This window comes from Streptomyces sp. NPDC048111, from assembly GCF_043202815.1.
Lineage (GTDB): Bacteria > Actinomycetota > Actinomycetes > Streptomycetales > Streptomycetaceae > Streptomyces.
Window position 1 is genome coordinate 56,617 of the sequence record NZ_JBIDBD010000024.1, and the last position, 40,833, is coordinate 97,449.

Below are 40,833 nucleotides of genomic sequence, written 5' to 3' on the forward strand. Positions count from 1 at the left end.
GGCGAGCACGCGGCCCGGGCCGGCGCCGGGCGCCTGGTCCTCACCCACATCCCGCCGTGGACGGACGCGCGGGTCAACCTGGCCGACGCCCGCTCGGCCTACCCGGGCCCGGTGGAACTGGCCGCGCCGGGCGCGGTGTACGAGTTCTGAGCCCGCCCCCGCCCCGGGCACGCGGAAGGCCCCCGGAACCTCACGGTTCCGGGGGCCTTCGGGCGAAGCGGGACGGCTACGCCTTCGTCAGGTCCTCGACCTCTTCCTCGGGCTCGCGGCCCGGGGTGGTGAGGTTGAACTTGGTGATGGCGAAGCGGAACAGGACGTAGTAGATCGCTCCGAAGACCAGTCCGATCGGGATGATCAGCCAGGGCTTGGTGGCGTGCGTCCAGTTCAGCAGGTAGTCGATCGCGCCTGCCGAGAAGTTGAATCCGGCGTGCACGCCCAGGGCCCACGTGACGGCCATCGAGACGGCGGTGAGCACCACGTGGATCACGTAGAGGATCGGCGCGATGAACATGAAGGAGAACTCGATCGGCTCGGTCACACCGGTGACGAACGAGGTCAGCGCCAGCGAGACCATCATGCCGAGGACGGCCTTGCGGCGCTCGGGACGGGCCGTGTGGGCGATCGCGATGGCGGCGGCCGGAAGGCCGAACATCATGATCGGGAAGAAGCCGGACTGGAACATGCCGGCGGTGTGGTCACCGGCGAGGAAGCGCGGGATGTCACCGTGGACGACCTGGCCGGCCGCGTCCGTGTAGTCACCGATCTGGAACCAGGCGACGGTGTTGACGAACTGGTGCATGCCGATCGGGATCAGCGCCCGGTTGACACCGCCGAAGAGGGCCGCACCGCCGGCGCCGAGGCCGGTCATCCACTCGCCGAAGTCGGCGATGCCGTTGCCGATGGGCTCCCAGACGAGACCGAAGAACACGCCGACGACCAGGCCCACGAAGGCCATGATGATCGGGACCAGGCGGCGGCCGTTGAAGAAGCCGAGCCAGTCGACGAGCTTGGTGCGGTGGAACTTCTGCCACAGCACGGCCGCGAGCAGGCCCATGATGATGCCGCCGAGGACACCCGGGTCGTTGTACTTCGCGTCGACGATCTTGCCGTCGGCTATGTGCTGCTGGACGATCGGGAAGGCCTGCAGCACCTTGCTGTAGACGAGGAAGCCGACCAGGGCGGCGAGGGCGGTGGAGCCGTCGGACTTCTTCGCGAAGCCGATCGCGACACCGATGCAGAAGAGCACCGGAAGGGCGCCGGTTATCGCGCCGCCCGCGTTGCCGAACACATCGGAGACCTTGTTCCAGCCGAGCCCGTCCTTGCCGAACACGTCGGGCTGGCCCAAGCGGACCATGATGCCCGCGGCCGGCAGCACGGCGATCGGCAGCTGCAAGCTGCGGCCGACCTTCTGCAGGCCCTGGAACAGGCCGGAGCCCCGCTTCTTCGCGGGCGCCGCCTTAGCGGTGGCCGTACTCATCAACATCCTCCAGTAAGGCAAGGCGCCGCCCGGGGACATGGGAAAATACGGGGGGACGGCGGCGTCTCGGGGGAACGCGGTCAAGCCCGCGTGGTCTACACCAATGAGTGGTGTAGACCAGTTGTAGCACGGTGAGGGTTAGATAAGGAACCTTCGTTTTTTGTGGGCTGAGCCATATCCGGCAATCGCCGCGGAAGCGACTCGGGGCCGTAATCATTTCGTTGTCCGTGAGAGGCCTCGGCCCATGCCGAAGGCCCCCGGACCGCAGGGTCCGAGGGCCTTGAAATCGGCGGCGGGAGCTACGCCTTGATGTTCTGCTCCTCCAGCTCGTCCGCGTCCGGTTCGCGCCCCGGCGTCGGCAGGTTGAATTTGGTGATCGCGAACCGGAAGAGCGCGTAGTAGACGACCGCGAAGCACAGCCCGATCGGAATGATCATCCAGGGTTTCGTCGCCAGGCTCCAGTTGATGACGTAGTCGATCAGCCCGGCCGAGAAGCTGAAGCCGTCCTTCACCCCGAGCCCCCAGCTGACCGCCATCGACACGCCCGTGAGCACCGCGTGGATCGCGTACAGCAGCGGCGCGATGAAGACGAAGGAGTACTCGATCGGCTCGGTGATGCCCGTGACGAGCGAGGTCAGGCCCACCGAGAGCATCATGCCGCCCACCTCCTTGCGGCGGTGCGGCTTGGCGCAGTGGGCGATCGCGAGCGCCGCCGCCGGCAGGGCGAACATCATGATCGGGAAGAAGCCCGTCTGGAACTGGCCGGCCGTCGGGTCGCCCGCGAGGAAGCGCGGGATGTCGCCGTGCACGACCGTGCCGTCGGGCTTGGTGAAGTCGCCGAACTGGAACCAGACGAACGTGTTCAGGAACTGGTGCAGACCGATCACGAGCAGCGCCCGGTTGGCCACACCGAAGATGCCCGAGCCCCACGAGCCCAGGTCCACCAGCCACTTGCTGAAGCTGGTCAGCGCGTCACCGACCGGCGGCCACACGAACAGGCACAGCACGGCGAAGACGATCGCGATCCCGGACATGATGATCGGCACGAGCCGGCGCCCGTTGAAGAAGCCCAGCCAGTCCACCAGCTTCGTCCGGTGGAAGCGCTGCCAGAAGTACGCGGTGAGCAGGCCCATCACGATGCCGCCGAAGACGCCCGGGTTCTGGTACGTGGCGAGCACCGCGGTGCCGTCCTTCGCCACGCAGGCGCCGGCCGTCAGTTTGGCCCCGGCGGCGCAGTCCTTCGGGAACTGCAGCAGCACGCTGTAGTAGACGAGGAAGCCGGCCACCGCCGCGAGCGCGGTCGAGCCGTCCGCCTTCTTCGCCATGCCGATCGAGACGCCCACGCAGAACAGCAGCGGAAGTCCGAGCGAGCCGTTGAGCAGCGCGCCGCCGGCGCCGGCGAACACCTTGGCCACGTCGTCCCAGCCGAGCCCGGTCTTGCCGAACATGTCGTCCTGGCCGAACCGGTTGAGGATGCCCGCCGCGGGGAGCACGGCGATGGGCAGCTGGAGGCTGCGGCCCATCTTCTGCATCCCCTGGAACAGCCCGTTCCACCACCGGGGCCGGGGCGGCGCGGCCGCACTGCTGGTGCTCATCGGCAACCTCCACGCTTGCTCCGGGCTTGTGGAACAAGCCGGCTCGGACGGTCGTTGCACACTGGTGTAGACCAGTTGCGGTATCGTCCGGAGCGAGCCCCTCGCGGGGCATGGCTCCGGTGATCGCCATCCTTGGCCAGGCGGAATGCGCCCGCGCGCATAGCTGGGCCAAACGTGGGTTAACGTGACAAAGCGGACCTACCGTGGGCCGACACAGCGTTCTTGAGAACCAGGAGAGACACATGGCCAGCAAGGCTGAGAAGATCGTCGCCGGCCTCGGCGGTATCGAGAACATCGAGGAAGTCGAAGGCTGCATCACGCGCCTGCGCACCGAGGTCGTCGACCCGAGCAAGGTCGACGAGGCCGCTCTCAAGGCCGCCGGCGCCCACGGCGTCGTCAAGATGGGCACCGCGATCCAGGTCGTCATCGGCACCGACGCGGACCCCATCGCCGCCGACATCGAAGACATGATGTGAGTCGCTGACGACCACACGGGTCAGCGACCCCGCACCACAGAGGCCGGCCCCACGGGGCCGGCCTCTCGCGTACGCCGACCCCCTGCGCCCACCCGGACGCGAGCCCCGAACCCCTCCCGGGAAGCGGAACCCGGGGCCACCCGGATCGCCTAGGCTCAGGGGCATGTCTCGTATCGACGGCCGCACCCCCGAACAGCTCCGCCCCGTCACCATCGAACGCGGATGGAGCAAGCACGCCGAGGGCTCCGTCCTCATCTCCTTCGGCGACACCAAGGTCTTCTGCACCGCCTCCGTCACCGAAGGCGTCCCGCGCTGGCGCAAGGGCAGCGGCGAAGGCTGGGTCACCGCCGAGTACTCGATGCTGCCCCGCTCCACCAACACCCGCGGCGACCGCGAATCCGTCCGCGGCAAGATCGGCGGGCGCACCCACGAGATCTCCCGCCTCATCGGCCGCTCCCTGCGCGCCGTCATCGACTACAAGGCCCTCGGCGAGAACACCATCGTCCTGGACTGCGACGTCCTCCAGGCCGACGGCGGCACCCGCACCGCCGCCATCACCGGTGCCTACGTCGCCCTCGCCGACGCCATCACCTGGGCCCAGGGCAAGAAGCTCGTCAAGCACGGCCGCAAGCCCCTCATCGGCACCGTCTCCGCCGTCTCCGTCGGCATCGTCGACGGCGCCCCCCTCCTCGACCTCTGCTACGAGGAGGACGTGCGCGCCGAAACCGACATGAACGTCGTCTGCACCGGCGACGGCCGCTTCGTCGAGGTCCAGGGCACCGCCGAGGCCGAGCCCTTCGACCGCAAGGAACTCAACGCCCTCCTCGACCTCGCCACCGGAGGCTGCGCCGACCTCGCCGCCCTCCAACTGCGCGCCCTGGCCGCGGTGTCCGGCGAACAGCCCGCACCGTAACGAGGCAACCGAGGGGAACCTCCCCGCGTCACCACGAGTACGGGCGCACGGGACTGCCGGGCGCCCGTCCGTACCTTCCGGAACCCCGACCGTTCCGGAACACCTGGGGGAGGACCCGACCGATGCGCCGAACCACGCTCGCCGTCTGTGTCGCCACCGCGGCCCTCGCCGTCGCCGCCGCCACGGGCTGCGGAGCCATCGACAAGGCGATCGACTGCGTCAACACCGCACAGGCCATCGGCACCAGCGTCGACAACCTCGGCCGCGCCGTCGGCAACGCCACCGACAACCCCGGCCAGGCCGACCAGGCGCTCAACGACATCGACAACGAACTGTCGTCCCTCAAGAACAAGACCGGCGACGCCGACCTCTCCCGCGCGGTGGACGACCTCGACAAGGCCGTGGACAACGTCCGTACGGCCATCAAGAACGGCGACGGCACCCCCGACATCAGCGGCGTCACCGCCGCGGCCAAGGAAATCGGCAAGGTCTGCACCCCCTGAGCCCGCCGGCCCGCCCCGCGCGCCGGCCTCCGCCCGCCCGCCCGCACCGCGCGCCCTGTCCGCCCGCGCCGCGTGCCCGGGCCTCGGCCCGTCCGCCCGCACCGCGTGGCCCCGGGCCCGGCCCGGGGCCGCCCGCCCGTCGGCGGCCCCGCGATACTGGGGTCCATGACCCGCCTGATCCTCGCCACCCGCAACGCCGGCAAAGTCACCGAACTCCACGCGATCCTCGCCGCGGCCGGACTGCCCCACGAACTCGTCGGCGCCGACGCCTACCCCGAGATCCCCGACGTCAGGGAAACCGGCGTCACCTTCGCCGAGAACGCCCTCCTCAAGGCCCACGCCCTCGCCCGGGCCACCGGCCTGCCCGCCGTGGCCGACGACTCGGGCCTCTGCGTCGACGTCCTCGGCGGCGCGCCCGGCATCTTCTCGGCCCGCTGGTCCGGCACCCACGGGGACGACCAGGCCAACCTGGACCTCCTGCTGGCCCAGCTCTCCGACATCGCCGACGAACACCGCGCCGCCCACTTCGCGTGCGCCGCGGCCCTCGCCCTGCCCGACGGCACCGAACGCGTGGTGGAGGGCCGCCTCCTGGGCACCCTGCGCCGCGCCCCCGCCGGAACGGGCGGCTTCGGCTACGACCCGATCCTCCAGCCGGAGGGCGAGACCCGTACGTGCGCGGAGCTGACGGCCCAGGAGAAGAACGCGATCAGCCATCGCGGGCAGGCGTTCCGGGCGCTGGTGCCGGTGGTGCGGGAGCTGGTGGGGTGAGGCGAAACGGTGTGGGCCGCCCCTGAAGACAGGAGCGGCCCACACCGTTTCGATCGAGTGCGCCCGGTCGGATTCGAACCGACAGACACGACCACCTAAAGATCGCCGCTCAGCCCTTGGCGTACGGGCGCGCACACGGCGCCCACTCTACTGGGCGCCGACCGTGGACGGCAGCCCACGGCCGGTGGACCCGGGGTCGTTCAGGGCGATCCGCGACGGCCGCCCCGGCACCAGGTGACGGTCACCGCATGGCAATTGGGGCACAGCAGGCGCAGGTTCTCACGCCGGTCGTCGCTGCGGTCCCCATTGATGTGGTCGACCTCCAGCGTCAAGGGGCGGCCCCTCCATTCCGGACCGGTACCGCACTCGTCGCACCGCTCGGGAACACCGACCTCGTGCAGGGCGCGGCGCAGGTGCACCGTCTTGGTGCGGTGCCCGTCGTCGCGTCGTCTCAGCACGTCCTCGGCGCGCTTTCTGCGGGCGGGATGCGTGCTGCCCCGCTGGTGCGCCTGCCCGAGCAGGTGGTCTGTGGGAACGGCGTCCTCGGCCATCCAACGGCGCAGGGCCGTCCGCGCACTCGTGCTGTCCGGTCGGCCGAGGCGCCGCAGCACGCCGGCGAGCGAGACGGACGCGGCCACGGCACTGCGCAGTTCCGCCGGGTGGGGCCGGGAGATCGCCCCGGGGCGCCGCTCGCGGGTCGGGCGCGGGTTCGGGTTCATCGCCCGCCCGCGTTCCCGGCCTTGGCGCGTCCGCGGTAACTGTCCGTCGTGGCATGGCAGTTGGGGCAGAGCAGCCGCAGGTTGCCGATCTGGTTGTTCCGCCAGTCCCCGTCGATGTGATCGACCTCGAGCGGCAGCGGTCGCCCCCGCCACACGGGTTCCGTGCCACACATCGCGCACTGCTCGCCGACGCCTGTCGACGCCATCGCCCGCTTGAGCCGATCGCTCGGGATCCGCCGCGCCGTGCCCGGCTCCTGTACGACGAGCAGCGCATCCGGCTGCCGACGCCGGGTCTCGCCGGCCCGCGACGGGGGCCTGAAGTGCGAGGTGTCGATCCCGAACGCCTTGATGCGCCGGGATATGTGGGTGTGATGCCCACCGACCACGTCCAGGCCCAGGCGCCGCAGGACTTCGCACATGTTCGTCGAGGCAGCGACCGCCGGCTCCAGAACGTCCGGCGTCCAGCGTGCGCCCTCCCGTTCGAAGTGAGCCGTCGAAACGCCCAGCCTCCGCATCCGTTCCCGTATGTACCGCCGTGACCCGCCCTTGGGGTCCAGCCCCAGCTTCGTCAGTGCTTCCGACAAGGTGCTGGAGGAGCCGGCCGCCTCGGCCAGTCTCTCCCTGGTGTACGGGCTCGTGCCCACGATCTTCTCCGTCCCGGCCACGCGTTCGCAGCCCCGTACGGAGTAACGAACCGCATATCGGACGGTCACACCCGACATACGGAACGGCTCGCACCGCTTGCCGGGTGGAGGCCGTTCGGGAGGTGGGCGGGGCCGGGAGGCGGGCGGGGCCGGGAGGCGGGCCGGGGCCGGGGTCAGATCGAGAGGTCCTTGATGATCTTGGCCACGTGGCCCGTCGCCTTGACGTTGTACAGGGCCCGCTCCACCTTGCCGTCCTCGTCCACGACCACCGTCGAGCGGATGACCCCGGTCACCGTCTTGCCGTACAGCTTCTTCTCGCCGTACGCCCCGTACGCCTCCAGGACCTCCTTCGACGGGTCGCCGACCAGCGTGACCTTCAGGGACTCCTTCTCGCGGAACTTCGCCAGCTTCTCCGGCTTGTCGGGCGAGACGCCGATGACGTCGTACCCGGCGCCCGCGAGCAGCTCCAGGTTGTCCGTGAAGTCGCAGGCCTGCTTGGTGCAGCCGGGGGTGAGGGCCGCCGGGTAGAAGTACACGATGACCTTGCGGCCCTGGTGAGCGGCGAGCGAGACCTCGTTGCCGTCCGCGTCGGGCAGGGTGAAGGCGGGCGCGGTGTCGCCGGGCTTGAGTCGCTCGCTCATGGGGTTTCCTCCGGAGGGAAGGCCGAGGGTGGACGTACACCGACAGAGCCTAATGGGGGCCTGTGACAGTGCATCGGCGCCGGAGCTGACAGACTGTGGATCGACGGATGACCCCACACGACCACCGGAGGCGGCGCAGTGTCGGATGCCAGGACCCCTGCGCAGATCGAGGCGGACATCAGGAGCCGGCGTAATCAGCTCGCGGTGACCCTCGACGAGATCGGGGTGCGGCTGCACCCGTCCACGATCGTCGGCGACGCGAAGGCCAGGGTCGCCTCGGCCGTGGACCAGACCGCGGGACGCGCCTACGTCGCGGTGAACCGCACGGTCGGCGACGTGAAGGCGCGCTTCGTGTCGGAGGACGGCGCGCCCCGCGTGGAGCGCATCGTGCCGGTCGCGCTGGTCGCGGTCGGTCTGGTCGGGCTGCTCGCCCTGTCGGCGCGCAAGCGGCGGGCCTGACCCTTCGGCGTACGCCCGCCGCCGGTGCGGGTAGGTTCGACTCCGTGAGCGAGAACACCCACGACAAGCTGCCCATCCGGATGCTGCACGACCGCGTGCTGGTCCGGTCAGACACGCCCGAGGGCGAGCGGCGTTCGGGCGGTGGCATCCTCATTCCGGCCACCGCCGCCGTCGGCAAGCGCCTCGCCTGGGCGGAGGTGGTCGCGGTGGGCCAGAACGTGCGCACCGTGGAGCCGGGCGACCGGGTCCTGTACGACCCCGAGGACCGTGCCGAGGTGGAGGTGCGGGGCGTGGCGTACGTCCTGATGCGCGAGCGCGACCTGCACGCCGTGGCCTCGGAACGGGTCTCCGTGGACGCGACCGGCCTGTACCTGTAGCGCCCGCGGCGGGGCCCCGCGCGTACCCGAAGGGCCGGTGACCGAGGTCACCGGCCCTTTCGCACGCCCTTTGCTACGGTGGTGGGACCCCGACGAGACGCGTCGTACCGGGTCAGGACAAGACGACGCACCTGTGAAGTTGTCTCGCGTCTCGGAGGTGCCGTCATGGCATGGGTCCTGTTGGTCGTCGCCGGTCTGCTCGAAGTGGGCTGGTCGATCGGGATGAAGTACACGGACGGGTTCACGCGTCCGGTGCCCAGTGTGCTGACCGGTCTCGGGATCGTCGCCTCCATGCTGCTGCTCTCGCAGGCCGCCAAGACGCTGCCCATCGGCACCGCGTACGGCGTGTGGGTGGGCATCGGTGCCGCGGGCGCCGCGGTGCTCGGCATGGTGGTGCTGGGTGAACCGGCCACCGCCGCCCGGATCTTCTTCGTCTGTCTGCTGCTCGTCGCCGTGGTCGGTCTGAAGGCGACGAGCGGGCACTAGCGGTTCGGGTGCCTACGGGCTGCGGGAGCCGCGCGGCCGTTCGGCGAGGCCCGTGGCGCCGCCGAGCCCGTCCGTTCCGCCGCCCTCCGTGCCGCCGTTGTCGGCGCCGCCCTGGGTCTGGCCGCCCTGGGTCTGTCCCTGGTCCTGGCCCGCGGTCTGGCCCTGGGTCGGCCCCTGGTTCTGGCCGCCGTTGACGGGCCCTCCGTTGTCCGCGCCGCCCTGGGTCTGCCCCTGCGTCTGTCCCTGGTCCTGCCCCTGTGTCCGGCCCTGGTTCTGGCCCTGGGTCTGTCCCTGGCTGCGACCGCCGGTCTGCCCCTGGTTCTGGCCCTGGGTCTGCCCCTGGTCGCGGCCGCCGGTCCGGCCCTGCGACTGGCCCTGGGTCTGTCCCTGGTCCTGGCCCTGCGTCTGGCCCTGGTCGCGGCCCGGGGTCGGGGACTGGAACGGGTTGGGGGTGGGCGGTTCGACCGGCGCGGTCGCGCCCTCCTGGAGCTCCAGGTCGAAGTCCTTGGCCTCGCTGCCCCGCAGGGCGCCCTTGGTGTACTGGGCCCAGATCTGCGCGGGCGGCCCGCCGCCGTTCATGCGGGGCAGCCCGAGCGCCCCGTACAGCGGCTGCTGCACCGCCGTGTCGGGGTCGGCGCCCATCACCGCGACGACGGTGGCCAGGTCCGGGGTGTAGCCCGCGAACCAGGCCGCCTTGTCCTGTTCGGCGGTGCCGGTCTTGCCGGCGGAGGGGCGTCCGGAGGCCTGCGCGGCGGTGCCGGTGCCGCCGTCGACGACGCTCTGGAGCATCGACGTCGTGGTGTCGGCGGCCTCGCGGGGGACGGCCTGTTCGGCGTCCTCGGAGGGCAGGTCGGTCTTCTCGCCGTCCTTGATGACCGACTCGACCATCGTGTACGTGCCGTGGCGCCCGTGCCCGGCCAGCGTGGCGTACGCCTGTGTCATGTCGAGCACGCTGGCGGTCGCGGTGCCGAGCGCGGTGGAGGGGCCGTTGGGCATGTCCGGGGTGTCGGCGGGCAGCCCGAGGTCGATGGCCGTCTGCTTCACCTTGGCGGGGCCGACGTCGACGGCCATCTGTGCGTACACCGCGTTGACGGACTTGTCGGTGGCGGTGCGCACGGTGATCTGCCCGTAGGAGATGTCGTCCTCGTTGGCGGGACCGTAGGGCGCGCCCTTCCAGCCCTGTACGGGGCGCTTGTTGGTGCCGTCGTAGACGGTGTTGGGGGTGATGGGGCGGCCGTCCTGGGTGGTGGAGCCGTTGGCCACGGCCGAGGTGAAGACGAACGGCTTGAAGGTGGAGCCCACTTGGAAGTCGCGCCGGGTGGCGTTGTTGACGTACTGCCTGGTGTAGTCGACGCCGCCGTACATCGCGAGGACCTTGCCGGTGGCCGGGTCGATGGAGGCGCCGCCCACGCGCACGTTGCGGTCGGCCTTGCGGACGCTGCTCAGCTTGGAGTTGACCCTGTCGTCGACGGCTTTGACGAACGCGTCCTGCTTGTCCCGCTGGATCGTGGTGGTGATGCGGTAGCCGCCGGTGGCCAGGGTGTTGTCGTCGATGATCTTGTTGCTGGTGAGGTAGTCCTTGACGGCCTCGACGAGGTAACCGCGCTGACCGGCCAGCCCGGCGCGGGGCTTGGCCTTCCCGGGGACGGGGAAGGTGGTGGCGGCCCGTTCGGAGGCGCCGAGCCACTTCTTCTTGACCATGCCGTCGAGCACGTAGTTCCAGCGGGCCAGCACCCGGGGCTTGTTCTGCGGGTGGGCGATCACGTCGTAGGCGCTGGGCGAGTTGAGCAGCGAGGCGAGGTAGGCGCCCTCGGCGGTGGTGAGCTTCTCGACGTCCTTGCCGTAGTACGCCTGGGACGCGGCCTGGATGCCGTAGGCGTTGCGCCCGAAGTAGCTGGTGTTCAGGTACCCGGCGAGGATGTCCTCCTTGGTCTCCTCGCGATTGAGCTTGATCGCGATGAAGAACTCCTTCACCTTGCGGGTGACGGTCTGTTCCTGGCCGAGGTAGTAGTTCTTGACGTACTGCTGGGTGATGGTGGAGCCGCCCTGGGTGCCCTTGCCGGTGAGGGTGTTCCAGGCCGCGCGGATCATCGCCTTGGGGTCGACGGCCCGCTCGGAGTAGAAGTCCCGGTCCTCGGCGGCCAGTACGGCGCGCTGGACGGTGAGCGGGATCTGCGCGAGCTGGACGTTCTCGCGGTTGATCTCGCCGTCCGAGGCGAGCTGGGTGCCGTCGGCGTAGAGGAACACGTTGGACTGGGCGGTGGCCCCGGCGTTGGCGGCGGGGATCGACACGAGCATGTAGCCGGCGATGAAGCCGCCGATGAGCAGCAGGGCGCAGAACAGGAAGAGGCCGAGGACCACGCGCCAGCGCGGGACGAAGCGGCGCCATCCGGTCCGCGGGGGCCGCCCCTTCTTCCCCCGGGCGGGCCCGCCGTCGGAACCCGCTGCCGCACCCCCTTCCACCCCGCCGTCGGAGCCCGCTGCCGCACCCCGTTCCGCCCCGGCGGTGGCACCCGCCTCCGTGGGCCCGGGCGGGGTGGGGCCGGAGGCGCTGAGGTCGCGGGGCGTCCACTTCCGCGGCCCCTCGGGTCCGGGCCGTGGTGGCTCCGGCTGCTCGTCGTCGCTCATGTCTCTCCGGCTCTCTCCGGCCTTGCGCCCCGGTCACGTACGGATACGGGTGCGGTACGGGGTGGTTACCTCTATGAATCAACCATTTCGGCCGATTCGTACCGCAGGGACATCTTGCCCGTCCCGCCGCGGAAATTGCGTCGCGAAGGGCCGAGGGGCTGGGCTAGGCTCTCGCGCTTTGGTGTCGATGGGCGGGTGAGGGGGCGTTCGTGCGGCTGTACGGAGTCGTGGCCGCGGGTGGGTTCCGGCGCTATACGACGTACCGGGTCGCCACCGCGGCCGGGGTGTTCACCAACACCGTCTTCGGCGTGATCGTGGCGTACACCTATATAGCCCTGTGGGACCAGCGCCCCAACCTCGGCGGCTACGACCAGTCCCAGGCGCTCACCTATGTGTGGATCAGCCAGGCCATGCTGATGACGGTCAACATGTTCGGCGGGGGCTTCGCGGACGAGCTCGTGGAACGCATCCGTACGGGTGACATCGCGATCGACCTCTACCGCCCGGCCGACCTCCAGCTGTGGTGGCTCTCGGCCGACCTCGGCCGGGCGCTCTTCCACTTCGTGGGGCGCGGGGCGGTGCCGCTCGCCTTCGGCGCCCTCGTCTTCGACCTCGCACTGCCGACCGACGTCCGGACGTGGCTGGCGTTCCTGTTCGCGGTCCTGCTGGGGGTGGTGGTGAGCTTCGCGCTGCGCTTCCTGGTCGCGCTCTCGGCGTTCTGGCTGCTCGACGGGGCCGGGGTGTCCTCGCTGGTGTCCATCGCGGGCCTGTTCTTCTCCGGGATGCTGCTGCCGCTCAACGCCTTCCCCGGGCTGCTCGGCGAGGTGGCCCGCGCCCTGCCCTGGTCCTCGCTGCTGCAGATCCCGGCGGACGTCCTGATGGGCCGCCACCGGGGCTGGGGCCTGCTCGGTGCCTACGGCTTCCAGCTCGGCTGGGCGGCGGCGCTGCTCGGGGCGGGCCGGCTCGTCCAGTCCGCCGCGGTGCGCAGGGTGGTGGTCCAGGGTGGCTGACCGGGTGACCGACCGGCGCCCGCCGCCGGGCGCGTGGAGCGCGTACCGCATGATCGCCGCGATGTGGATCCGCTCGGCCCTCGCCTACCGGGCTTCGTTCGTGATGATGCTGGCCGGGAACTTCCTGGTGACGGCCTTCGACTTCGTCGTGATCGCCCTGATGTTCTCGCAGGTGCGCTCGCTCGGCGGCTACTCCTTCGCCGAAGTGGCCTTCCTGTACGGGACGTCGACCACCTCGTTCGGCCTCGCCAACGCGCTGCTCGGCTCCATCGACAAGCTGGGCGCGCGGGTGCGCGACGGCACGCTGGACACCCTGCTCGTGCGCCCGGTGCCGGTGCTCGCCCAGGTCGCCGCCGACCGCTTCGGCCTCCAGCGCCTGGGCCGGCTCCTCCAGGGCGTCCTGGTCCTGACCGGCGCCCTGGTCACCCTCGACGTGCACTGGACCGTACTGAAGGTGCTCCTGGTGCCGCTGATGCTGCTGTGCGGCACCGCGATCTTCTGCGCGGTGTTCGTCGCGGGCGCCGCCTTCCAGTTCTGGGCGCAGGACGCGGCCGAAGTGCAGAGCGCCTTCACCTACGGCGGCCAGACGCTGCTCCAGTACCCGCCGACGGTGTTCGCCAAGGACATGGTGCGCGGGGTCACCTACGTCTTCCCGCTGGCCTTCGTGAACTGGCTGCCCGCGCTGTACGTCCTCGGCCGGCCCTACCCGCTGGCGCTGCCGCACTGGCTCGCCTTCGCGCCCCCGCCGGTGGCGGCGCTCTGTCTGGCGCTCGCGGCCCTGGCATGGCGCGCCGGCCTGCGCGGATACCGCAGCACCGGCAGCTGAGCCGCACCCGAACCCGCCCGAGAACCAGGGGAGTTGACCCGAGGATGGACCAGGACCTGATCGAACTCGACGACGTGCGCAAGGTCTTCGACGTGCGCCGCAAGACGGGCCGGTTCCGCCGTGAGCGGCGGCAGGTGAAGGCCGTGGACGGGATCAGCTTCCGGGTGCCGCGCGGCGAGATGGTCGGCTACATCGGCCCGAACGGCGCGGGCAAGTCCACCACCATCAAGATGCTGACCGGCATCCTCACCCCGAGCGGGGGCCGCCTGCGGGTGGCGGGCCTCGATCCGTCCCGCGAGCGGACGAGGATGGCGCAGCGCATCGGCGTCGTCTTCGGCCAGCGCACCACCCTGTGGTGGGACCTGCCGCTGTACGACTCCTACCGGCTGGCCCACCGCATGTACCGCATCCCGGACGCCCGCTTCCGCGAGAACCTGGACCGCTGCGTCGAACTCCTCGACCTGGCAAGCCTGTTGGACGTCCCCGTACGGCAGCTGTCCCTGGGGCAGCGGATGCGCGGTGACATCGCCGCGGCGCTGCTGCACGACCCGGACGTCCTCTACCTCGACGAGCCGACGATCGGCCTCGACGTGATCAGCAAGGCCAAGGTCCGGCAGTTCCTGCGCGACCTCAACGCGGAGCGCGCCACCACGATCCTGCTGACCACGCACGACCTGACCGACATCGAGCAGCTCTGCGAGCGGGTGATGGTGATCGACCACGGGCGTCTGATGTACGACGGCGCGCTCTCCGGGCTCCACGAGGCGGGCGAGAGCGAACGCACCCTGGTGGTCGACCTGGAGCGCGAACTCCCGCCGGTACGGGCCGAAGGCGCCCGGGTGGTGAAGGTGGAGGGGCCGCGCCAGTGGCTCGCCTTCCCTGCCTCCGCGTCGGCCGCGCCGCTGGTCGCGCACATCGCCGCGGCCTACCCGCTGGTGGACCTGTCGGTGCGGGAGCCGGACATCGAGGCGGTGATCGCCCGCATGCTCACGTCCAGAGGGGCACCGACAGCGGCGTCGAGGGGCACCGGCCCCGGGGCTGCCGAGGACCGGGACCTTCACTAGGCTCTGCCGTATGACGAGTGAACCAACGGGTGGGCTTCCCGAGATGCGGGCCTCGGACGCCGAGCGGGAGCGGGTCGCCGAGTCACTGAGGGACGCGCTGGCCGAGGGGCGTCTGGACATGGAGGAGTTCGAGCAGCGCCTCGAAGCTGCCTACACGGCGCGTACGCACGGGGAGTTGGAGCCGCTCGTCCGCGATCTGCCCGCCCCGGGCACGGCGGGCCCGGCCCCGGCGCCGCGCCACCCCGAGAACGAGGCCGAGGTGCACTGGCCCTCCCGGATCGGCCACCCGCCCACATCCAAGGGCGGTTTCGCCCTGTGGAGCGGCTTCTCGCGCAAGGGCGCCTGGACGGTGGCCCGGCGGTTCACGGCCTTCGCGATGTGGGGCGGCGGCAACATCGACCTGCGCGAGGCCCGCTTCGAGGACCGCGAGACGGTGCTGCGCCTGTTCACGATCATGGGCGGCATCGGCGTGACCGTACCGCCCGAACTGAACGTCCAGGTCAAGGGGTTCGGCATCATGGGCGGCGTCGACGGCAACAAGGCGAGCGGCGAGGGCACCCCGGGCTCCCCGCGTGTGACGGTCGTGGCGTTCGCCCTGATGGGCGGCATCGGCGTGGACCGCAAGCTGCGCAAGGCGCAGAAGGAACGGCTGCGGGCGGAGCGGCGCGGGGGCGGGGAGCTGAGGGATCGGGAGCGCAAGGAACTGCGGTGAGGCGGGGGTGAGTTGACGGTTTTTGCGCCTTGGCGCCCATGGGGGCGGGGGAGCTGGCGTAGCCGCCCCCGGGGCGGGGGAGCCGGGTGGGACGCCCAGGGTGCGGGAGACGGGCGGGACGCCCAGGGCGGGGGAGTCGGGCGAGCCGCCCAGGGCGTTGAAGTGGGTCAGCCGCCCAGGGCGTGGGAGACGGTGTAGATCAGCAGCCCGGCGAGAGCGCCGACCACCGTGCCGTTGATGCGGATGAACTGGAGGTCGCGCCCGATGTTCGCCTCGATCTTGCGCGAGGTGTCGTTCGCGTCCCACGACGCCACCGTGTCCGTGATGAGCGAGGTGATCTCCGTCCGGTACGTCGACACCACGTACGCCGCCGCGTCCTCCAGCCAGCCGTCCACCTTGGACTGGAGGCGGGCGTCGGTGGACAGGCGGGTGCCGAGCGAGAGCAGCGACGCCCGTGCGCGCAGGCGCAGTTCGCTGTGGTCGTCCTCCGCCGCTGCGATGATCATCGAGCGTACGGAGGACCAGGCGGAGGCGATGACGTCCTGCACCTCGGGGCGGCCCAGTATTTCCGACTTGAAGCGCTCCACCCGGGTGCGGGTCTCCGAATCCGCCTGGAGGTCGGCGGCGAAGTCGGCGAGGAAGCGGTCGAGCGCGCCGCGTGCCGGGTGGGCCGGCATGTCGCGCATCTCGGTCACGAAGCGCAGCAGCTCCTTGTAGACCCGCTCGCCCACTTTGCGGTCCACGAACCGGGGCGTCCAGCCGGGGGCGCCGCCCTGCACCGCGTCCATCACCGAATCCCCGTGCAGGACGAGCCAGTCGTGGGCGCGTACGCACACGAGGTCGACGGCCTTGCGGTGGCTGCCGTCGGCGACGATCCGCTCCAGCGCCTTGCCGACGCCGGGCGCTATCTCCGCCGCGTTCGCCCGGCGGGTGATGGCCTCGCCGACGACGGCCTGGACGTCGGAGTCGCGCAGCACGGTGAGCGCGCCGCGCAGCGCCGTGGCCAGCTCGGAGGTGACCCGGTCCGCGTGCTCGGGCTCGGCGAGCCAGGCGCCGAGGCGGCGGCCGATGCCGAGGGCCTGGAGGCGGGCGCGCACGACCTCGGCGGACAGGAAGTTCTCGCCGACGAAGGTGCCGAGCGAGGCGCCGAACTGGTCCTTCTTGTTCTGGATGATCGCGGTGTGCGGGATGGGCAGGCCGAGCGGGCGGCGGAAGAGGGCCGTCACCGCGAACCAGTCGGCGAGCGCGCCGACCATGCCCGCCTCGGCCGCCGCCGCGACGTAGCCCGCCCAGGCGCCGGCGCCCGAGCGGTCGGCCCAGGTGGCGAGGCCGAAGACGACCGCGACCAGGAGCAGCAATCCGGTGGCGGTGGCCTTCATGCGGCGCACGCCCCGGCGCTTCTCCTCGTCCGCCGCGGTGTAGGCGAAGGGGGAGGAGCGCGGCGCGGGGGTGCCCGGCTCGCGCGGGGCGGGGGCGCCTGGCTCGCGCGGCGCGGGGTGTCCCGCCGGTGTCCCCTCGGCCCCGGGGCCCGCTGTCGTACGGTCGATGCGCCGCTCCATGCGCGTACGTTCCCTTCGCTCCGCCTGTGCGCCCACGTGCCCGCGGGTACCCACGCCCCGATCATTCACGACGACGGACGCGTACGCGTACGACCTCTACAGGAAGTACTTCCGGGGCGCGCGTTCAGTTCCCGCACACGCGTCCCGTCACCCGTTCGCGTGGCCGGGCGGGCGGCGGCGGCCGTACATTCGGATCATGCCGATACGCGCCCGCGGCGGGCGCGGGGCCCGGTGCCCGGCGTTGCTCGCCGCGCTGATGCTCGTGGTGACGGCGGCCCTGTACGCGACGGGGGCGCCGGCCCGTGCGGACGGGGCCCGGGCCGGGGTGGCGGTGCGGGCCGGCGCGGGGTCGGGTGGCTGGACCGGTACGTGGTATTCCGCTCCGGTGGTTGGGTGGGGGCCGCAGGACGGCGCCGTGGGGGTCGGGAGCGCGGGGGCCGGATGGGCTGCGGGAGCCGTGCGGGGCGCGGGGACCCTGGGCGTCGCCGGCACCGCCCGCACCGTACGCAATGTCGTGCACACGACGCTGGGCGGGAGCAGGGCCCGGGTGACCGTCTCGAACCTGTTCGGGAACACCCCGCTCGACCTGCGCCACGCGACCCTCGCGACCGCGGCGGACCCGTCCGGGACGATGCGGACGCTGACCTTCCAGGGCCTGATGCGGCTCCAGGTCCCGGCAGGCCGGGAGGCGGTGAGCGACCCGCTGGCGTTCGCGGTGCCGGAGGCGGCGGACCTGTACGTGACGGTGTACGCGGCGGGCCCCGTCACCGTGCACCCCCAGGCACAGCAGACCTCGTACGTGACGGTCGGCGAGACGGACCGCGCCGCGGACCCCGGGGTGTTCCCGGGGACGACCGGGGCGTGGCAGTACGTGACGGCGGTGGATGTGGGCGGGGTGGCGGGTGGGCCGACTGTTGATGGCCCGGGTCCGGGGCCGGCGGCCGGCGCGGTGGTCGTGTTCGGCGACTCGATCACGGAGGGCGTCGGCTCGACACCGGACGCGAACCACCGCTGGACCGATGTCTTGGCGGACCGCCTCAGGGCAGCTGAGGGTGCGGGGGCGGCGCCGCGAGCGGGGGAGAGGCCGCCCCGAACGGGCGGGTCCACCCCGACCCGGGCCGGCGAGAGCGTCGTCCGCGCCACCGAGGGTGTTCCGGGCGAGGCCACGGAGCCGGGGCCTGGCGCGGGCGAGGCCATGGCGCTCGGGCCTGGGGCGGGCGCACTCCGCGCCACCGAGGGCACCTTCCGCACCGCCGAGACTGCTCCCCGCGCCGTCCTGAACGCCGGCATCGGCGGAAACGGCCTGCTCAGCAGCTTGACGGGCCCGAGCGGCCTGGACCGTTTCGAGCGGGACGCCCTGGAGCGGCCCGGGGTGCGGACGGTCATCGTGGAGCTGGGCATCAACGACCTGCTGAGCGGCGAGCAGCGGAACGCGGAGGCGCTGCTGTCCGGCATGCGGGAACTGGTACGCCGAGGCCATGCCCACGGCGTACGCGTCCTGGGGACGACGCTGACGCCGTGCGGAGGGTACGGGCCGTGCACGGCGCGGGTGCGGGAGGCGAGGGAGCGGGTGAACGCGGCGCTGCGCGGGGGCGGGATTTACGACGCCCTGGTGGACGCGGACCGCACGCTGCGCGCCCCGAACGCGCCGCAGGAGCTGCGTGCCGCGTACGACTCGGGGGATGGGCTGCATCCGGGGGATGCGGGGTATGGGGCGCTGGGGGCGGCACTGAACTTGGGAGCCCTGTAACCGTGCGGCCCGCGCGCCAGGGTTCGGCCGACCGACACCGAGAAGGCATCTCTTGCAGCAGGGCCGGGTGCGGCAACCGGAAGGCGCTGAGGGTGGGGGCCGAGCAGGGCGCCGCGGGAGAGGAGAGGCCACCGGAGAGGTCACCGAACCCCAAACCACCCCAAACCGCCCCCAAATGACCCCGAACCGAACCCGAACTCTCCCCTCCCGCCGGGTGCACGACCGCCGCGAGCGAACCACGCCATACGGCTCTGCCAGTCCCTGTCGTCCGTACGGCGAAGGCGGCCATGCACCCGACCACTGCGGGGAGTTGCCCAGAGGTACGGCCCGGCAAGGGGCCGCGTTCAAAGGCGCCCCAAACTTTCTGCGAGTGCTCCGCCTACTCGCCGGAACCCCGGGTGACGACCCAGGAGGCGAGGGCGACGGCCCCGGCGACGCCGAACACGGAGGGCCAGGCGCCGACCTTCTTGGCGAGCGGGTGCGAGCCGGCGAACGCGGCGACGTAGGCGGTGGTCAGACCGACGGCCGCCTTGGTCCCGGCCGCCTGCTGCCACTGCCGAGCCGCGAGCGCCCCGGCCCCCGCGAGCGCCACCCCACCAAGCGCCCGCTTCCTGCTCCACCGAGCCACCCCATACCCCCCGACAAGCCCACCGGCCGCGACAAGAGTTCCGGGCACCTTCGCCATGGTCTGCCTCCAAGAGTCCGATTTCCTCGAGGCTAACGCGGGGGCGGGGCGGGGTTTCGAGGGGGTCATGGGCCCTGAGTGCCCATCCTCACAGGGCATCGAGTTGGATGGCTCGCACGAAGACAGCCCAGGGGGAAGCTCCGAACGATATGCGCGGTCCATCGGGCCGTTTTGAGTCGCGTACCGCCGTCCGAGTAAGGACACGTGCGGTCTCCACACACTCCGTACCGCTACCACCGCTGTACGAGGATTTCACCCAGCGGATGTCGTAGTCATTCATCAAAGCTCCCTGCGGGCCCGATCGAGGAGCGCGGCTGACGTCTCGATGTCCAACGCCTGAGCGCTCAGATACTGGAACGCCAACCTATAGCGCTCCAACTCTTCAGGCTTCTCCATGAACAGGCCGCCACCGATGATGTCCACGTACACGACGTCGAGTTCGGGCGTGGGCCCGCCCAGGATCACGAAGCTACCAACCGCGGCGGCATGCGCGCCTTGCATGAACGGCAGTACCTGAACGGTCACTTGGGGCTGTCTGGACTGTGTGTGCAGGTGATCCAACTGCTCGCGCATGACGTCTCTTCCCCCGACCATGCGGCGGATGACCGCTTCATCGACCACGGCCCAGATGTGCGGAGCGTCTTCACGGATGAGGAGTTCTTGGCGCTTCATGCGGATGTCCACCATGTGCGCGATCTCCTGCTCGGTGCAGCGCATTTCCGAGGCGCGGTGGACGGCCTCGGCGTACGCACGTGTCTGAAGTAGCCCAGGAACGTACATACATGCGTAGTGATCTTCCCGTACTACCTCGTCTTCCAGGGTCAACATCAAGTTCATTGACTCCGGGACCGGGTCGGCAAGCGAGCGCCACCAGCCTTGGATCTTGGCGCCCTTCGCCAGTTCGACGAGGGCGGTTCGCTCCTCCTTCGAGGCGCCGTACTCGCGACAAAGGGCGTCCACCGCGGGCCATTTAACCGGGCCCTCCTTGGTTTCATAGCGACTCAGGGTGGCCTTGGAAACCCCGACGAGGGCACCAGCCTCCTCCAGCGTGAGCCCCTTGCGCTCGCGCAGTCGGCGTAGGTCGGCGCCAAGCTGGCGCCTGCGAGTGGTCGGTCCAACCGCCATGGTGACAGCCCTTCTTGTCGATCTACCTGAGCCTGCCTGGTCGACCGAGTACGAGACAAGGCGGCGCACGCCTAGGGCGCGCAGGGAGGAGCTACGCCTCCACATCTCCCTTGTGAGAGTTCCATATTGAGAGTTCCGCTGCCACCCTGGAGAGGTGTCGCGACATAGGGAACGATCCGTCCTGGGAGTGAGGCGTAGTTGTCATGAACGGATGTCGCTTCGGCATCGATCGCAAAGCGTGGGTTCTACCGTTCCTGGCCGAGGCTTGCGAACTCGCCGGCCTGAGACGTGTGGTGCGTCTACACCTGGCCATATGGGGGCTGTCGCATGTCGTCGAATCGGCGCAGCTTTGCGTCACTGAGTTGGCCGCCAACGTCATCACCCACGTCGGGCCCGGAACCCCGACGACGTTGACCGTATCCATGCACGGCAGTCGGCTACGCATCGAGGTCGCCGACCCTGACACCCGGGCATTGCCGACCCTGCTGTCGGCCAATGCACATGACGACTCGGGAAGGGGGATGGTGCTCGTCGAAGCGATTGCGGAGCGGTGGGGAGTGATCCTTCGAGAGGACACGAAGGTCACGTGGTGTGAACTGGCTACGGGGCTACGATCTGCGGACGATCACGTCAACGATCCCCAAGTAGTGCGTGCAGAGGCGTTGTTGACCACCTACTGGCTCGACGGGCAGATGCATCCGGCGCCTGAAAGGCGGATGATGACACCGCTCCTGGCCATGGAGGAGGTGACGGTTAACGTGATCGTCGACCTCCTCCGATGGCTGAGTGTGCACGGCCGCGATTGCGAGGCAGTCATCGACAAGGCTTGGGGGCACTTCGAGCAGGGGGCGAAATCACCTTAAGGCATGTGAATTTTGGGTTTACTCGTTTCAAATCCATCGCCATCGGGCCAGATTACCTGTGCAGCCACCTCTGCGGTGTGGCACAGCTTGAGGAGATCGGCGCGTGGCTTCGAGGGAAGGAGTAGCGCGATATCCGGCCTAGGCGTCAAGTGCCTGCGGTAGTCGAAGAGTTGACCTATCGCCATGCGAATTGCTTCGCGCGTCACGTTCGCTTTGGCTTCGATGAGCAGCTGGTTCGTGACATCGAAGAGGTCGGTGTAGAGCGCTTCCAGTTCACCTTCGGGCACAATCTTCTTCCGAGTGACGTCGTGGCCACGCGATTCCAAGTAGCGGCGGTAGGCTTTGACGAGCTTGGCCTCGCGACGCTCGGACTGCCTCGACTTACCGCTGGGGCTCACCGTCATGTGTTCAACATTATGCTTTTCGACGTCGACATCCACCACGGTTGTGAAAGCAGCGGGGCTAGGCGCGAGAGCGGTCTTTGGTTTCGGCGGCGCCTTGTCGACGGGACGCAGGCGAAACATGATGACGGTACGGATCACGCCGTCAGTGCCAGGCGCATCGGTAGTGTAGTGAGGTTCTTCTTCGTCGAGAACGAACTCGCCCAAGCGAGTTACTACGCCCTTGGCCGTGGACTTGAATAGCTGGAGCGAACGTTTCTGCTGCTGATGATCAAGGATGTCCGAGTTGCCGCCAGTCATCTCTTGGTCGCCGTAACGGCCTTCGCCGCAGTAGTGATAGCAGCCATCTTCGCCCCACCCGTCGTAGTAGCCATAGGCGCCGGCTCGTGCCGGGTTGGAAAAGAGGAAGAGGTACGGGGGTTCCTTCGGGCGACTGATTCCTTTCTGTCGATTCCCGCCGTGCTTGTCATGGATTTTTGTGCGTCTGACCTCTGCGCCTATAGCCGCTATGTCCACTATGTGTCTCCCCGTGGTTGTGATCGTCAAGATATGAACTGCCATAACGCAGCCATGGTTCCCAAGTCAACGCCCGAGATTGCAGCCCCCGTCAGCCGGTTGCGATCACCGAGTACGTCAACACGTCGACTGGAAGCTCATGGGCAAGCTGCCAGGTGATCGCCATGGGCTTGCTCCCCTGATGGTTGACGTAGTGGGCTGGCCCCAGCAACATCCACGGCTGAGCCCCTCCGATGTCGGTGCTTTTGTAGCGGCGGATGAAAAGGAGGACATGGCTGCCCTCCTTCAGATGGTTTTGGTAGCGCATGCCGGTACGTGACGACTCTGACGTCTGGTTTTGGGACTCCCAGTGGAAGAGCGTCTCGCTCAACGCGTAGTCGTGGTAGCGCGTTTGGGGCGAGAAGTCCTTCTCGTCCTTCTCGCGCGTGATGAGCAGTGCGTCCGTCCTTGTGGACTCGCACCACCTCACACCCTCGCGGAAGTGAGCTGGCATGAAGCCGCCGATTTCTGACTGGCCGAGGGCGGGCAGGATCTCTTCGCGCGTGTATGACGCGTGCACGGTGAGTGGGAGGTCGGCCTGATCGCCTTGAAGTGGCACCGGGACGTGTTCCGTGCGCGCCAAGTTATAAGCGAGGACTTGCCTCAGTTCCTCGCGGGCCGAGGGCTGTTCAGCAAGTGAGGCGAAGGCCTCGTCGTAGCTTGTGAAGTCGCCACCTAGGGGCCACAAAGAGAAGAAGAGCATGCGGGCGTACCCCTGCCCTTGCGTGCTGAGCTCCCTGTAAGCGGGTGGTCGGTCTGCCAGGAGACGAGAGTAGGCGGCCACCCGTAGGGGGTCGTCTACGTGGAGGAAAGACGGCACGCGCTTGAGGAGCGCCGTCTCCCCGTCGGTGCGAGGGGTGGTCAGGAATTGGGCGCGGCGCAGCAGGCCGGTCCAAGAGTTGCCGCCACGGTAGATTTCCTTGAGCTCACGGCCGCTCTCCTTCAGGTAAGCGCTCAGACGAGGTTCGCCGTATGCCGCAACTTCGCGCGCCAAGGTAGCGACGTTGACGCCCAGTTGCGCTTTGATGTTCTCGATGACGACCCGTTTTGCCTTGGGCTCCAGGATGATCTGGCAACCAGACGGGAGCTGCGGAAAGTCGTTCTCGATGTGATGCAGGAGTCGTCTCCGAGTCAGGTTTGTCAAGGCTCGAAACTGATTCTCGAAGCGGAACTCCTTGCGATGCTGCCCAATGAAGTCCAGAACTGTGAGCACGGCTTTGCCTTCGCTCCGACGCAGGCCTCGACCGAGTTGCTGAAGAAAGACTGTCGCGCTGGCAGTGGGGCGCAAGAGCAGAAGTGTGTCGACGTCAGGGATGTCCAAGCCCTCGTTGAAGAGGTCTACGGAGAAGATCACCTGGAGGGTGCCTGCCTTCAGGTCGACCAGCGCTCGCTTGCGCTCATCTGGCGCTGTCTCACCGGACAGGGCTACGGCGTTCAAGCCGGCCCGCTGGAAGTACTCGGCCATGTAGTGCGCGTGGGCGACCGAGACGCAAAAACCTAAGGCCCGCATGGTAGCGCAGTCGGTTACCTTGTCTTCGACCGCTTTCATCACTAGGCGGGCCCTGGCGTCATTTCCGGTGAGGATGTTGTTCAGGGCGGCCGTGTCGTAGGCACCGCGTTTCCAGGCCACAGCGGACAAATCAGTGTTGTCACTGATCCCGAAGTAGTGGAAAGGGCTGAGGAGATCGTTCTCTAGTGCCTCCCACAAGCGCAGCTCGGCCGCGATACGACCGTCGAAGAACTCGTCCTGAATGTTCTTGCCGTCCATGCGTTCCGGCGTCGCGGTCAAGCCCAGGAGTTCGGTGGGACGGAAATGGTCCAGGATCTTGCGGTACGTCGGAGAGGTGCCGTGATGGAACTCGTCAATGACGATGATGTCGAAGTGGTCCGGAGCGAGCCGATCTAGAGCACGCGCGTTGAGGGACTGCACACTCGCGAAGACATGGCTCCAACGCTCGGGGATCTCCCCGGTGAAGAGCAGCTCGCCGAAGTCGGCATCGACAAGAACGTCCTGGTACGTGCGCAACGACTGTTGCAGGATCTCCTTGCGGTGAGCGACGAAGAGGAGACGTGCATCGCGGCCTAGCTTCTGGCGCAGATGTTTGTAGTCCAGGGCGGCCATCACCGTCTTGCCGGTCCCCGTAGCCGCGACCAGGAGATTGTGATGCCGATCGCGGACGGTTCGCTCGACTTCAAGGCGTTCCAGCATGTCCCGTTGGTGTGGGTACGGCCGGACTTCCAGGCCCGACAGCTGGAGCGAGGGGCGCTCGGCACCGCTCGTTCGTCCTGATGCCCGGCTCAAAGCCTCGTCAAGTCGAGCGCCGTCCTGGACAGGGTCGTACAGCTCGAAGGTCGGGTCGTTCCAGTACGAGGTGAACGTGGCATCGAACTTGCGCAAGACATCGGGGGTGGCGACGGACGACAGGCGTACGTTCCATTCCAGTCCGTCCAGAAGAGCTGCCTTGGAAAGGTTCGAGCTACCGACGTAGGCAGTGTCGTACCCACTATTGCGTCGGAAGAGCCACGCCTTCGCATGGAGGCGGGTGGACCGAAGTTCGTAACTCACTCTCACCTCGGCGTTGAACTCCTTGACCAATCGGTCAAGGGCCCGCCGCTCCGTGGCGCCGATGTAGGTAGTGGTGATCACTCGAATCGGTACGCCACGGGCATGGGCTGCTTTAAGGGACTGCTCCAACACCCTCAAACCGTGCCACTTCACGAAAGCGCAGAGAAGGTCCACTCGATCGGCGGTGGCGAGCTCGGCTCGAAGTTCAAAGCCCAGATTAGGGTCGTCCGGCGCGTTGGTGATCAGCGCGGTATCGGAGAGAGGGGTGGCGGGTCGAAGCGTATAGACGCCGGGTGCCTCGGGCTCTGCAACGGCCAGCAACTGACGTGGCCCATCGGCCACGAGGTCTACCCACTCCCGCGCGCCGTCCAATGTGCTCATGGATTCAAGGATGTGGTTGGCGGCATGCACGCGCTCTGCCGCCGGCAGGCGATGGAGCACCTGCCGCACGGTGTCAGCGATGTGGCGAGCAAGTACGTGAGGTGCCGAGTCAGCGCCGACCTCGGCATCGATAGTCCGCCAGCCGCTTCCATCCAGTGCCTTGAGCTGCTCGGTGAGGCGCAGAGTGACGAGCTGTTCGTACAGGCCGGTGATGGGCTGCCCCGGATCGACGGTGTTAGTCACGCTGCGTCCCTCCCGTGAACTGTCACCCCAAGTGAAGCAGAGGCCACTGACAATCCACGTCACCCGAGAGGGTCAAGCCGCCCCATGGCAGTCCCCGTAATTGACCCCCGACCCGCACCAGCAGTCCGCCCCCCGCCCCGGGGGCCAGGAGACGGCTCGGCCTCGGGCGGCCAGGGTGGTGGTGTATTGGGGGAGGAGGTCCGCGTTGGCGGGGGAGGAGGACTCCGAGGCGGCGAAGGCCTCGTAGGAGGGGACCGTGGCCGTCACGATGCCCAGGTTCGGGGTGCCGGCCGCGGCCAGTTCGCGCAGGGAGGCCTCGATGTCCAGCAAGTGGGCGGTGTGCGTGGGGTATTCGGACTGGAGCTCCGGGTACGCCGTGAGGAGCTCGTCCAGTTCCGGCTCCGGCCAGTGCAGGACCGCCACCGGGAACGGGCGGGACAGGGCGACGCGGTAGTTGCCCAACTCCGCGCGCAGGCGCGCCAGTTCGGCCTGGAGCTCGGCCGGGTCCTCGGAGCCGAGGGACCACAGGCGCTTGGGGTCGTGGAGTTCGTCCAGGGAGATCGGCGCGGTGTGCAGCTCGTCGGCCAGGTCGTCCCAGGAGTCGTGCGGCAGCGCCAGCAGGCGGCGCACCCGGTGGCGGGTGGCGAGCAGGGACTGGGTGCTGTACGGGAGGGCCGCCCGGTCGATGGTCGCCTCGCCCACGCCCAGCAGGGTCAGCGCCGTGGTGAGGGAGGCGTGCGCCAGGTCCAGCTCGTCGTGGGACTCCAGCGTCTCCGCGACGACCCCCCACGCCGCCGGGTCCAGCGGGGCCGCCGACCGGATGCCCTCGATGATGGCGCGGGCCTCCGGCTCGTGGCCGTACTCCCACAGGTTCGCCGCCTTGAACGCCTTCACCAGATGGGGGCGGTCCAGTTTCGCGGACAGCAGGCGGTCGTAGAGCGTGGTGGCCCGGGGGCGGTCGCCGGAGAGCTCCAGATGGGCGGCGGCGCGAAGGAGCAGCGGCTCGTGGTCCTCCGGGTACTGGGCCGCTGTGCGCAGCAGACGCTCGGCTTCGGCGGTGTGATCGGCAGGCGTGTCGGGGCGCATGAGGGACACCGTACTGCTGTACGGGGGCCCGGCGGAGGGCGCTTTTGACGCTGGTGGGTCGCGTCCGTCACGTTGTGGGCCTGGTGAGTTGCGGTTCACACACCTACCCTGCGCCCGTGCGCACAGGGATGCCGGTGAGGGTGCAGGGCGGGCGCGCGCGGCGCGCGTGGGCGGCCCGGGGGCTGTGGGCCGGGGCCGAGCTCGCCGTGACGTGCGGGCTGCTCGTGCTGCTGCTCGTCGCGCACCAGTTGTGGTGGACCAACCGTGAGGCCCGCGCCGAGGCCGGGCGTACGGTCCATTCCCTGGAGGCGCAGTGGGGGAGCGCGGACAGGGAGGGCGCTGGGGGTGCGGGGGGCGCCGCCGGGGCCGGGCCCGAGGAGGACGTCGCCGTCGACGGGGATCCCGCGGGCGCCGGGCCCGCCGAGGCCGGCGGCGCGGCCACGCGGGGCTCCGCCCGGACGGGTGCGCCGCCCGCGGACCTCGCGTACGCCGTCATCCGGATACCGCGGATCGGGGTCACCGCGCCCATCGCGCAAGGGATCAGCAAGGCCGGGGTCCTCGACAAGGGGTACGTCGGGCACTACGCGGGGACCGCGCAGCCGGGGCAGACCGGCAACTTCGCGCTCGCCGGGCACCGCAACACCCATGGCGAGCCGTTCCGGTACATCAACCGGCTGCGGCCCGGCGACAGCGTCGTGGTCGAGACGCGCGACACCGTCTATACGTACGTGGTCGATTCCGTACTGCCGCAGACCTCGGCGCGGGACGGCGGGACCATAGCCTCCGTGCCCCGGAGCGGTGTCAAGCCCTCGTACGGGTACAGCGAGCCCGATCGGTTCATCACGCTCACCACCTGCACGCCGGAGTACACCTCCACCTACCGGCTCGTCGTGTGGGGGAAGTTGAGGGGGAGCCGCCCGCGTTAGCGTGACCGGATGCGTCGTCGTCGAATTCATCTGCTGTGGCTCGGGGTGCCCTATCTGCTGTACCTCGGAGCACTGCCCTTCGTGAACCGGGTGCGGCCCGTCGTGCTCGGGCTGCCCTTCCTCTTCTTCTGGCTGCTCCTCGCGACGCTGGTCACCCCCCTCGCCATCTGGCTCGCCTGGCGGGCCGACCGCCGGGACGCCCGTCGGGGCGCCCGCCCGGGAAGCGCCCGATGAGCGGGGCCGCGGTCGCCACGTCCGTCTTCGGGGTCTTCATGGTGGCCACCGTCGCGCTCGGGCTCTTCGCGGTACGCGGCCGGGGCGGCGGGGCCGGCGGGCTCGCCGAGTGGTCGGTCGGCGGGCGGAGCCTGGGCACCGTGTTCATCTGGGTGCTGATGGCGGGCGAGAGCTATACGAGTTTCAGCTATCTGGGCGCCGCGGGCTGGGGCTACAACTACGGCGCACCCGTGCTGTATGTGGTCGCCTACATGTCGTGCGGCTACGCCGTGGGCTATGTGGTCGGACCCATGTTGTGGGCGTACGCGAAGAGGCACGGACTGGTGGGGATCACCGACATGGTGGCCCACCGCTACGGGCGGCCGTGGGTGGGCGCGCTCGTGGCGCTGCTCGCCACCGTCTTCCTGCTGCCGTACATCCAGTTGCAGATCACCGGCATGGGTGTGGTCGTCTCGACCATCTCCTATGGCGCGATCTCGCTCAACTGGGCCTATTTCATTGCCTTCGCGGTCACCACGGGGTTCGTGGTGGTGAGCGGACTGCGCGGCAGCGCCTGGGTGTCCGTGCTCAAGGACGTACTCGTCATCGCCACCCTGGCGTTCCTAGCGATCTATGTGCCGCTGCACTACTTCGACGGGTACGGAGACTTCCTCGACCGGGTCGTACGCGAGAAGAGCGACTGGCTCACGTTGCCGGGCCACGGCGGAACCTTTGGACAGGCGTGGTTCGCCACCACCTCCGTGCTCAACTCCCTGACCGTCGTCATCTTCCCGACCACGGTGGCCGGTTACCTCGGCGCCCGCAGCGCGGACGCCCTGCGGCGCAACGCCATGCTGCTGCCCGCCTACAACGTGCTGCTCTTCGTGCCGATGCTCCTCGGCATGGCCGCGATCTTCGTGGTGCCGGGGCTCGCCGGGGCGGACTCCAATCTCGCCCTGTTCAAGCTGGTCGTCGACTCGCTGCCCCCGTGGAGCGTGGGGCTCATCGGAGTGGCCGCGGCCCTGTCCTCCATCGTGCCGATGGCGGTGTTCATGCTGGTCATCGGCACGATGTGGGGACGCAGCGTGCTCTCGCTCATGCCCCGGCTGCGGGAGCGCCAGAAGGCCGCGTCCCAGGTCGTGGTGGTCGTCGCGGGGGCGCTGGCCCTGCTCATGACGTACACCGTGCCCAACACGCTCGTACGCCTCTCGCTCATCTCGTACGAGGGGATGGCGCAGCTGCTGCCGATGCTGCTTCTGGGCCTCGTGTGGCGGAGGTTGACCCTGGCGGGCGGGCTCGCGGGGCTCGTGGTGGGGGTCGCGACGGTGTGCGGGTTCGTGTTCAGCGACCACGATCCGGTGTGGGGGGTCAACGCCGGGATCATCGCCCTCGGCGTCAACCTCCTTGTGGCGCTTGCCGTTTCCCTACTCGGTCCGCGGGGAGAGCCGGTCGCGGACGACGTGCTTGCCCGCGATCCCCTTCCTGAGGGCCCCGGCGAGGAGGAGCCGGCCGCGTCGTCCCCCGGCCGGTGAGCGCGCCGCCGGGCACTCCCGCGGTGGGGCGCCGGGGGAGCCCGGCACCGGTCGTCGAGGCGCCGGCTCCCACCCGGGGGAGGCCGTCCCTACGCGCGTGAGCGCAGCACCACCGTCAGGGCCGTGGCCACGACGGCCAGGGCGGCCGAGACGACGACCACGGCGTCCGGGCCCGCCGGGGCCACCGCGATGGTCAGGGCGACTCCGGCCGACGAACCGATGTAGCGGGCCGTGTTGTTGGCGCCCGAGCCCATCGCGGCCCGCTCGGCCGGCACCGACTCGACGGCGAGCCGGGGCAGCGCCGCGTTCAGGAGGCCGCTGCCGATGCCGGCGAGCAGGAGGCCCGGGACGAGGTGCGGGAGGGGGCCGGAGGCGAGGGCGCCCGGCATCGTGAGCACGCCGGCCGCGTGCAGGACGAAGCCGATGGCGAGCTGGTGGCGGGCCGCGACCCGGCCCGCCAGGCGCCGGGACTGGAGGGCCACCACGAACGCCGAGCCCGACCACAGCACGAACAGCCAGGACGCGTTCATCGGTGAGGTGCCGAGCGAGTGGCTGAGCAGCGCGGGCAGATAGCTGAAGAACCCGATCACCGACAGGCCGGTGAACAGGGCGCCGGCCGAGGAGGCGAGGAAGTCGGCGCGGCGGAAGAGCGCCAGGTCGATCATGGGCGCGGCGGCCCGGCGCTCCACGGCCACGAAGACGGCGGTCAGGAGGACGGCGGCGACGAGCAGGCCGAGCACGGCCGGGCGCAGCCAGCCGTCGCGGCCCAGCGTCAGGGCGCCGATCAGGGACGTGAACGCGAGGCTGAGCGTGAGCGCGGCCGGGGCGTCGGGCCGCCCGCCGCGCGGGGCCCGCGACTCGCTCAGCGCGCGCACCGCGCAGGCCGCGGTGATCAGTGCCGGCACGGCCAGGACCCCGTACACCAGGCGCCAGTCGAGGGTGGCGAGGGCGCCCGCGAGGAGCGGGCCCACGGCGATGCCCCCGCTGACGAACGCGCCCCACACCCCGGTCGCCCGGATGCGGGCGGCGCCCTCGGGGAAGGCGGCGACCAGCAGGCCGAGGCTGCTGGCGAGCACGGCGGCGGACGCCATGCCCTGGGCGACCCGGGCCAGGGTGAAGGTCAGTGTGGTGGGGGCCAGGGCGCCGAGCGCCATGGTGAGGCCGAGGGCGAGGGTGCCGGCCAGGAAGACCCGGCGGCGGCCGTGGTCGTCGGCGAGGCTGCCCGCGATCAGCAGCAGCGCGGCCAGCCCGAGCGGGGCGCCGTTGAGCAGCCAGGCCTGGGCGGAGAGCGCGGTGTGGAACGACGCGGTCATGCCGGGCAGGGTCAGCATCGGGGCGGTGTAGTTCATCAGCGCGACGGCGGTGGCGGCGCTGGTGACGGCGAGGGTGGCGCCGGGGTGCGGGGACGCGGCCGGGGGAGCGCCGTCGGCGGCGGGGCCGGTCGCGACGGCCCGGGTGTCGGGGTCGGTGCGCGGGGTGCTGGTGGTGCGGCGTGCTGCCTGCGTCATGGCTTCCCTTACGGAGGCATGGATCCGGGGTGCGGGTGCGGGGCGGAGTCCGGGGCGGGACGGAGTCTGGGCGGGACGGACGGTTCGGCGGGCTCCGGGTCGGTGGTGCGGGCCCGGCTCGTGGTGCGGGTGCGGTTCGGGTTGCCGTTCCGCGCCCCGACTCGGTTCAGTCAACGAACCTGCCTGGTCCCGACCCTAGCACCGAAGGTTCGTTCAGTGAACCCGGGCGGTAGGCTGGGGCGTATGGCTCTCGGCAAGGACTACGACTACGCGGCACAGGAGTGCTCCATCGCCCGCGCCCTGGAGATCGTGGGCGAGCGCTGGACGCTGCTCGTCGTGCGGGACGCGCTGTACGGGGTGCGCCGCTACAACGACTTCCTGGTGCACCTCAAGATCCCGAGGGCCGTCCTCGCCGCTCGCCTCCAGTCGCTCACCGAGACCGGAATCCTGGAGAAGCGCCGCTATCAGGAGTCGCCGCCGCGCGACGAGTACGTGCCGACGGACCTCGGGCGGGCGCTGTGGCCGGCGCTGCGGGCGCTCGGGCTCTGGGGCCGGGCCTTCAACCCGGACGCGCGGCCGATGCGGACCTTCCACCACGCGGAGTGCGGGACCGAGCTCGGGGCGTACGGCGAATGCCGGGTCTGCGGGCGGGTCGTCGACCCCGCGGACGTCGAGATGCGGCCGGGGCCCGGGCTCGGGCCCGCCGAGGATCCGGTGAGCCGCGCGCTGCGGGAGCCGAGGCGGTTGTTGCAGCCGCTCGAACTCAAGCAGCCCTGAGCGGGCGGGCCCGGGCTTCCGGTGTCCGTGGCTGACGCGTTCCCGGGGGCGTCGTGTATAACGGCTGGAGGGAACGCGCGGCCCATCCGGCGGCGCGTCCACCAGTGAACCAGCGCGGAACCAACGGGCACCGACGAGCGGAGGAGGGTGGCATGAGCGGCGTCATTACGCGGTGCGCACGCCTGGCCCGGCCGCTGTTCGGTCTCCTGCTCTTCCTGCTCGCCCAGGCCGTCCTCGTCGAGGGCGGCATGCTCTCGGCCGCCGTCGCGCTCGCCGCGACCGCCGCCGCCGGATCCGCGCTCGCCGTGTGCGCGGCGCTCGCCTCGCGTGCCGTGCCGCAGGTGGCACGCACCCGGGTGCGTACCGCGATCCGCGACCGGGAACGGCGTACCGCCTTCCTGCCGCAGCGCGACCCGGACGCCTCCGGGCGGCCCCGTCCCCGAGCGCCCGGGGTTCTCGTCCCGACGGCCGCATAGGGCGCCTTTCCGGCTCCGCCCGTCGCGGCCCGTCACGCCGACCCGTACCTCCCGCACGTCATCGACGTTCCGTACACCCCGCGCAGCGCGTCCGGCGCAGGCGTCCCGTACGGCCAGGTCGTGCGGTCCACGTGTCTTTCCTGACGAGATGCCCCGGAGGGCTTCGCCATGTTCACCTCCCTCTTCAGCGCGGTCGCCGACCTCGCCGAGCACCTGGCCGACCTGCTCGAACCGGTCTTCCACGGCGCCTCCACGGCTGCCGCGATCGTGCTGTTCACCGCGCTGGTACGGCTTGCGGTGCACCCCTTGTCGCGGCAGGCGGCGCGCGGCCAGAAGGCGCAGGCCAGGCTGCGGCCGCAACTTGCGGCACTGCGCGAGAAGCACGGCAAGGACAGCAAGGCGCTCCAGAAGGCGATCATGGAACTCCATGCCGCCGAGAAGGTGTCGCCGTTCTCCGGCTGCCTGCCGAGCCTGCTCCAGATGCCGGCGTTCTTCCTGCTCTACCACCTGTTCTCCAGCGCGCGGATCGGCGGCGAGGCGAACGGGCTGCTCGGCCACACCCTGTTCCAGGCGCCGCTCGGTGGACGCTGGACGGACGCGCTCGGACACGGCGGGGTGTTCGGGGCGCAGGGTCTGGTCTACCTCGCGCTGTTCGCGATCGTCGCCGCCGTGGCCACCTTCAACTACCGGCGCACGAAGCGGCAGATGGCGGCCAACCCGGTCGTCGTGCCGGGTGCGCAGGAGGACGCGCCGACGGCCGCGGCGATGGGGGCGATGAACAAGTTCATGCCGCTGCTGTCGTTCGCCACGCTGTTCACCGTCGCCGTGGTGCCGCTGGCCGCCGCGCTCTACGTCGTGACCAGCACCACCTGGACCGCCGTCGAGCGGGCCTTCCTCTACCGCGACATGGTGCCCGCGCCGGCCGCACTGGCCGCCGCCGCATAGCACCCCCGACCCCGGTTACGGTCCAGTTTGTGAACGGGGTCTTGCGGACTGGACCTCTTCCTTGGAGGATCGGACGATCCTCCGATGGCCGCTACCCATCGGCCGGGCCCGGCTCGACCAAGGGAGACTGACCATGAAGCTGCTGCGCGTAGGCCAGGCCGGCGAAGAGCGTCCGGCGCTGCTCGACGCCGACGGAACCCTGCGGGACCTGTCCGGCCTCGTGCCGGACATCGACGGCGCGCTCCTCGCCGACGAGTCCGCGCTCGACCGCATCCGGGCCGCGGCCGACGCCGGCACGCTGCCCGCGCTCGACGACACCGGGGTGCGCGTCGGGCCTCCGGTGGGGCGCATCGGCAAGGTCGTGTGCATCGGGCTGAACTACCACGACCACGCCGAGGAGACCGGGGCGGCGATACCGGCCGAGCCCGTCGTCTTCTTCAAGGCGGCGGACACGGTCGTCGGCCCCCACGACACGGTGCTCGTGCCGCGCCGCTCGGTGAAGACGGACTGGGAGGTCGAGCTCGCCATCGTCATCGGACGCACCGCGCGGTACGTCGCCGACGACGAGGACCCGCTGGCGTACGTCGCGGGGTACGCGGTGTCGCACGACGTGTCCGAGCGCGAGTTCCAGATCGAGCGCGGCGGCACGTGGGACAAGGGCAAGAACTGCGAGACGTTCAACCCGCTGGGGCCGTGGCTGGTCACCCGGGACGAGGTCCCGGACCCGCAGGCGCTCTCGCTGCGGCTCTGGGTGAACGGCGAGCTCAAGCAGGACGGGTCCACGGCGCAGCAGATCTTTTCCGTGGCGGAGGTCGTGCGGTACGTCAGCCAGTTCATGACGCTGTACCCGGGTGACGTCATCAACACGGGCACGCCCGCGGGGGTGGCCATGGGGCAGCCCGAGCCCAAGCCGTACCTGCGGTCGGGGGACGTGGTGGAGCTGGAGGTGTCGGGTCTCGGGCGGCAGCGGCAGGCGTTCAAGGACGCGTAGCGCCCCGGGGGGAGTGGAGGGGCCCCGCGCCCCCTGCCCTCCGCCCCTCGCCGTCCACCCCACCGCCCCCGTTCGGCCCGCCGGGGTCGCCCCTCCGCCGGACGGGGGCGCCCCCGTGCGTGTCTCAAGGGAATTGCCGTCATAACTTCGCATATTGCGCATATGCGAAACACGCCAGGAATGCGGAAAAGGGCGGCCACCGCCTCGGTCGTCGTGGTGGGGGCGGCCGTCGTCGTCGGGGCGCTCGCCTCGCTCGGCTTCGCCGATCCGTTGCCGGACGGGCTCGGCCCCTGCAAGGGGAGCGGCTGCCCGGTCGTCCCGTATCCCGACCCCAACAACGGGGCCCTCGCCGGGCGGGACAACAACATCAACGTCTTCGTCGGCGGGGACTTCCTCGTGCGCCAGGCCGCCGCCGAGGCGGAGGGCAAGGTCGTCGTCCTGGGGAACTTCGACCAGCACAAGGCCACCGGCGTCTCCCAGGTCTACAACGTCGGCGTCGCCGGCGTCGGCTCGCGCGTCCCGCCGGACAACGGCACCGACTTCCTCACCGCGGGCAAGGACGTCACCGTCGCCACCGGCCAGCGCCTGCTCGCCGAGGAGGGCGCGACCCACGGCGACGTGCGGTACGGCGGGGCCCTCAACGGCACCGTCCGGCCGCGCGCCGTGCACGATCCCGGCGCCGCCGCGCCGTACGCCCACCTCCGGCCGGACCTCGCCGCGGCCAGCCGCTGTTACGCCTATGTCGACGGCAAACCGCGGCCCGCGACCGGCACCGCGCGCAACAACGGCAGCGAGACCGTGTTCACCGGGGACGGCACGTCCGCCCTCCAGGTGTTCACCGTGGACTTCGACCTCGCCGGCCGCTCGGGCGGCGCCCAGGGCTTCCGGTTCGACCGGATCCCCGACGGGGCCACGGTCCTGGTCAACCTCATCGGCGACGCCCGCGAGATCAACACCTATATGGGCATGCTCCCGGCCGCCCTCCGCGACCGGCTGCTCTGGAACTTCCCCGACGCCGAGGCGGTCCAGCTGCGCGGCAGCGGCCAGTTCTCCGGCAGCGTCCTCGTCGGCAACACGGGAAGTACGACGACGATCACGCTGCCGGGCGTCAACGGGCGCCTGTTCACGGTCGGTTCGCTGGTCCACACCTCGGTCGTGGGTGGCGGCGGCGGGCAGGAGATCCACGCCTACCCGTTCAACGGGGACCTCCCGCGCTGCCGGGGCGAGGAGCCCACGCCCACCCCGGAACCGCCCACGCCGGACCCCACCCCCGAGCCGCCCACGCCCGACCCGACCCCGGAGCCGCCCACCCCGGACCCGACGCCCACTCCTGAGCCTCCGACCCCCGAGCCCCCGACCCCGTCGCCCACCGACTCCGAGGAGACCACCACCGGCGGCACCGACGGCGGCACCGACGGCGGGAACGACGGGGGCACCACCGGCGGTCACACCAGCGGCGGCGGTGTCTCCGGCGGGTACGGGGACGACGGCGGGGGCGGCGAACTGCCCGACACCGGCACGCCGTCCGACACGATGATCCTCATCGGCGGACTCGCGGTCACCCTCGTCACGGCCGGCGGCATCACCTTCGCCGTCACCCGCAAGCCGAAGGGGCTGTGACGAGAGATCTCTGACGCGACGTCAGGCGCCTTGCTGTGCAGGGTCGTTGACCATCCGGGTCAGCGCCTCGGCCACCAGGGCGTGGTCCTCCGCCTGCGGGAGGCCTGACACCGTCACCGTGCCCACGACCCCGACGCCCTCGACCGCCACCGGGTACGAACCCCCGTGCGCGGCATGGGAGTCGGGGTCGAGGCGCGAGGACTCCTCGAAGGTCGTCCCCTTCGCGCGGAAGCGGGCGCCGACGAGGAACGAGGGGGCCGCGTAGCGTTCGGCCACCCGCCGCTTGCGGTCGATCCACGCGTCGTTGTCGGCGCTCGATCCGAGCAGGGCGCACCGGAACACCTGACGGGTGCCATGGCGTACGTCGATGACGACCGGGGCTCCGCGCTCGACGGCGAGCCCGCGCAGCAGCGTGCCGAGCCGCCACGCGTCCTCGTACGTGAAGTGGCGCAGCACCAGGCGCTGTTGCTCCGCCTCAAGGGCCTTCACCGGGTCCTCGGCCGCGGAGCCCTCCGCCGCCTCCGGGCGGGCGGCGGTGTCCCGCGCCCTCACAGCGCCAGCTCCACCGTCACGCCCTCGCGGGCCGAGCGGCGGGCCGCCTCCAGGACGTCGAGGGCCGCCGCCGCCTCGTCCGCGGTGACCGGCGGTTCGCCGCCCTCGCGCAGCGCCTTCTCGATGGCCCTGTAGTACGCGGGGTAGTCGCCCGGGACCGTCTCCAGCGGGTTGCCGCCGCCGCTCAGCGGGGACTCGCCGCAGCCGACCCGGCCCCACAGCGACGGGGCCTCAAGGCCCCAGGGCTCGCCGGAGGTGGGCCGCCGGCCCTCGCGCAGGGCCGCCTCCTGCGGGTCGAGCCCGTACTTCACAAAGCCGGCCGCCGAGCCCAACACCCGGAAGCGGGGGCCGAGTTGGGCGGTGGTGGCGCTGACGTACAGGTGGGAGCGGACCCCGCTCGCGTGGGTGATGGCGATGAAGGTGTCGTCGTCGGCCTGGGCGCCGGGGCGGCGCACGTCGGCCTCGGCGTAGACGCGCAGCGCGGGCCCGAACAGGACCAGCGCCTGGTCCACCACATGGCTGCCCAGGTCGTACAGGAGCCCGCCGATCTCGGCCGGGTCGCCCGACTCGCGCCAGCCGCCCTTGGGCTGCGGGCGCCAGCGCTCGAAGCGCGACTCGAAGCGCTGGACCTCGCCGAGGCCGCCCTCCGCGAGCAGCCCCTTGAGGGTCAGGAAGTCGTTGTCCCAGCGCCGGTTCTGGAAGACCGAGAGCAGCAGACCGCGGTCCTGCGCGAGCCGGGCCAGGTCGCGGGCCTCGTCCGCGGTGCCGGCGAGCGGCTTGTCGACCACGACCGGCAGGCCGGCCTTGAGCGCGCCGGTCGCGACCGGGACGTGCGTCTTGTTGGGCGAGGCGATCACCACGAGGTCGAGCCCGGCGTCGTACAGCTCCTCGGGCGAGTCCGCGAAGCGCAGCTCCTCGCCGTGCTCGGCGCGGGCCTGCGCGCGGCGCTCGGGGTTCGAGGTGACGACCGTGTCGAGCACCAGGCCCTCCGTCGCGGCGATCAGCGGCGCGTGGAAGACGGAGCCCGCGAGGCCGTAGCCCACGAGTCCCACGCGGAGGCCGTCGGTCGAAGAAGCGTTCCTGGGATTCCTGGGAGCCATCATGGCTTCCACTTAAGCAACGCTGTTGCCAAAGTGCAAGCAAGAGGGACAATGGGTCGGTGAACAGGAGCAATACGGGTGTGAACCTGCCGACGCTGCGCCACCACAACGCCGCGCTCGTGCTGGATCTGCTGCGATCGGCGGGCGGGGAGGGCATCAGCAGACTGGAGCTCGCCGAGCGCACCGGGCTCACCCCCCAGGCGGTCAGCAAGATCACCGGGCGGCTGCGGGACGAGGGGACGGCCACCGAGGCGGGCCGCCGCGCCTCCACCGGCGGCAAGCCGCGCACGGTGCTCAAGCTGGTGCCCTCCGCCGGGCACGCCATCGGACTGCACCTGGACCGGGACGAGCTGACCGCGGTCCTCGTCGACCTGGCGGGCACCCTGGTGGGCGCGCGGACCGTGCCGCTGGATCTCGGTGCCAAACCGGCGGCCGTGGTGGAGGCCGCCGCCACCGAGGCTGAGGCGCTGACCGGCGGGCGCCGGGTGCTCGGGGTGGGCGTCGCGATGCCGGGCCCGCTGGACCACACGGCCGGGGTGCTGCACCGCGTCACCGGCTTCCCGCACTGGAACGGGTTCCCGCTGCGCGACGCCCTCGCCGAGCGGCTCGGGCGGACGGTGGTCCTGGACAAGGACACCAACGCCGCCGCCCTCGGCCTCGCCCTGCGCACCGGCGGGCCGGCGGGCTCGTTCGCGTATCTGCATCTGGGCAGCGGTCTGGGCGCGGGTCTCGTGCTCGGCGGAGCGCTGCACCGCGGGGCCCGTACGGGTGCGGGCGAGTTCGGTCACCAGACGATCCTGCTCGGCGGGCCCGCCTGCGGCTGCGGCGGGCGGGGCTGCATCGAGGCGCTGTGCCTGACCTCGGTCGCCCGGGGCGACATCGCGGCGGCGGCGCGTTTCCTCGGGGTCGGCGCGGCGAACCTGGTCGGACTGCTCGACATCGACGCGGTGCTGCTCGGCGGACGTACGGTCACCGCCGACCAGGACACCTTCGTACGGGGCGTGGCCGCGGTCGTCGAGGAGCGGGCCCGGCGCGGGGGCGCTCCGGCGGTGCCGGTGCGGGCGGCGGCGGGGGGCCCGCACGCGGTCGCCGAGGGCGCGGCGCAGCTCGTGCTCGTCCCGGTGTTCGGCCGGGCGGGGGTGGCGTATCCGTAGGGAGGGGGCGGGCCGGTGGTGGGCCGGGCTGCGGTGGCGTATCCGTGGGGAGGGGCCGGGCCGGTGGTGGGTTGCGCGGCGGGCCGGACGGACCGGCGCCAGGGATGGGTCGCCGGCGATGGGCCGGGCGGGCCGGGATTCGCGGAACGTCCATACGATGGGCCGACATTGGGTTGATATTGGGCTGATGGGGCGGTCTTGGCGGCCTGCGGCGGGCGGCCCGGACGTGGCGTGCCGGGGGCGCGGGTGGCGCCGTGGCAGGCTCGCGGACTCACGGCCGGGCCCGACCGGAAGGCGCCGACTCCGGACGGGCGGCGGCCCCGGACCCCGAACGCCGCGAGCAGCAAAGGTCTCCCATGCGACTGCGCCCCGCCCTGGTCGCCACCGCGGTGGCTACCGCACTCAGCGCCCCCTTCGCCGCGGTGGCCGCGGCCGACGACGGCAGGCTCCCACCGGGCCGGCACGACCTCGCGCCGCGCAAGCCGGTCGTCGCCGCCGCGCCGGTCGCCCCGCCGGCCCCGTCGAAGCTGCCGCTCTGCGCGGGAACCGGCAGCGCGTTCCCGCTCGACACGAGGATCCACGGCGGGCCCGCGGAGTACCGGGCGGGCGACGGGCCGCAGGACTGGTACCTCGACCTCACCAACACCTCGCACGAGACCTGCGAGGGCATCCACCCCGTCCTCGTCCTGGTGGACCGCGACCGCACCCTGAAGAACACCCGGCTCACGATGGACTTCGAAGACCCCGCCACCGGCCGCAGACACCCCGTCACCTTCGTGAGCACGGACGAGGACGAGCACATCGGCGTCTTCGACGACGGCTTCCCCGGCTTCGCCATCGGCCCCGGCAAGACCCTCACGGTGCCGGTGCGCCTCGGCTTCACCGCGGACGCGGTGCCCGATCTGATCACCGCGAACGCGGCGATCGTGCAGCGCCGGGGGAGCGACGGGCAGTGGGTGGGGGAGTCCGGGGACTACCGCTTCGAGATCGTGCCGGAGGACGACCTGCTGGGCCGCCTGGACTCGGAGCTCGCGGCGACGGGCCGCGCGGGCGCGCTCACGGGCCTCGCGCTGACGGCGGCGGTGCTGCTGCTGGGCGGCGCGGGGCTGGTGGTGATGGTGCGGGGCGCACGGGGGCGGCGCCGCTGAGCCGCGGTGTTGCCGGGCCGCGGCGCCGTCCAGCGGCGAGGGCGGGCGGGGTGCACGGGGGTGGGGCTGGGCCGCGGGGACGGGCGCCCCGGGCGTTCATCCGGCCGTGCGAGCATCGACCCCGTGGACACCCCGAACGACTCGCTGCCCGGCTACCCCGAGAACCAGGCACCCGGCGCCCCCGTCCGCTCCGGCATCCCCGAGCACGGGCGCATCCCCAAGTACTACGCCGTGAAGGCCCACATCGCCCTGCTGGTGGACGAGTTGAGCGAGGGGGACGCGCTGCCGGCCGAGCGCGATCTGGCGCTGCGGTTCGAGGTCGCGCGCGAGACGGTGCGCCAGGCGCTGCGCGAGCTGCTCCTCGAAGGGCGGCTGCGACGGCAGGGGCGGGGCACCGTGGTGGCGGGCGCGAAGCTGGCGCAGCCGCTGTCGCTGGCGAGCTACACCGAGGGGGTGCGCCGTCAGGGCCGTACGCCGGGCCGCCACCTGATCGCCCTCGAACGCTTCCCGTGCCCGCCCGCGCTCGCCGCCGAGACCGGGCTCGAACGGGGGGAGCCGGTGTGGCACATGGAGCGGGTGCTGCTCGCGGACGACGAGCGGGTGGGGTTGGAGAGCACGTACGCGCCGGTGGCCCGGATGCCGCGCCTGGACGAGGAGTTCACGCCGGACTCCTCGTTCTACGGCTACCTGCGTGACCGGCTCGGGGTGACGCTCGGGGAGGTGGACGAACGCATCGAGACGGTGCTGGCGACTCCGCGGGAGGCGCTGCTCATCGGTACGCCTCCTGCGCTGCCGATGCTGCTGATCCATCGGGTTTCGCGGGATGGGGTGGGGGTGCCGTTGGAGCGGGTGCGCACCCTCTACCGAGGGGACCGCTTCTCCTTCACCACCCACCTGAACCACTGACCCCGTCCCTTTGCGCAGTTCCTCGCGCCCCTGGGGTCTGGGGGCCCGGGGTTTGCGGGGTTCCCCGCGCCCCTTGACCCCCCGTCCGTCTGCGGGCCGTGCTCGCTCCTGGCGCAGTTCCCCGCGCCCCTGGCAGGGCCGGTGCTGGGCGGCACGTGCGTCCCGGCCTGCCTTGCGCAGTTCCCCGCGCCCCCTTAACCCCCGTCCGTCTGCGGGTCGTGGTCGCTTTTCGCGCAGTTCCCCGCGCCCCTTAGCGGGGTTGGTGCGGGCCAGCACTGGGCACCTCAGCCTGCCCGAGGGACCTTCATCCGCGGGCCGTGGTCGCTTCTCGCGCAGTTCCCCGCGCCCCTAACAGCACCGGTGCCGACCCGCGCAGGCCACCTCAGCCCGTCCGGCGTTTGAGGACGAGCGCCGTTCAGGCGCGATAGGGGGGTGCAGGGGGCGCAGCCCCCGCCGGGGTCCGAGGGGCGGAG

At 70.9% G+C, this 40,833-nt stretch carries 41 protein-coding genes, 1 tRNA gene and 1 riboswitch (1 of these 43 only partly in view); of the genes, 25 read left to right on the forward strand and 17 right to left on the reverse strand.

Annotated features, from left to right (window positions below):
• Positions 1-150 carry the end of an MBL fold metallo-hydrolase gene (locus tag ACGF3I_RS27905; RefSeq protein ID WP_393136651.1) on the forward strand. It extends 603 nt beyond the left edge of the window, so 150 of the gene's 753 nt are visible here — the last part of the coding sequence; the start codon falls outside the window, past its left edge; its stop codon occupies positions 148-150.
• A gap of 76 nt (positions 151-226) precedes the next feature.
• Here ACGF3I_RS27905 and ACGF3I_RS27910 read toward each other — a convergent pair whose 3' ends face one another.
• Together ACGF3I_RS27910 and ACGF3I_RS27915 are read right to left on the reverse strand one after the other, a co-directional pair.
• Positions 227-1,477: a PTS transporter subunit EIIC gene (locus tag ACGF3I_RS27910; protein WP_393136652.1), complete on the reverse strand. Its 1,251-nt coding sequence runs from the start codon at positions 1,475-1,477 to the stop codon at positions 227-229.
• Positions 1,478-1,776: 299 nt separating this feature from the next.
• A complete protein-coding gene (locus ACGF3I_RS27915; protein ID WP_393136654.1) occupies positions 1,777-3,072 on the reverse strand; it encodes a PTS transporter subunit EIIC in 1,296 nt (431 codons plus the stop codon).
• A 242-nt stretch (positions 3,073-3,314) separates the two neighbouring features.
• Between ACGF3I_RS27915 and ACGF3I_RS27920 the strand changes: the two genes are divergently transcribed.
• From ACGF3I_RS27920 to rdgB, 4 genes are all read left to right on the forward strand, one after another.
• Entirely contained in the window at positions 3,315-3,548 is a 234-nt protein-coding gene (locus tag ACGF3I_RS27920; RefSeq protein ID WP_018105617.1) for a glucose PTS transporter subunit EIIB, read from the forward strand.
• A gap of 163 nt (positions 3,549-3,711) precedes the next feature.
• Entirely contained in the window at positions 3,712-4,461 is a 750-nt protein-coding gene (gene rph / locus ACGF3I_RS27925) for a ribonuclease PH (RefSeq protein ID WP_393136658.1), read from the forward strand.
• Between the two features lie 122 nt (positions 4,462-4,583).
• Positions 4,584-4,964 (forward strand): hypothetical protein, encoded by a 381-nt coding sequence (locus ACGF3I_RS27930; RefSeq protein ID WP_393136660.1) that lies wholly within the window; start codon positions 4,584-4,586, stop codon positions 4,962-4,964.
• A gap of 165 nt (positions 4,965-5,129) precedes the next feature.
• Complete coding sequence (gene rdgB, locus ACGF3I_RS27935) at positions 5,130-5,732, forward strand: RdgB/HAM1 family non-canonical purine NTP pyrophosphatase (RefSeq protein WP_393136662.1); 603 nt, start codon at positions 5,130-5,132, stop codon at positions 5,730-5,732.
• Between the two features lie 58 nt (positions 5,733-5,790).
• Here the strand turns inward: rdgB and ACGF3I_RS27940 are convergent.
• The 4 genes from ACGF3I_RS27940 to bcp all read right to left on the reverse strand — a co-directional run bounded on the left by ACGF3I_RS27940 (position 5,791) and on the right by bcp (position 7,736).
• A tRNA-Leu gene (locus tag ACGF3I_RS27940) sits at positions 5,791-5,863 on the reverse strand.
• A 69-nt stretch (positions 5,864-5,932) separates the two neighbouring features.
• A complete protein-coding gene (locus ACGF3I_RS27945; protein ID WP_393136665.1) occupies positions 5,933-6,451 on the reverse strand; it encodes an HNH endonuclease signature motif containing protein in 519 nt (172 codons plus the stop codon).
• Positions 6,448-7,095, reverse strand: a complete 648-nt coding sequence (locus tag ACGF3I_RS27950; RefSeq protein ID WP_393136736.1) for an HNH endonuclease signature motif containing protein — start codon at positions 7,093-7,095, stop codon at positions 6,448-6,450. Before ACGF3I_RS27950 ends, ACGF3I_RS27945 begins: the two co-directional genes overlap by 4 nt.
• Positions 7,096-7,268: 173 nt before the next feature.
• Positions 7,269-7,736, reverse strand: a complete 468-nt coding sequence (bcp, locus tag ACGF3I_RS27955; RefSeq protein WP_393136668.1) for a thioredoxin-dependent thiol peroxidase — start codon at positions 7,734-7,736, stop codon at positions 7,269-7,271.
• 138 nt (positions 7,737-7,874) lie between these two features.
• Between bcp and ACGF3I_RS27960 the strand changes: the two genes are divergently transcribed.
• The 3 genes from ACGF3I_RS27960 (at position 7,875) to ACGF3I_RS27970 (ending at position 9,058) form a co-directional block, all read left to right on the forward strand.
• Positions 7,875-8,195: a DUF3618 domain-containing protein gene (locus tag ACGF3I_RS27960; protein WP_393136670.1), complete on the forward strand. Its 321-nt coding sequence runs from the start codon at positions 7,875-7,877 to the stop codon at positions 8,193-8,195.
• A 44-nt stretch (positions 8,196-8,239) separates the two neighbouring features.
• Positions 8,240-8,572 (forward strand): co-chaperone GroES, encoded by a 333-nt coding sequence (locus ACGF3I_RS27965; RefSeq protein WP_114036654.1) that lies wholly within the window; start codon positions 8,240-8,242, stop codon positions 8,570-8,572.
• Between the two features lie 61 nt (positions 8,573-8,633).
• A riboswitch (guanidine-III (ykkC-III) riboswitch) is annotated at positions 8,634-8,704 on the forward strand.
• A 33-nt stretch (positions 8,705-8,737) separates the two neighbouring features.
• The gene (locus ACGF3I_RS27970; RefSeq protein WP_393136672.1) at positions 8,738-9,058 is read left to right on the forward strand and encodes a DMT family transporter; all 321 of its coding nucleotides are present in this window, start codon (positions 8,738-8,740) and stop codon (positions 9,056-9,058) included.
• Between the two features lie 12 nt (positions 9,059-9,070).
• Here the strand turns inward: ACGF3I_RS27970 and ACGF3I_RS27975 are convergent, their stop codons facing one another.
• Complete coding sequence (locus ACGF3I_RS27975) at positions 9,071-11,686, reverse strand: transglycosylase domain-containing protein (protein WP_393136675.1); 2,616 nt, start codon at positions 11,684-11,686, stop codon at positions 9,071-9,073.
• Between the two features lie 209 nt (positions 11,687-11,895).
• Between ACGF3I_RS27975 and ACGF3I_RS27980 the strand changes: the two genes are divergently transcribed.
• From ACGF3I_RS27980 to ACGF3I_RS27995, 4 genes are read left to right on the forward strand one after another with little or no spacing between them, the layout of a single operon-like run.
• Complete coding sequence (locus tag ACGF3I_RS27980) at positions 11,896-12,696, forward strand: ABC transporter permease (RefSeq protein ID WP_393136677.1); 801 nt, start codon at positions 11,896-11,898, stop codon at positions 12,694-12,696.
• Positions 12,689-13,522, forward strand: coding sequence for an ABC transporter permease (locus ACGF3I_RS27985; RefSeq protein WP_393136679.1), 834 nt, complete (start codon positions 12,689-12,691; stop codon positions 13,520-13,522). Before ACGF3I_RS27980 ends, ACGF3I_RS27985 begins: the two co-directional genes overlap by 8 nt.
• 44 nt (positions 13,523-13,566) lie before the next feature.
• Positions 13,567-14,586, forward strand: a complete 1,020-nt coding sequence (locus ACGF3I_RS27990; protein WP_393136681.1) for an ATP-binding cassette domain-containing protein — start codon at positions 13,567-13,569, stop codon at positions 14,584-14,586.
• A 43-nt stretch (positions 14,587-14,629) separates the two neighbouring features.
• Positions 14,630-15,298: a DUF1707 domain-containing protein gene (locus ACGF3I_RS27995; protein ID WP_393136738.1), complete on the forward strand. Its 669-nt coding sequence runs from the start codon at positions 14,630-14,632 to the stop codon at positions 15,296-15,298.
• 167 nt (positions 15,299-15,465) lie between these two features.
• On the opposite strand, the gene ACGF3I_RS28000 is transcribed toward ACGF3I_RS27995, so the two are convergent.
• Positions 15,466-16,857 (reverse strand): DUF445 domain-containing protein, encoded by a 1,392-nt coding sequence (locus ACGF3I_RS28000; protein WP_393136683.1) that lies wholly within the window; start codon positions 16,855-16,857, stop codon positions 15,466-15,468.
• 196 nt (positions 16,858-17,053) lie between these two features.
• Between ACGF3I_RS28000 and ACGF3I_RS28005 the strand changes: the two genes are divergently transcribed.
• Entirely contained in the window at positions 17,054-18,607 is a 1,554-nt protein-coding gene (locus ACGF3I_RS28005) for a GDSL-type esterase/lipase family protein (protein ID WP_393136686.1), read from the forward strand.
• A gap of 379 nt (positions 18,608-18,986) precedes the next feature.
• Here ACGF3I_RS28005 and ACGF3I_RS28010 read toward each other — a convergent pair whose 3' ends face one another.
• The 3 genes from ACGF3I_RS28010 to ACGF3I_RS28020 all read right to left on the reverse strand — a co-directional run bounded on the left by ACGF3I_RS28010 (position 18,987) and on the right by ACGF3I_RS28020 (position 20,417).
• Complete coding sequence (locus ACGF3I_RS28010) at positions 18,987-19,292, reverse strand: hypothetical protein (protein WP_393136689.1); 306 nt, start codon at positions 19,290-19,292, stop codon at positions 18,987-18,989.
• 88 nt (positions 19,293-19,380) lie between these two features.
• A complete protein-coding gene (locus ACGF3I_RS28015; protein WP_393136692.1) occupies positions 19,381-19,572 on the reverse strand; it encodes a DUF397 domain-containing protein in 192 nt (63 codons plus the stop codon).
• Positions 19,572-20,417, reverse strand: coding sequence for a helix-turn-helix domain-containing protein (locus tag ACGF3I_RS28020; protein WP_393136694.1), 846 nt, complete (start codon positions 20,415-20,417; stop codon positions 19,572-19,574). Before ACGF3I_RS28020 ends, ACGF3I_RS28015 begins: the two co-directional genes overlap by 1 nt.
• A gap of 203 nt (positions 20,418-20,620) precedes the next feature.
• On the opposite strand from ACGF3I_RS28020, the gene ACGF3I_RS28025 reads away from it, so the two are divergent.
• Positions 20,621-21,280, forward strand: a complete 660-nt coding sequence (locus tag ACGF3I_RS28025; protein ID WP_393136697.1) for an ATP-binding protein — start codon at positions 20,621-20,623, stop codon at positions 21,278-21,280.
• Here the strand turns inward: ACGF3I_RS28025 and ACGF3I_RS28030 are convergent.
• From ACGF3I_RS28030 to ACGF3I_RS28040, 3 genes are all read right to left on the reverse strand, one after another.
• A complete protein-coding gene (locus tag ACGF3I_RS28030) occupies positions 21,277-22,197 on the reverse strand; it encodes a restriction endonuclease (RefSeq protein WP_393136700.1) in 921 nt (306 codons plus the stop codon). The two genes, ACGF3I_RS28025 and ACGF3I_RS28030, sit on opposite strands and share 4 nt — an antisense overlap.
• Before the next feature lie 91 nt (positions 22,198-22,288).
• On the reverse strand, positions 22,289-25,426 hold the full coding sequence (locus tag ACGF3I_RS28035) for a DUF3427 domain-containing protein (protein WP_393136702.1): 3,138 nt from the start codon (positions 25,424-25,426) through the stop codon (positions 22,289-22,291).
• A gap of 72 nt (positions 25,427-25,498) precedes the next feature.
• Complete coding sequence (locus ACGF3I_RS28040; RefSeq protein WP_393136705.1) at positions 25,499-26,512, reverse strand: SEC-C metal-binding domain-containing protein; 1,014 nt, start codon at positions 26,510-26,512, stop codon at positions 25,499-25,501.
• 128 nt (positions 26,513-26,640) lie between these two features.
• On the opposite strand from ACGF3I_RS28040, the gene ACGF3I_RS28045 reads away from it, so the two are divergent.
• The 3 genes from ACGF3I_RS28045 to ACGF3I_RS28055 are packed head-to-tail and all read left to right on the forward strand — an operon-like array spanning position 26,641 to position 29,183.
• Positions 26,641-27,438: a class E sortase gene (locus tag ACGF3I_RS28045; protein ID WP_393136740.1), complete on the forward strand. Its 798-nt coding sequence runs from the start codon at positions 26,641-26,643 to the stop codon at positions 27,436-27,438.
• 9 nt (positions 27,439-27,447) lie between these two features.
• Positions 27,448-27,672 (forward strand): DUF3311 domain-containing protein, encoded by a 225-nt coding sequence (locus tag ACGF3I_RS28050; RefSeq protein WP_393136708.1) that lies wholly within the window; start codon positions 27,448-27,450, stop codon positions 27,670-27,672.
• Positions 27,669-29,183 (forward strand): sodium:solute symporter, encoded by a 1,515-nt coding sequence (locus ACGF3I_RS28055; protein ID WP_393136709.1) that lies wholly within the window; start codon positions 27,669-27,671, stop codon positions 29,181-29,183. Before ACGF3I_RS28050 ends, ACGF3I_RS28055 begins: the two co-directional genes overlap by 4 nt.
• Positions 29,184-29,272: 89 nt before the next feature.
• On the opposite strand, the gene ACGF3I_RS28060 is transcribed toward ACGF3I_RS28055, so the two are convergent.
• Positions 29,273-30,691: an MFS transporter gene (locus tag ACGF3I_RS28060; protein WP_393136712.1), complete on the reverse strand. Its 1,419-nt coding sequence runs from the start codon at positions 30,689-30,691 to the stop codon at positions 29,273-29,275.
• Positions 30,692-30,934: 243 nt separating this feature from the next.
• On the opposite strand from ACGF3I_RS28060, the gene ACGF3I_RS28065 reads away from it, so the two are divergent.
• The 5 genes from ACGF3I_RS28065 to ACGF3I_RS28085 all read left to right on the forward strand — a co-directional run bounded on the left by ACGF3I_RS28065 (position 30,935) and on the right by ACGF3I_RS28085 (position 35,500).
• Positions 30,935-31,468 carry a winged helix-turn-helix transcriptional regulator gene (locus ACGF3I_RS28065; protein ID WP_393136714.1) on the forward strand — a complete coding sequence of 178 codons (534 nt, stop codon included), beginning with the start codon at positions 30,935-30,937 and terminating at the stop codon, positions 31,466-31,468.
• Between the two features lie 152 nt (positions 31,469-31,620).
• Positions 31,621-31,944 carry a DUF6412 domain-containing protein gene (locus ACGF3I_RS28070; protein ID WP_393136716.1) on the forward strand — a complete coding sequence of 108 codons (324 nt, stop codon included), beginning with the start codon at positions 31,621-31,623 and terminating at the stop codon, positions 31,942-31,944.
• A gap of 168 nt (positions 31,945-32,112) precedes the next feature.
• Entirely contained in the window at positions 32,113-32,889 is a 777-nt protein-coding gene (locus ACGF3I_RS28075) for a YidC/Oxa1 family membrane protein insertase (RefSeq protein WP_393136718.1), read from the forward strand.
• A gap of 133 nt (positions 32,890-33,022) precedes the next feature.
• Positions 33,023-33,880, forward strand: coding sequence for a fumarylacetoacetate hydrolase family protein (locus tag ACGF3I_RS28080; protein WP_393136720.1), 858 nt, complete (start codon positions 33,023-33,025; stop codon positions 33,878-33,880).
• A 162-nt stretch (positions 33,881-34,042) separates the two neighbouring features.
• Complete coding sequence (locus ACGF3I_RS28085; protein ID WP_393136723.1) at positions 34,043-35,500, forward strand: choice-of-anchor A family protein; 1,458 nt, start codon at positions 34,043-34,045, stop codon at positions 35,498-35,500.
• A gap of 21 nt (positions 35,501-35,521) precedes the next feature.
• On the opposite strand, the gene ACGF3I_RS28090 is transcribed toward ACGF3I_RS28085, so the two are convergent.
• Both ACGF3I_RS28090 and ACGF3I_RS28095 read right to left on the reverse strand, forming a co-directional pair.
• Positions 35,522-35,989: a heme-degrading domain-containing protein gene (locus tag ACGF3I_RS28090; RefSeq protein WP_393136742.1), complete on the reverse strand. Its 468-nt coding sequence runs from the start codon at positions 35,987-35,989 to the stop codon at positions 35,522-35,524.
• Positions 35,990-36,048: 59 nt separating this feature from the next.
• Positions 36,049-37,152 (reverse strand): Gfo/Idh/MocA family oxidoreductase, encoded by a 1,104-nt coding sequence (locus tag ACGF3I_RS28095; protein WP_393136745.1) that lies wholly within the window; start codon positions 37,150-37,152, stop codon positions 36,049-36,051.
• Between the two features lie 59 nt (positions 37,153-37,211).
• Between ACGF3I_RS28095 and ACGF3I_RS28100 the strand changes: the two genes are divergently transcribed.
• From ACGF3I_RS28100 to ACGF3I_RS28110, 3 genes are all read left to right on the forward strand, one after another.
• On the forward strand, positions 37,212-38,306 hold the full coding sequence (locus ACGF3I_RS28100; RefSeq protein WP_393136726.1) for an ROK family protein: 1,095 nt from the start codon (positions 37,212-37,214) through the stop codon (positions 38,304-38,306).
• 356 nt (positions 38,307-38,662) lie between these two features.
• A complete protein-coding gene (locus tag ACGF3I_RS28105) occupies positions 38,663-39,454 on the forward strand; it encodes a hypothetical protein (RefSeq protein ID WP_393136729.1) in 792 nt (263 codons plus the stop codon).
• Positions 39,455-39,577: 123 nt separating this feature from the next.
• The gene (locus ACGF3I_RS28110) at positions 39,578-40,360 is read left to right on the forward strand and encodes a GntR family transcriptional regulator (protein WP_393136731.1); all 783 of its coding nucleotides are present in this window, start codon (positions 39,578-39,580) and stop codon (positions 40,358-40,360) included.
• Positions 40,361-40,833: the final 473 nt, after the last annotated feature.

What these genes read in the sequence shown, in the direction of transcription:
- ACGF3I_RS27910 (WP_393136652.1), bottom strand. Translation starts at nt 1,477, where the DNA reads ATGAGTACGGCCACCGCTAAGGCGGCGCCCGCGAAGAAGCGGGGCTCC.
- ACGF3I_RS27915 (WP_393136654.1), bottom strand. Translation starts at nt 3,072, where the DNA reads ATGAGCACCAGCAGTGCGGCCGCGCCGCCCCGGCCCCGGTGGTGGAAC.
- ACGF3I_RS27920 (WP_018105617.1), top strand. Translation starts at nt 3,315, where the DNA reads ATGGCCAGCAAGGCTGAGAAGATCGTCGCCGGCCTCGGCGGTATCGAG.
- rph (WP_393136658.1), top strand. Translation starts at nt 3,712, where the DNA reads ATGTCTCGTATCGACGGCCGCACCCCCGAACAGCTCCGCCCCGTCACC.
- ACGF3I_RS27930 (WP_393136660.1), top strand. Translation starts at nt 4,584, where the DNA reads ATGCGCCGAACCACGCTCGCCGTCTGTGTCGCCACCGCGGCCCTCGCC.
- rdgB (WP_393136662.1), top strand. Translation starts at nt 5,130, where the DNA reads ATGACCCGCCTGATCCTCGCCACCCGCAACGCCGGCAAAGTCACCGAA.
- ACGF3I_RS27945 (WP_393136665.1), bottom strand. Translation starts at nt 6,451, where the DNA reads ATGAACCCGAACCCGCGCCCGACCCGCGAGCGGCGCCCCGGGGCGATC.
- bcp (WP_393136668.1), bottom strand. Translation starts at nt 7,736, where the DNA reads ATGAGCGAGCGACTCAAGCCCGGCGACACCGCGCCCGCCTTCACCCTG.
- ACGF3I_RS27970 (WP_393136672.1), top strand. Translation starts at nt 8,738, where the DNA reads ATGGCATGGGTCCTGTTGGTCGTCGCCGGTCTGCTCGAAGTGGGCTGG.
- ACGF3I_RS27975 (WP_393136675.1), bottom strand. Translation starts at nt 11,686, where the DNA reads ATGAGCGACGACGAGCAGCCGGAGCCACCACGGCCCGGACCCGAGGGG.
- ACGF3I_RS27990 (WP_393136681.1), top strand. Translation starts at nt 13,567, where the DNA reads ATGGACCAGGACCTGATCGAACTCGACGACGTGCGCAAGGTCTTCGAC.
- ACGF3I_RS27995 (WP_393136738.1), top strand. Translation starts at nt 14,630, where the DNA reads ATGCGGGCCTCGGACGCCGAGCGGGAGCGGGTCGCCGAGTCACTGAGG.
- ACGF3I_RS28000 (WP_393136683.1), bottom strand. Translation starts at nt 16,857, where the DNA reads ATGGAGCGGCGCATCGACCGTACGACAGCGGGCCCCGGGGCCGAGGGG.
- ACGF3I_RS28005 (WP_393136686.1), top strand. Translation starts at nt 17,054, where the DNA reads ATGCCGATACGCGCCCGCGGCGGGCGCGGGGCCCGGTGCCCGGCGTTG.
- ACGF3I_RS28010 (WP_393136689.1), bottom strand. Translation starts at nt 19,292, where the DNA reads ATGGCGAAGGTGCCCGGAACTCTTGTCGCGGCCGGTGGGCTTGTCGGG.
- ACGF3I_RS28015 (WP_393136692.1), bottom strand. Translation starts at nt 19,572, where the DNA reads ATGAATGACTACGACATCCGCTGGGTGAAATCCTCGTACAGCGGTGGT.
- ACGF3I_RS28020 (WP_393136694.1), bottom strand. Translation starts at nt 20,417, where the DNA reads ATGGCGGTTGGACCGACCACTCGCAGGCGCCAGCTTGGCGCCGACCTA.
- ACGF3I_RS28025 (WP_393136697.1), top strand. Translation starts at nt 20,621, where the DNA reads ATGAACGGATGTCGCTTCGGCATCGATCGCAAAGCGTGGGTTCTACCG.
- ACGF3I_RS28040 (WP_393136705.1), bottom strand. Translation starts at nt 26,512, where the DNA reads ATGCGCCCCGACACGCCTGCCGATCACACCGCCGAAGCCGAGCGTCTG.
- ACGF3I_RS28045 (WP_393136740.1), top strand. Translation starts at nt 26,641, where the DNA reads ATGCCGGTGAGGGTGCAGGGCGGGCGCGCGCGGCGCGCGTGGGCGGCC.
- ACGF3I_RS28050 (WP_393136708.1), top strand. Translation starts at nt 27,448, where the DNA reads ATGCGTCGTCGTCGAATTCATCTGCTGTGGCTCGGGGTGCCCTATCTG.
- ACGF3I_RS28055 (WP_393136709.1), top strand. Translation starts at nt 27,669, where the DNA reads ATGAGCGGGGCCGCGGTCGCCACGTCCGTCTTCGGGGTCTTCATGGTG.
- ACGF3I_RS28060 (WP_393136712.1), bottom strand. Translation starts at nt 30,691, where the DNA reads ATGACGCAGGCAGCACGCCGCACCACCAGCACCCCGCGCACCGACCCC.
- ACGF3I_RS28065 (WP_393136714.1), top strand. Translation starts at nt 30,935, where the DNA reads ATGGCTCTCGGCAAGGACTACGACTACGCGGCACAGGAGTGCTCCATC.
- ACGF3I_RS28070 (WP_393136716.1), top strand. Translation starts at nt 31,621, where the DNA reads ATGAGCGGCGTCATTACGCGGTGCGCACGCCTGGCCCGGCCGCTGTTC.
- ACGF3I_RS28075 (WP_393136718.1), top strand. Translation starts at nt 32,113, where the DNA reads ATGTTCACCTCCCTCTTCAGCGCGGTCGCCGACCTCGCCGAGCACCTG.
- ACGF3I_RS28080 (WP_393136720.1), top strand. Translation starts at nt 33,023, where the DNA reads ATGAAGCTGCTGCGCGTAGGCCAGGCCGGCGAAGAGCGTCCGGCGCTG.
- ACGF3I_RS28085 (WP_393136723.1), top strand. Translation starts at nt 34,043, where the DNA reads ATGCGAAACACGCCAGGAATGCGGAAAAGGGCGGCCACCGCCTCGGTC.
- ACGF3I_RS28095 (WP_393136745.1), bottom strand. Translation starts at nt 37,152, where the DNA reads ATGGCTCCCAGGAATCCCAGGAACGCTTCTTCGACCGACGGCCTCCGC.
- ACGF3I_RS28105 (WP_393136729.1), top strand. Translation starts at nt 38,663, where the DNA reads ATGCGACTGCGCCCCGCCCTGGTCGCCACCGCGGTGGCTACCGCACTC.